Source organism: Vibrio zhanjiangensis (genome assembly GCF_030161235.1).
Classification (GTDB): domain Bacteria; phylum Pseudomonadota; class Gammaproteobacteria; order Enterobacterales; family Vibrionaceae; genus Vibrio; species Vibrio zhanjiangensis.
Window position 1 is genome coordinate 31,222 of sequence record NZ_BSPW01000012.1, and the last position, 57,671, is coordinate 88,892.

The 57,671-nt window shown below is 42.6% G+C and carries 55 protein-coding genes and 1 tRNA gene (1 of these 56 running past the window's edge); 26 read left to right on the forward strand and 30 right to left on the reverse strand.

Annotation, left to right across the window (positions count from 1 at the left end; genetic code table 11):
* Positions 1-317 precede the first annotated feature (317 nt).
* The 15 genes from QQK21_RS02630 to QQK21_RS02700 all read right to left on the reverse strand — a co-directional run bounded on the left by QQK21_RS02630 (position 318) and on the right by QQK21_RS02700 (position 16,198).
* Positions 318-1,451 carry a flagellin gene (locus QQK21_RS02630; RefSeq protein ID WP_284190644.1) on the reverse strand — a complete coding sequence of 378 codons (1,134 nt, stop codon included), beginning with the start codon at positions 1,449-1,451 and terminating at the stop codon, positions 318-320.
* A 488-nt stretch (positions 1,452-1,939) separates the two neighbouring features.
* Complete coding sequence (locus QQK21_RS02635; protein WP_284190645.1) at positions 1,940-3,085, reverse strand: flagellin; 1,146 nt, start codon at positions 3,083-3,085, stop codon at positions 1,940-1,942.
* A 371-nt stretch (positions 3,086-3,456) separates the two neighbouring features.
* Entirely contained in the window at positions 3,457-4,650 is a 1,194-nt protein-coding gene (flgL, locus tag QQK21_RS02640) for a flagellar hook-associated protein FlgL (protein WP_284190646.1), read from the reverse strand.
* A gap of 11 nt (positions 4,651-4,661) precedes the next feature.
* The gene (gene flgK, locus QQK21_RS02645; RefSeq protein ID WP_284190647.1) at positions 4,662-6,536 is read right to left on the reverse strand and encodes a flagellar hook-associated protein FlgK; all 1,875 of its coding nucleotides are present in this window, start codon (positions 6,534-6,536) and stop codon (positions 4,662-4,664) included.
* Between the two features lie 125 nt (positions 6,537-6,661).
* Entirely contained in the window at positions 6,662-7,576 is a 915-nt protein-coding gene (gene flgJ, locus QQK21_RS02650; protein ID WP_284190648.1) for a flagellar assembly peptidoglycan hydrolase FlgJ, read from the reverse strand.
* Between the two features lie 8 nt (positions 7,577-7,584).
* A complete protein-coding gene (locus tag QQK21_RS02655) occupies positions 7,585-8,676 on the reverse strand; it encodes a flagellar basal body P-ring protein FlgI (protein WP_284190649.1) in 1,092 nt (363 codons plus the stop codon).
* Between the two features lie 53 nt (positions 8,677-8,729).
* Positions 8,730-9,509 carry a flagellar basal body L-ring protein FlgH gene (gene flgH, locus QQK21_RS02660; RefSeq protein ID WP_284190650.1) on the reverse strand — a complete coding sequence of 260 codons (780 nt, stop codon included), beginning with the start codon at positions 9,507-9,509 and terminating at the stop codon, positions 8,730-8,732.
* Between the two features lie 24 nt (positions 9,510-9,533).
* Complete coding sequence (gene flgG / locus QQK21_RS02665) at positions 9,534-10,322, reverse strand: flagellar basal-body rod protein FlgG (RefSeq protein WP_284190651.1); 789 nt, start codon at positions 10,320-10,322, stop codon at positions 9,534-9,536.
* Between the two features lie 21 nt (positions 10,323-10,343).
* Positions 10,344-11,093, reverse strand: coding sequence for a flagellar basal body rod protein FlgF (locus QQK21_RS02670; protein WP_284190652.1), 750 nt, complete (start codon positions 11,091-11,093; stop codon positions 10,344-10,346).
* 211 nt (positions 11,094-11,304) lie between these two features.
* Positions 11,305-12,609, reverse strand: coding sequence for a flagellar hook protein FlgE (gene flgE, locus QQK21_RS02675; RefSeq protein ID WP_284190653.1), 1,305 nt, complete (start codon positions 12,607-12,609; stop codon positions 11,305-11,307).
* A gap of 27 nt (positions 12,610-12,636) precedes the next feature.
* Positions 12,637-13,350 carry a flagellar hook assembly protein FlgD gene (locus QQK21_RS02680; RefSeq protein WP_284190654.1) on the reverse strand — a complete coding sequence of 238 codons (714 nt, stop codon included), beginning with the start codon at positions 13,348-13,350 and terminating at the stop codon, positions 12,637-12,639.
* 16 nt (positions 13,351-13,366) lie between these two features.
* Positions 13,367-13,783: a flagellar basal body rod protein FlgC gene (flgC, locus tag QQK21_RS02685; protein WP_171361613.1), complete on the reverse strand. Its 417-nt coding sequence runs from the start codon at positions 13,781-13,783 to the stop codon at positions 13,367-13,369.
* Between the two features lie 4 nt (positions 13,784-13,787).
* Positions 13,788-14,183, reverse strand: a complete 396-nt coding sequence (flgB, locus tag QQK21_RS02690) for a flagellar basal body rod protein FlgB (RefSeq protein WP_284190655.1) — start codon at positions 14,181-14,183, stop codon at positions 13,788-13,790.
* A 250-nt stretch (positions 14,184-14,433) separates the two neighbouring features.
* Positions 14,434-15,261, reverse strand: coding sequence for a CheR family methyltransferase (locus QQK21_RS02695; RefSeq protein ID WP_284190656.1), 828 nt, complete (start codon positions 15,259-15,261; stop codon positions 14,434-14,436).
* A gap of 10 nt (positions 15,262-15,271) precedes the next feature.
* Positions 15,272-16,198 carry a chemotaxis protein CheV gene (locus tag QQK21_RS02700; protein WP_284190657.1) on the reverse strand — a complete coding sequence of 309 codons (927 nt, stop codon included), beginning with the start codon at positions 16,196-16,198 and terminating at the stop codon, positions 15,272-15,274.
* A gap of 76 nt (positions 16,199-16,274) precedes the next feature.
* Here QQK21_RS02700 and flgA point away from each other — a divergent pair, with 76 nt between their 5' ends.
* From flgA to QQK21_RS02715, 3 genes are all read left to right on the forward strand, one after another.
* Positions 16,275-17,021: a flagellar basal body P-ring formation chaperone FlgA gene (gene flgA / locus QQK21_RS02705; RefSeq protein WP_284190658.1), complete on the forward strand. Its 747-nt coding sequence runs from the start codon at positions 16,275-16,277 to the stop codon at positions 17,019-17,021.
* Between the two features lie 81 nt (positions 17,022-17,102).
* Complete coding sequence (gene flgM / locus QQK21_RS02710) at positions 17,103-17,420, forward strand: flagellar biosynthesis anti-sigma factor FlgM (protein WP_284190659.1); 318 nt, start codon at positions 17,103-17,105, stop codon at positions 17,418-17,420.
* Positions 17,421-17,432: 12 nt separating this feature from the next.
* Entirely contained in the window at positions 17,433-17,858 is a 426-nt protein-coding gene (locus QQK21_RS02715; RefSeq protein WP_284190660.1) for a flagella synthesis protein FlgN, read from the forward strand.
* 55 nt (positions 17,859-17,913) lie between these two features.
* On the opposite strand, the gene flgP is transcribed toward QQK21_RS02715, so the two are convergent.
* Together flgP and QQK21_RS02725 are read right to left on the reverse strand one after the other, a co-directional pair.
* Entirely contained in the window at positions 17,914-18,345 is a 432-nt protein-coding gene (gene flgP, locus QQK21_RS02720) for a flagellar assembly lipoprotein FlgP (RefSeq protein WP_284190661.1), read from the reverse strand.
* A gap of 9 nt (positions 18,346-18,354) precedes the next feature.
* On the reverse strand, positions 18,355-18,990 hold the full coding sequence (locus QQK21_RS02725; RefSeq protein ID WP_284190662.1) for a FlgO family outer membrane protein: 636 nt from the start codon (positions 18,988-18,990) through the stop codon (positions 18,355-18,357).
* Positions 18,991-19,155: 165 nt separating this feature from the next.
* On the opposite strand from QQK21_RS02725, the gene QQK21_RS02730 reads away from it, so the two are divergent.
* From QQK21_RS02730 to QQK21_RS02745, 4 genes are all read left to right on the forward strand, one after another.
* Complete coding sequence (locus tag QQK21_RS02730) at positions 19,156-20,289, forward strand: flagellar assembly protein FlgT (RefSeq protein WP_284190663.1); 1,134 nt, start codon at positions 19,156-19,158, stop codon at positions 20,287-20,289.
* 52 nt (positions 20,290-20,341) lie between these two features.
* Positions 20,342-20,418: transfer RNA gene (locus QQK21_RS02735), tRNA-Arg, on the forward strand.
* 430 nt (positions 20,419-20,848) lie between these two features.
* Positions 20,849-21,400, forward strand: coding sequence for a helix-turn-helix domain-containing protein (locus QQK21_RS02740; protein WP_284190664.1), 552 nt, complete (start codon positions 20,849-20,851; stop codon positions 21,398-21,400).
* A complete protein-coding gene (locus tag QQK21_RS02745) occupies positions 21,369-22,169 on the forward strand; it encodes a VUT family protein (protein WP_284190665.1) in 801 nt (266 codons plus the stop codon). The genes QQK21_RS02740 and QQK21_RS02745 overlap by 32 nt, the downstream gene beginning before the upstream one ends.
* A 43-nt stretch (positions 22,170-22,212) precedes the next feature.
* Here QQK21_RS02745 and QQK21_RS02750 read toward each other — a convergent pair whose 3' ends face one another.
* Positions 22,213-22,989, reverse strand: a complete 777-nt coding sequence (locus QQK21_RS02750; protein WP_284190666.1) for a class I SAM-dependent methyltransferase — start codon at positions 22,987-22,989, stop codon at positions 22,213-22,215.
* 295 nt (positions 22,990-23,284) lie between these two features.
* Between QQK21_RS02750 and QQK21_RS02755 the strand changes: the two genes are divergently transcribed.
* Positions 23,285-23,791 (forward strand): Fe3+-citrate ABC transporter substrate-binding protein, encoded by a 507-nt coding sequence (locus tag QQK21_RS02755; RefSeq protein ID WP_284190667.1) that lies wholly within the window; start codon positions 23,285-23,287, stop codon positions 23,789-23,791.
* A gap of 114 nt (positions 23,792-23,905) precedes the next feature.
* On the opposite strand, the gene gltX is transcribed toward QQK21_RS02755, so the two are convergent.
* Positions 23,906-25,333, reverse strand: coding sequence for a glutamate--tRNA ligase (gene gltX / locus QQK21_RS02760; RefSeq protein ID WP_284190668.1), 1,428 nt, complete (start codon positions 25,331-25,333; stop codon positions 23,906-23,908).
* A gap of 224 nt (positions 25,334-25,557) precedes the next feature.
* Here gltX and QQK21_RS02765 point away from each other — a divergent pair, with 224 nt between their 5' ends.
* The 4 genes from QQK21_RS02765 to QQK21_RS02780 all read left to right on the forward strand — a co-directional run bounded on the left by QQK21_RS02765 (position 25,558) and on the right by QQK21_RS02780 (position 31,337).
* Positions 25,558-28,278, forward strand: coding sequence for a heavy metal translocating P-type ATPase (locus QQK21_RS02765; RefSeq protein ID WP_284190734.1), 2,721 nt, complete (start codon positions 25,558-25,560; stop codon positions 28,276-28,278).
* A 9-nt stretch (positions 28,279-28,287) separates the two neighbouring features.
* Positions 28,288-28,734 (forward strand): DUF411 domain-containing protein, encoded by a 447-nt coding sequence (locus tag QQK21_RS02770; RefSeq protein ID WP_284190669.1) that lies wholly within the window; start codon positions 28,288-28,290, stop codon positions 28,732-28,734.
* A 299-nt stretch (positions 28,735-29,033) separates the two neighbouring features.
* A complete protein-coding gene (locus tag QQK21_RS02775) occupies positions 29,034-29,645 on the forward strand; it encodes an outer membrane protein (protein ID WP_284190670.1) in 612 nt (203 codons plus the stop codon).
* A 195-nt stretch (positions 29,646-29,840) separates the two neighbouring features.
* Complete coding sequence (locus QQK21_RS02780) at positions 29,841-31,337, forward strand: winged helix-turn-helix domain-containing protein (RefSeq protein WP_284190671.1); 1,497 nt, start codon at positions 29,841-29,843, stop codon at positions 31,335-31,337.
* Positions 31,338-31,389: 52 nt separating this feature from the next.
* Here QQK21_RS02780 and hemH read toward each other — a convergent pair whose 3' ends face one another.
* The 3 genes from hemH to htpG form a co-directional block, all read right to left on the reverse strand.
* Positions 31,390-32,343, reverse strand: coding sequence for a ferrochelatase (gene hemH, locus QQK21_RS02785; protein WP_284190672.1), 954 nt, complete (start codon positions 32,341-32,343; stop codon positions 31,390-31,392).
* Positions 32,344-32,476: 133 nt separating this feature from the next.
* Positions 32,477-33,121 (reverse strand): adenylate kinase, encoded by a 645-nt coding sequence (gene adk / locus QQK21_RS02790; RefSeq protein WP_284190673.1) that lies wholly within the window; start codon positions 33,119-33,121, stop codon positions 32,477-32,479.
* Positions 33,122-33,419: 298 nt separating this feature from the next.
* Entirely contained in the window at positions 33,420-35,324 is a 1,905-nt protein-coding gene (gene htpG / locus QQK21_RS02795) for a molecular chaperone HtpG (protein WP_284190674.1), read from the reverse strand.
* A 253-nt stretch (positions 35,325-35,577) separates the two neighbouring features.
* Between htpG and QQK21_RS02800 the strand changes: the two genes are divergently transcribed.
* Together QQK21_RS02800 and QQK21_RS02805 are read left to right on the forward strand one after the other, a co-directional pair.
* Positions 35,578-36,435, forward strand: a complete 858-nt coding sequence (locus tag QQK21_RS02800; RefSeq protein WP_284190675.1) for a winged helix-turn-helix domain-containing protein — start codon at positions 35,578-35,580, stop codon at positions 36,433-36,435.
* 10 nt (positions 36,436-36,445) lie between these two features.
* Positions 36,446-36,961, forward strand: a complete 516-nt coding sequence (locus QQK21_RS02805; RefSeq protein WP_284190676.1) for a regulatory protein ToxS — start codon at positions 36,446-36,448, stop codon at positions 36,959-36,961.
* A 117-nt stretch (positions 36,962-37,078) separates the two neighbouring features.
* Here the strand turns inward: QQK21_RS02805 and QQK21_RS02810 are convergent, their stop codons facing one another.
* From QQK21_RS02810 to QQK21_RS02825, 4 genes are read right to left on the reverse strand one after another with little or no spacing between them, the layout of a single operon-like run.
* Positions 37,079-37,483, reverse strand: coding sequence for a CBS domain-containing protein (locus tag QQK21_RS02810; RefSeq protein ID WP_284190677.1), 405 nt, complete (start codon positions 37,481-37,483; stop codon positions 37,079-37,081).
* Complete coding sequence (locus tag QQK21_RS02815) at positions 37,480-37,830, reverse strand: P-II family nitrogen regulator (RefSeq protein WP_284190735.1); 351 nt, start codon at positions 37,828-37,830, stop codon at positions 37,480-37,482. Before QQK21_RS02815 ends, QQK21_RS02810 begins: the two co-directional genes overlap by 4 nt.
* A complete protein-coding gene (locus tag QQK21_RS02820; RefSeq protein WP_284190678.1) occupies positions 37,820-38,614 on the reverse strand; it encodes a DUF1538 domain-containing protein in 795 nt (264 codons plus the stop codon). Before QQK21_RS02820 ends, QQK21_RS02815 begins: the two co-directional genes overlap by 11 nt.
* A complete protein-coding gene (locus tag QQK21_RS02825) occupies positions 38,611-39,345 on the reverse strand; it encodes a DUF1538 domain-containing protein (RefSeq protein ID WP_284190679.1) in 735 nt (244 codons plus the stop codon). Before QQK21_RS02825 ends, QQK21_RS02820 begins: the two co-directional genes overlap by 4 nt.
* 229 nt (positions 39,346-39,574) lie before the next feature.
* On the opposite strand from QQK21_RS02825, the gene QQK21_RS02830 reads away from it, so the two are divergent.
* From QQK21_RS02830 to QQK21_RS02855, 6 genes are all read left to right on the forward strand, one after another.
* Positions 39,575-40,489: a TIGR01777 family oxidoreductase gene (locus tag QQK21_RS02830; protein WP_284190680.1), complete on the forward strand. Its 915-nt coding sequence runs from the start codon at positions 39,575-39,577 to the stop codon at positions 40,487-40,489.
* 44 nt (positions 40,490-40,533) lie between these two features.
* Positions 40,534-41,361: an SDR family oxidoreductase gene (locus tag QQK21_RS02835; protein WP_284190681.1), complete on the forward strand. Its 828-nt coding sequence runs from the start codon at positions 40,534-40,536 to the stop codon at positions 41,359-41,361.
* Positions 41,362-41,666: 305 nt separating this feature from the next.
* Complete coding sequence (locus tag QQK21_RS02840; RefSeq protein ID WP_284190682.1) at positions 41,667-42,521, forward strand: co-chaperone YbbN; 855 nt, start codon at positions 41,667-41,669, stop codon at positions 42,519-42,521.
* 364 nt (positions 42,522-42,885) lie between these two features.
* Positions 42,886-43,803 (forward strand): SPFH domain-containing protein, encoded by a 918-nt coding sequence (locus QQK21_RS02845; protein ID WP_284190683.1) that lies wholly within the window; start codon positions 42,886-42,888, stop codon positions 43,801-43,803.
* A gap of 12 nt (positions 43,804-43,815) precedes the next feature.
* Positions 43,816-44,274, forward strand: coding sequence for an NfeD family protein (locus tag QQK21_RS02850; RefSeq protein WP_284190684.1), 459 nt, complete (start codon positions 43,816-43,818; stop codon positions 44,272-44,274).
* 284 nt (positions 44,275-44,558) lie between these two features.
* Entirely contained in the window at positions 44,559-44,738 is a 180-nt protein-coding gene (locus QQK21_RS02855) for a hypothetical protein (protein WP_284190685.1), read from the forward strand.
* A gap of 47 nt (positions 44,739-44,785) precedes the next feature.
* Here the strand turns inward: QQK21_RS02855 and QQK21_RS02860 are convergent, their stop codons facing one another.
* The 3 genes from QQK21_RS02860 to zipA all read right to left on the reverse strand — a co-directional run bounded on the left by QQK21_RS02860 (position 44,786) and on the right by zipA (position 49,844).
* Complete coding sequence (locus QQK21_RS02860; protein ID WP_284190686.1) at positions 44,786-46,183, reverse strand: OprD family porin; 1,398 nt, start codon at positions 46,181-46,183, stop codon at positions 44,786-44,788.
* 587 nt (positions 46,184-46,770) lie between these two features.
* On the reverse strand, positions 46,771-48,780 hold the full coding sequence (gene ligA / locus QQK21_RS02865) for an NAD-dependent DNA ligase LigA (RefSeq protein WP_284190687.1): 2,010 nt from the start codon (positions 48,778-48,780) through the stop codon (positions 46,771-46,773).
* Between the two features lie 179 nt (positions 48,781-48,959).
* Positions 48,960-49,844, reverse strand: a complete 885-nt coding sequence (gene zipA / locus QQK21_RS02870) for a cell division protein ZipA (protein ID WP_284190688.1) — start codon at positions 49,842-49,844, stop codon at positions 48,960-48,962.
* A gap of 209 nt (positions 49,845-50,053) precedes the next feature.
* Between zipA and cysZ the strand changes: the two genes are divergently transcribed.
* From cysZ to crr, 5 genes are all read left to right on the forward strand, one after another.
* On the forward strand, positions 50,054-50,791 hold the full coding sequence (gene cysZ / locus QQK21_RS02875; protein ID WP_284190689.1) for a sulfate transporter CysZ: 738 nt from the start codon (positions 50,054-50,056) through the stop codon (positions 50,789-50,791).
* A 304-nt stretch (positions 50,792-51,095) separates the two neighbouring features.
* Positions 51,096-52,064, forward strand: a complete 969-nt coding sequence (cysK, locus tag QQK21_RS02880; protein WP_284190690.1) for a cysteine synthase A — start codon at positions 51,096-51,098, stop codon at positions 52,062-52,064.
* A gap of 300 nt (positions 52,065-52,364) precedes the next feature.
* A complete protein-coding gene (locus QQK21_RS02885; RefSeq protein WP_284190691.1) occupies positions 52,365-52,622 on the forward strand; it encodes an HPr family phosphocarrier protein in 258 nt (85 codons plus the stop codon).
* 135 nt (positions 52,623-52,757) lie between these two features.
* Positions 52,758-54,479, forward strand: a complete 1,722-nt coding sequence (gene ptsI, locus QQK21_RS02890; RefSeq protein ID WP_284190692.1) for a phosphoenolpyruvate-protein phosphotransferase PtsI — start codon at positions 52,758-52,760, stop codon at positions 54,477-54,479.
* 109 nt (positions 54,480-54,588) lie between these two features.
* Positions 54,589-55,098: a PTS glucose transporter subunit IIA gene (gene crr / locus QQK21_RS02895; protein ID WP_125320444.1), complete on the forward strand. Its 510-nt coding sequence runs from the start codon at positions 54,589-54,591 to the stop codon at positions 55,096-55,098.
* A 56-nt stretch (positions 55,099-55,154) separates the two neighbouring features.
* Here the strand turns inward: crr and QQK21_RS02900 are convergent, their stop codons facing one another.
* A complete protein-coding gene (locus QQK21_RS02900) occupies positions 55,155-56,309 on the reverse strand; it encodes a 2-octaprenyl-3-methyl-6-methoxy-1,4-benzoquinol hydroxylase (protein WP_284190693.1) in 1,155 nt (384 codons plus the stop codon).
* Between the two features lie 281 nt (positions 56,310-56,590).
* On the opposite strand from QQK21_RS02900, the gene miaB reads away from it, so the two are divergent.
* A protein-coding gene (miaB, locus tag QQK21_RS02905; RefSeq protein WP_284190694.1) for a tRNA (N6-isopentenyl adenosine(37)-C2)-methylthiotransferase MiaB crosses the window boundary here: on the forward strand, positions 56,591-57,671 show its 5' portion. The gene runs 344 nt beyond the window's last position; 1,081 of the gene's 1,425 nt are visible here — the first part of the coding sequence; its start codon is at positions 56,591-56,593; its stop codon lies beyond the right edge, outside the window.

The window sequence follows — 57,671 nt, forward strand, 5'->3', positions numbered from 1 at the left end:
TCTATCGCCAAGTGGTAAGGCAACGGGTTTTGATCCCGTCATTCCCTGGTTCGAATCCAGGTAGACCTGCCATATTCATCTCTCGATAAAAATCTTTATAAGCTATCTAACAGCCAACTAGAGATCATTCCGTCGTAAAAATCATCATAATTTAGTCATAGGTCGTACTCGTATAGTGACAGATCCTCTGGATATAATATTTATAAGTAACTGAAATACCGTCCCATTTGCAAAAATATTTACAACATAAAAAATCCAGCGAATGCTGGATTTTTACTTAAAGTCATGACTTCCTATTTTGCTAATACATCACTTTCTTAGCCTAGAAGCCCCAACGCTGAGTTGGGCGCTTGCTTTGCCTGAGCAAGAACAGAGCTCGATGCTTGAGTAAGGATCTGAGCTTTGGTCAGTGCAGTTGTTTCTTTAGCAAAATCGGTATCTTTGATTCGGCTCTTAGAAGCATTCACATTTTCGTTAATGTTATCTAAGTTACTAATCGCATGACCGAAACGGTTTTGGAAAGCACCTAACTCTGCACGATGGCTATCTACAAACTGCAGTGCAGTATCTACAATGGCAACCGCTTCTTGAGCTCCAGCTACAGAGGTAATATCAATAGTATCAACAGTCACTGCCTCGGCTGCGCCAAAGTTGAGTTCACCAGCCAATGAGCCTCCAAAGGTAAGGTTACCATCAACTTTATTGTTACCTGCAAAAATCTGGATATTGCCATTGTCTCCTACAGAGGCTTTGACCATGTCGTTTTGACCATTGATATAAGTGGCCAGCTCTTCAATGTCATCACCTTCTTTTGCATTGATGGTAATGGTTTGCGCATCACCAAAGACGTCGGTAAAAGAGATAGTGAGCTCATTTGCTGCAGCATCCACTCCCCAATCTTTGTCCTTTGCGTCAGCCGCCACATACATGCTTCCGCCCATCAGCGCGTTGTCACTACGTAGATTTTCAAGCGTTAACATGACCGCTTCACCATTATCAGCACCGATCTGGAAAGATCGAGTCGCGTAGGTACCATTGAGTAGTTTATTGCCACCAAAAGATGTCGTCTCCGCAATACGGTTCAACTCATCATTTAGTGCCGTAACCTCCTCTTGAAGTGCAATACGCTCAGACTTAGAGTTTGAACCGTTTGCAGATTGTAAGGAGAGATCGCGCATCCGCTGCAGAATGTTCGTGGTTTCATTCATTGCACCTTCTGCTGTTTGCGTGATGGATATACCATCATTGGCATTTCGTACCGCGACATCTAGCCCCCGACTTTGCGAAGCTAAGCGATTTGAAATCTGCATACCCGCTGCGTCATCCTTAGCGCTGTTAATTTTAAACCCTGAGGACAAGCGTTCCATCGAGGTTTGTTGGGCTGCCGACGCGCTATTTAAATAGCGTTGTGCTGTCATTGCCGCAACGTTAGTGTTTACATTAACCGCCATAGTGGTTACTCCTATTGATTTTCCGTAGACCGGAAGTTTCGAAAGGTTTCCGACGTCTCGGTAAACCAAGTTCTCTCAAAGTACCCTTATTAGCGACGCAGAAATAATTTACTTTAGGACAAAATATAAAATTCCTTTATGTGAGCTAGGAAAACATAAATAGATTGATCGGGCTTGCAAATATTGAATCGTGAGCTAAAGATTTTGAGTTCTTGGTCGGTAGGTCCAAATGTCTATTGGGAGACTAATCCAGTTGAGATGCATTTAACTTATTGAATAAAAAGAAAAGCCCCTTTTCCTTTGAGAGAACCGGGGCTATTTTGGTTGCCATTTGGAGATCGAGAGAAATGATCACAGCCTGGCTTCCGTATGCATAGACTTGAAGTAAAAGAGCGAGTGTGAGAGAGCCCTATATACCAAGAGGTCTATGCTTGCCGGAACATCTTCACTAACCCACGTCTGGGTACTGCTAGTGAAGATATCCACTACTACTGCAATAACGAGATTGCAGAGTTTGGCAACTGTTTTGCCTGAGCAAGTATTGACGTACCTGCCTGTTGCAATATTTGTGCTTTGGTTAATGCTGTTGTCTCTTTAGCAAAGTCGGTATCTTTGATTCGGCTATTAGATGCTGCCACATTTTCTTGAATATTTGCCAAGTTATTGATGCTATGGCTCAAACGGTTTTGCTTCGCACCTAAATCAGCTCGTTGGGAATCAATATATCTAAGAGCTGCATCGACAATACCTACTGCATTTTGCGCACCACCAGCTGTTCTTACATCAATATCTCTTACTGTTGTGAGCTCACCTGGACCTCCATTGAGGCCAAGTTCGCTAGCAAGACCACCAGAAATATTTAAGTTCCCTTCTAGATTCGGCTCTGCGGCAAAAATCTGCAGCCTACCATCCTGATCAACGGATGCACTGAGCTTGTCTGTTTGACCATTGATGTAAGTCGCTAACTCTTCAATATCGTCACCCACTTTGGCAATAATATCTAAGGTAACCACCTCTCCCGCTTTAGTGGTGAATTCAAACTTGAGATCCCTTGCAGCAGCAGGGACACCCCAGTCTTTATTTTTCCCCTTATCCAGCTCCGAGATAAAAGATTGGCCGCCCATGCGTGGTTCATCTGCTCGAACACTGGTCAATCCCATGATAATGGCCTCACCAGAGCTAGCACCAATTTGGAAAGCTGACTCCCCAAATGATCCATTCAGAAGCTTACGTCCACCAAAGGAAGTGGTTTCAGCGATTCGGTTCAACTCATCTTGTAACGCGACCACTTCTTCATTCAGAGCCTGACGCTCTGAACGAGAGTTCGTGCCATTGGCCGATTGAAGCGACAAGTCGCGAATACGTTGCAAGATCAAGGTCGACTCGTTCATCGCACCTTCTGCCGTCTGAGCAATAGAAATACCATCGTTAGCGTTACGCATCGCAACATCCAGACCGCGACTTTGTGCCGTCAAACGGTTAGAAATCTGTAGGCCGGCCGCATCATCTTTTGCACTGTTTATTCTGTGCCCAGATGAAAGTCTTTCCATCGAGGTATTCAAATCATCGGTCGATTTGGTTAAGTAACGCTGGGCAGTCATTGCCGACACGTTGGTATTTACATTAATGGTCATACTCTGCTCTCCTATTGAGTTCGCAAGTGCTTGCGAAGCGGCCAGCTTAATCTCAGTTGGAAGCACTGACCGTAGATGACTTGCTAAGTAGGTCACACCTACTTAAAACCTGCTAGTTAAACTCTTGATTACAAGAATACAAGTAGTGTGCCAACTTTATACAATCAATAGAAAAATGATTTTCATATATGTTTTCAGTATCTTACCAGCTTACCATCGAGTTGATTTTCCCATGTGGTTTGCCGATACCCCATAGCGGCAATCTCCTTGCCGCTTATTTGCCACTTAGTTGCCACTGTCTACCAACAATGTTCTGACCAAGAAGCAACATCTTACCTCGCACATACGGCAGAGCTCGTATGGCAATGAAGTTAGATGTAGTTAAATAGTGTGAGATCTTTTGTCTTACCAAATGCCTTGTGAGAGGCCTGAAGGGCGCGAGAGTTTTCATTAAACTCAATAACCGCATCAGCGTAATCGAGATCTTCAAAAGTACTCTTCGACTTAGCCAATGTGAGTTTAAAGTCTTCGTGCTGTTCTTCTTGAATATCCAAAGTATTCAGTCTGGCCCCTACATCGGTTCTAGCTTCATTAAGGTGAATAAACCCAGCGTGGAACTCTTCAGTAATCTGATGTAATTTGGCAGTATTCGAGGCGTCTGATACCGAGCCTTCCGACAACAACATGGCCTGCTTAAAAGTATCGAAGAGACTGTATGTTTTTCTTGGGACTAGGGTTATTGCATCGCCTTTGGTAATTTGTCCTTTAATTTGGATACTGACATCTTCAAACTTAATCCCTGTCGAAGGGTTAAAGACATCTGCGCTAATCACAGAGCCATCACGTTCGAGTTGGTAACCAAAATTACCATCAGGCATCTCAACAAAGGTGACTTTGTAAATGGATTGATCGTCGCGATTAAAGTTGTTGGCCCGTTCAAGTAACAGCTCAGATGCGTCATTTAGCTCATACTCAGGCTCAAAGTCACCTAATGGGTTGTCAATCTCCATAAAGAGTTTGCTGCCCGGATCGTTTATCGGTATCTCCAAGCTATTCGACACTTTCATTTTGCGTTGGTAATCGTCACCCGCGTAGGAAATATTTCCATCTCTATCACGAAAGAAAGGTTGATTCTTGGGTTTAGTCCCAGCGAAAATATAATTTCCTATTTCATCTTGAACGTTCGATAAATTAAGAAAATTGTTGGCAAGTTCCTGTAATTCACGTTGCTTAGCGATGCGATCTTCAGGTGACAAGGAACCGTTTATCATTTCCATAACCGTACGCTTAGCTTCATCAGCATATTGCTCTGCGTTAGCAATGATCACTTCATGGTGTTCTAGCCGATTACGGCTCAAGGTAATGGCATCCGTAAACTGACGTAGCTGCTCACTTTGCTGACCAATGTTTTGAATATAATGCGTTGCCAAAGGCTCATCACTGGCTGTTAATAGTTTCTTACCTGATGCAAGTTGAGCTTGATTGTGATGTATTTTTGATTCCTGACGGCGGATATCATTCTGAACGGCTTCATAATTGTGGAAGCTAGAAATTCGAGTCATCATTTATCTGCCTCCTATCTCAATGCCAATATAGTATTAAAAGTATCATTAGCAGCTTGCATGATACGTGACGATGCCATATATACTTGCTGGAATTTCATCATATTGGCGGCCTCTTCGTCGAGGTTCACGCCAGAAATAGACGCGATGCGTTCTTGAGCCGACTCTTTTTCCAACCGAGATACATCTGTAAGACGCGATGCGGTCGACATCTGCAGGCCAACATCGGTATTCAAATTATGGTAAAGATCTAAAACCGTAGATTCACCATCATTTAAGTGTTTTTTGGTCTGAATATCTTGCATGTTTAACAAGTTGCCATTGTCACCTTCTGATGGGACAAGGTTTGCCGTAAACTTGTCATTAGGCAGTGCCCCTGGTGTAATAGCAAACGAGGTGCCAAGAACAGTGACCGGACCTGACGGTGGATAAGCCTGAGGTGGCAAAAGAATGTTGCCATCTGTGTCTGTCACCGCAAACTGTTGCCCATTGGGTGAAATTATCACCTCAAACTCGCGTAAATCACCAGCGTTAACAATGAAGAATTCTGCGCTACCTTGAGCAAAAGTCGTCGATGCCTCATAGCTTTGTGCTGCAATTTCTGAAGGATCATTCGTTTCCATTTTAATTTGTGCAGCGGCACTTCGAGTCGGTCTTATCAGCACTCTTTCACCAGCTTGAAGGCCGTTCTTTATATCGATCCGAATACCATCTAGATAAATGGAATCACCAATCACGGGAACGATCGATTGCTGTCCGTTAGGTCGCGTAATGTAATAATCCCCCTCCGTGAATTGCAGAGAATATTCTCCTCCGATTAAGCGGCTGAGATCTTCGATGTAAACCTCGATATCTGCTGATGAATCTGATGATGTTACCACACGAGATTTAGCAACAACCTGCGAGTTAACATCGGTAAACATCAAACCACCAATATTGCCTCTTAAATCCAATCCTTGAGATTGAAGCTGGTTAACATCATGAGAGAAAGCCGTTGTCATTCTTCCTAGTTCATCCATAAGGTAAGGAATTTTTTCATCACGCATTGATAGCATCGCCCCAATCTTGCCATCAATATCTCTGGTCGTGATTGCTTTAATCCCCTTACCCTCGATCATGGCTAATCTACGCTGATGAACATCAGGGTACCCGTCAATCATGGTGAGTTGGCTCGCCTCTGTACCAGATACCAAAGTGTGGCCATTACCGATGTGAACGTTAAAGCCCTCAGCATTTTTCCTTGGCGTAACCGTAACCTTGGTATACTCGGAGAGTTCAGCGATCAGCTTCTCGTGGGTATCCATGAGATCATTGTGAGGGCCAGGAGTGCGCATCATCAAACGATGCATATCTCTGATTTCCAACGCTAACTGGTTTACCCGCTCAACGGCAAGATCCAGCTTTTTATTCGCTATATCCGACTGTAGACGCACAGTTTCATGAAAGTCATTAAGATTTTGAGTAATGAGATCGGCCTTTTCCAATACCACTTTTCGAGCACCAACATCATTTGGGCTATCGGCAAGCGACTTTACTGCATCAAACCACTCATTGAGATTTTCAGGTATTTTTTTCGAGGCCACGGAATCTAACATGCTAGACAACATTTCTAGATTTTCTTCATCGTCAACTTTGTTAGCATGATTCGTTGTAGAAAGGTTAAGCTCATTAACGGCAAACTGGTCCCAAGAGCGGCGAACATTGTCCACATGGACACCCATACCATAGGTTTGCCCACCATATTGGTGTGGCATGTTCGTGCCTTGTATTACCGACTGACGATTATATCCCTTTGTATTTACATTAGAGATATTGTGTCCAGTGGTATTAAGTTGTCTCTGAGCCGTAAGCACGCTTTGCGCACCAAGGTTCAGTAGATCAGATGCCATATCGCCCCCAGTAAAGCCTAATAAAAGCAGTACAACTGAATGTTCTAGTTAATTACCAGCAATATATATGCCAAGAGGTTAGATACGGGGTATGAGGGGTAAGTTTAAGGGAGACATGTAATGACTTACATCTGATCAATCTGAGCTTTTACTCTCAATACTTTATCAGCATATTCAGGATCAGTGGCGTAGCCGGCCTGATGAATACCTTGTATAAAACGCTCATCACTACCTTGATGTCGAAGCGCTGTGCTGTATCTTGGGTTTTCGTTCAAGAAACGAACATAATCACTAAAGCTATCTTCAAAACTGGCATATGATCTGAATGCAGCCTTTTCCTTAACTGGAATACCTTGGTGATATTCGAGTGTTTGCGTGGCAACCTTATCGCCTAGCCATTTTTTATCAGCTTTAATATTAAATAAATTATGGCTTGTTCCACGACTATTCCCGATCACTTTTTGTCCCCATCCGGTTTCGAGCGCAGCCTGAGCTAATATCAAAGAGGAATCCACTCCAAGAGCTTGCGCTGCTTTTTCAGCGTAAGGTTTCATTGTGTGGACAAACGATCGCGGTGAGTCAAAAGGTTCTGATGCAGGACTATCAGGTCTCGTCATTGTTCTGGGGGTCGAAACTTTTCCTGATTGGCGAATGCCATCAATTTTATTCATCATGGCTTCAAAATCGACTTCTCTAGCTTTAGCATTTTGATTTTCAATCGAGCCCGAAGATAACTGTGCAACAATCATGTCAGCCAAGCCTAATGACCCAGAAGAACTTAGCTCACTAGCCATCTGCTCATCCATCATTTGACGATAAAACTGCTGATTTTGGCTATCCATTAAGCCAGATTCAAAACCAGAATTGGCGTCTCTCATTGATTTGAGTAGCATAGAGGTAAAAATGGACTCAAACTGCTTTGCTGCGGCGCTCAAGGCTTCTTTTTCATTGGTGTCATCGCCATCAACCGCTTTTTGGCGCAGTTTGTCTAGACTTGCGATATCATGGATAAATCCAACATCTTTACCACTGTTAATCATACCGCCCCCTAAATAACGATCAGTTGCCCTTCAATGGCACCAGCTTGCTTTAATGCCTGTAAGATGGCCATTAAATCCGAGGGAGCAGCACCCACCTCGTTGACAGCTCGTACCAGCTCATCAAGAGTCAAACCTGGTTCAAATTTGAACATCTTTCCTTGCTTTTCTGTGACTTCGATTTCTGAGTCAGGTGTCACTACCGTCTCCCCACCACCAAATGCGTTAGGCTGACTGACGTTCAAGTTTTCTTTTATCGCCACTGTCATACCGCCATGGGTCACTGCAGCAGGCTTTAAGCGCACATGTTTACCCACCACTATCGTTCCAGTGCGTGAGTTAACGATTATCTTGGCAGCACCTTCGGCTGGATCAAACTCTAAGTTTTCAATCACCGAAAGAAATGAAACTCGCTGTGACACATCGCGTGGAGCTCGCACTTTAACCGATGTAGCATCAACCGCTTGCGCCATTTGAGGTCCTAAGAAATTATTGACGGCATCCGCCATACGCTGTGCTGTAGTAAAATCTGATTCGAGAAGATTGAATGTAATAAAATCACCACGACCAAAAGGTGAAGGCACTTCTCGTTCAACGATGGCACCATTAGATATCATGCCTGCGGTTGGGTTGTTTCCGACAATTTTTGAGCCATCCGCTCCCGTGGCACTAAAGCCACTAACAACAAGGTTGCCCTGTGCAACGGCATAAATTTGCCCGTCAACGCCTTTGAGCATAGTTTGCATTAGTGTCCCGCCCCGAAGACTCTTAGCAGCACCAATAGAAGTTACCGTAACATCAATCGTTTGCCCTTGCTTGGCAAAGGCGGCAAGCTCTGCAGTAACAATAACTGCCGCAACATTTTTGGATTTTGGTTTAGTGCCAGCAGGAAGCTGGATTCCAAAATTGTCTAACATGGCATTAAAGCTTTGGTCAGTAAAAGGCGTTGATTCCCCCGTTCCGGGTAATCCTGTTACCAAGCCATATCCAACCAGTTGGTTGGCTCGCACACCAGCCACTTGCGAGATATCTTTTATTCTTGCTGCGTTAGCTTGCGTTGCAACCATTGTCATGCTGGTTAACAGTAGTAGTAATATTTTCATCAGGTTACCTTTCACTCGATACCTCTACGTCAAAACATCGACGTCAGCAAAAACTATAATGCCACATTAAAGAATCGTGCCAAAAATCCAGGTTCTTGCATATCTTGTTGAGTCCCAGTGCCTGAGTACTGGATTCTAGCGTTGGAAATACGGTTTGACGCGATTGTATTTTCGTAAGAAATATCATCAGGCCGTATGGTGCCACTCAGCCTAATATACTCATCACCAGTATTAAGCGATAACCACTTTTCACCCCGAATAACCAGATTACCGTTAGCAAGTACCTCAATCACTTCAACTGTAATCGAACCAGATATACTGTTACTTTGATTCGCTGCAGCACTACCACTGAATGAGTTGTCATTACTTAAATTATAGGAGAAGTTATAATCTCCAATATTGAGTTGCTGACCACCGACTTCGAGCGGATCCATCGATGCATCGTTATTTTTGGAAAGATCGGCATCAGCACTTTTTGCCGCTTTAGTATTCTCATTCAAAGTAACAGTAATGATATCACCAACATCGCGAGGCTTAGAGTCATCATACAAGCTAGATGTGCGCGAGGTGTTAAATAAAGATCCCGTTTCAGCCGCGTAATGTTCTGGCTGATTTTTAGGGTGAATAGGAGCCCATGCGGGATCGCCAGCAACGGGATCGGTTCGGCCACGTAATGAATCTATAATGCCCGAGCTTTCATCCTCTGTCTTATCACCTTCAACCGCATCAACAGTGGTCGTTCCCTGAACAATATCAGAGGTTTCTATCGGGGCTTCCAACATAGAGCAACCTGATAGCACAGCCAGTAAAATAATCGTCAGTATTCGGCTCATAAAAAACTCCTTATTGCCCCTGCGTTACAATTGCTGGTTAACAAAGCCCATCATTTTGTCGACCGCCGAAATGACTTTAGAGTTCATCTCATAGACTCGCTGCGCTTCAATCATATTCACCAGCTCTTCTGTCACATTGACATTGGAGGTTTCGAGCATAGATTGACGAATATCACCGAAACCATCAAAACCAGGAACCCCTTCTTGCGGATCACCACTCGCTCCCGTTGGCAGATATAAGTTCTGACCAATCGGCTCAAGTCCACCAGGGTTAATAAAGTCAACCGTCGTTATTTGCCCAAGCACTTGGTTTTCTTGCTGTCCACGTATACGAACAGACACCTCACCATCAGTACCAACAGTAATACTGATTGCATCTTCGGGAATGGCAATTTCAGGATCTAATGGGTAGCCAGCTCCCGAGGTAACAATGACACCTTCGTCATTGACCGTAAACTGGCCATTGCGACTGTATCCAATGTTGCCATCTGGCATCAATATCTGGAAAAAGCCATCGCCTTCGATCATCATATCTAAGCTATTGTTTGTCGTTTGTGTGTTGCCCTGAGTATGAACTTTTTGTGTGGCCACCACCTTGGAACCAGCTCCAAGCATCAAACCACTTGGTAGCTCAGTATTTTGTGAAGACTGCCCACCAGGCTGATTAATGTTTTGATAGAACAAATCTTCAAATACAGCTCGGCTCTTTTTGTAACCAACGGTTGAAGCATTGGCCAAGTTGTTTGAAATTGTTTGTATATTAGTTTGCTGAGCGTCTAAGCCAGTCTTACTTACCCATAATGCCGGATGCATATCTCTCTCCTAATCCTTTGGTTAGCTCATACGAAGCAAAGTATCTGAGGCTTTGTCCATATCTTCCGCTGTACTCATCATTTTGACCTGCATTTCAAACTGACGTTGTAAGTCAATTAGGTTGGTCATTTCCCCGATAGCGTTAACATTGCTGCCTTCCAACGCGCCCGTCAGCAGCTTGACATTGGCATCCATTTCATATTCCGCATTTGGGTCCTTAGCACGAAATATTCCATTCACATCCTTGTATAGTGATCGGTTATCGGTGCCGGTTAGCTTAATTCTATCGACAATTTCAATTGCGTCTGCCGGCGCTCCTTGAGGCACAACGGATATAGTGCCGTCACTGCCAACTTCAATTTTGCTAACAGGGATGGGAACAGTAATTGGAGCACCTGTCTCACCTAACACTAAATTGCCATCTCCCGTGGTGAGCAAACCATTAACGTCGATATTCATATTGCCGTTTCGAGTCAATCCTTCTTTGCCCATACTATCTAAGACAGCAATCCAGCCTTGATCTTGAATGGTAACGTCTAAATCTCGACCTGTAGTAATGACGCTACCTTGCTGAAAATTATGTCCAGGTCGCTCTGTCATACTAAAGACTCGACTTGGCATACCTTGGCCATACGCTTGCATGGACCGAGCTTGAGCTAAATCGGCTCGAAAGCCTGTTGTACTGACATTTGCCAAGTTATTGGCTCTAAGCTGCATAGCTTGCATATTCTGCTTAGCGCCGCTCATGGCAAGAAACAATGCACGATCCATAATTTGCTCCAACAATCATAACTAAATTTGTAAAAGCAAATTTAGTGCCATGATTTTAAGGCAATACAATCAATGAATTAACACATTTTTATGGGAATAATAACGCGGGATATGAAGAAACTTGCCGTAGGTGGCAAACTAGCAAGCTGATGGTTGCCATCCGCTTGCTAGTTAGTGAGCTATGATAGTTTTTCCACTCTGTCACATCGCGTTAGCGAATCTGTAGAATGTTTTGCTGTGTTTGGTTATGGACTTCCAAAGAACGAGAGTTAGCTTGGAAGTTTCTTTGAGCCGTTATCAGGTCAACAAGCTCCTGAGTCATATCAATATTGGATTGTTCTAGTGTTCCGCTAGAGATACTACCAAACGAACCTTTATTTGACTCACCCCAGATTTTAGCACCAGAAAACTGAGTAGCATCCCACTGAGTACTGCCCTTTTTATCTAAGCCTTGCTCGTTGGCAACTCGGACTAGGGCAACGCGTCCTAAAGTGATATTCTGTCCATTCGAATATGTACCCAGTACACTGCCATTTTCGTCAAAGTCCACTTTGGTCAAAAAGCCCGTTGTCGCGCCATCCTCATCAAATTTCGTCAATTCAAATGGAGCGGCAAATTGAGTGGCGTCTTTTAGTCCAAAGGCTAAGATTTGAGTTTCATCGGCACCATTTAAGTTAACTGGATTCGCCCCTGTTCCCAATGGCTCCGTGACTATATCCTGACCATTGTTTAGACTCGCCAAGGTACCATCGTTATTGAATTTCAGTGTATGTCCGATCTGGCCTGTCGGAGAGGTTGTATCTCCACCAACAATATTGATCGGTTTTTCTCCATCTTTATCAGTAATGGTATAGTAAGTCAGCCATGTATTGGGCTGGGTAGCATCTTTAAGGTAATAAGACGTCAGTTTATAAGTCTGTCCCATCGAGTCATAGATAGACGACGACGTAGAACGGTTATACGTCTCTGGATCTGTAATATCAAATAAAGCAGGATCCTTTAAAGGAGCACCAGCAGGTAAATTAAAACCAACTTCTATATTCGATGTTTGCTTAGGTTTACCGAACTCTTTGGGAATATTGATGGGAGACGCCTCATAAGACAATACATCACCCGTATCTTTATTTACTTGATAACCAAGCAAAAATTCATCATTTGCTGTGACCATATAATTGTTCTTATTCAAATGAAAAGAACCATTTCGTGTCAGTTCATTTGCAGAAGGTTGTAGGCGATCTTTAGCAACAGAGAAAAAACCCGTCCCAGAAATTCTCAGATCCATTGGGTTATTAGTATAAATACTCGACCCTTCATGAAATTGCTGAGCGACTTTCGATGCCTGAACACCTTGACCTGGTGTCGTTTTCGCATGTGTGAACAATGAATTCGAATACACATCTCCAAATTCCGCACGAGACTCTTTAAAGCCATAGGTTGCGGCGTTGGCAATGTTATTACTGGTTGTATTCAGATCTAACTGAGCAGCGGATAAACCGCTTAATGCAACATAAGACATTCCAAATCTCCTATCTAGCTAGCGCAATTACGCCTTTCCAACTTCTAGTACTTCAGCAAGTCGAACTGGCGATTCAAAGCCAGCCAGATTGAGTAGTACGTTACCATCACCTTTTCCAAGCAGCACGCTATTTACATTAGCGTAAGTCGAAACCTCGAACTCGTTTGCCCGCCCGTCCAACAAACCCGATGCTTTCACATTGTATTTGCCAGCCGGCAATGGATTACCGTTTTGATCTTTGCCATCCCAAACAACGCGACTATCACCACCTGGTTTCGAACCCACGTCAAAGGTACGGATCAATTGCCCCATTTGGTTTTCCACTCTAACCATCAAATTGTCAACAGCTTGAGGGAGTTTGACCATGGCAGCCATGGGACCATCATCAGTTTTTACTCCTGTTGAGCCAGAGATAAGCACATCTCGACCTACCAGTGATGATGCCTGAAGCGCTTGGTTAGATGTCATTGATGTATTCAGTGTTTCAAACTGATTGTTCATTTTACCAATGCCATCTACCGTGGCGAACGACGCCATTTGAGCAATCATTTGGTCGTTGCTAACCGGCTTAAACGGATCTTGCTGAGAAAGCTGCTTAGTGAGTAACGATAAGAAATCTTCTTGCTTAAGATCCTGCTTACCCGTTGTCTCATCTGGTTTGCTTTTATCTTGAAGCTGTTTAAGCTGGTCAACATAGGACAAGCCACTTTGACCAACATTATTATTAATGCCCTCGGCCATATGTTACCTCCTATCCTTATTGACCCATCTGCAGCGTACGCAGCAGCATTTGTTTACTTGCATCCGCTACCTGTACGTTCGTTTGGTATGAACGAGAAGCAGATATCATATTTGCCATTTCTTCCATCACATTAACATTGGGTTTATAAATATAACCATCGTCATTAGCGAGAGGGTGTTCTGGGTTATACTCGGCATCCAGCGGTTTGTTACTTTCAACAATACCTAATACTTGCACTGGCACCGTGTGTTCACGCCCATATTTGGCTTTACTTAACTCAGCCCCGAATACAGCATGTCGGGCTTTATATGTATCTTTGGCCGAACTCGACACACTATCAGCGTTCGCCAGATTACTTGAGGTAGTATTTAGACGAACAGACTCAGCACTCATTGCAGAACCCGTCACATTGAATACATTAAATAAGCTCATCTACTTACTCCCCTTTAATTGCCTTAGTTAAATTTCTGAATTTACTGCCTAAAAAATCCAGAGAGGCTTGGTGCCTAATTTGATTTTGCATAAATAAGTTACGCTCTAAATCAACGTCTACCGTGTTTCCATCACCAGTATCTGGTTGGGTAGGAAGTCGGTACAACATTTCCCCTGTTACTTGAGTAGAGGCAGGAATATGCCGACCATCAGTGCGGCTAAGTCCAATGCTTGCCTCTGATGTTGCCGCCTGCAATGCACGTTGAAAGTCCATACCTTTCGATTTAAAGCCAGGAGTATTGGCTTGAGCAATGTTGGTAGATATCACCTCTGCATTGCGAGAGCGCACGCCCACCGTATATTGATGGATACCTAATGCATTGTCGAAAGATATAGCCATGTTAACCTCTACAAAAAAGAACTGACCGATACTATTACAAGTAAAAGCAATTAATGTACCAACTTTTAAATCACCCAAGCTTACTTGTTAATATTTTTAGCAGCAATTTATGAGCCAAATTTCAGCACCAAAAACTAAAAAACCTGAGTCCGATGTGAGTATCGAAATCAGGTCTTACAAGCCGCTAAACCGAAATGTCCAACTTTATGGGTCAATTCATCATGCTGGGCATCTTCGTGTACCGAGAGCACTACTTAAGTTTGTATATGATACCTGGGTTACAACGTACCATTTCAAAACAGTCGGTCAACCCAGTTAAAGATTCTGAAGCTCCTAACAGTAAATATCCACCAGGATTTAGGCTATTGGCCATTTGATTCAACACTTGTGATTTCATCTCTGGAGAAAAATATATGAGAACATTGCGGCAAAAAATAATGTCAAACTTCCCAAGTAATGAATAGCTTTCCATAAGGTTTTGAGGGCGAAAGTTTACCAAACGCTTGACATTGTCCTTAACTTTCATCCGACCATCACCAGCGTCCTCAAAAAAGTTTTTCCGCCGTTCAGGTGATAATCCTCGTCCCAATGCTAAGTTATCGTATATCCCAGCTCGACACATATCCAGCATGCTGGCTGATATGTCGGTTGCCGTAACGGAAACATTAGGCAGTAGACCGGGCTTACGCTGCTGCGTTTCAAGAATCGTCATTGCCATTGAGTAGGGCTCTTGTCCGGAAGAACTGGCTGCTGACCATATTTTAATCGGTCTCTTATTTTCAGCAGCTTCTGGCAATAGCTTATTGGCGAGAACTTCAAAAGGATATGTGTCACGAAACCACAAAGTTTCGTTAGTTGTCATCGCATCTACAGCGGCTACCCTGAGATCTCGGTTGCGACCTGACACCACATCTTTCAGTAAGTCTGACAAAGAACTTAGATTAAACTTGGTCACTAAAGGACTAAGGCGACTTCTTACTAGATATTGTTTGCTGTCCCCCAACACGATACCACATTGAGACTCTAGGAAGCGGCTGAAATCGCGATATTCTTGATCGCTTATAGTTATTGCTGTCATTTATTTCTCTTTAGTCAGTAAGCGCAGTTTTCACCGCATTACCAAGCTCATCGGGGTTAAATTTTGCAATGAAAGCATTGGCGCCAACACGTTCAACCATAGCTTGGTTAAAAACACCACTGAGTGATGAGTGAAGAATAACATACAAGTCCTTCAGATCCGGATTACGCCTCACTTCCGCAGTTAACGTATAGCCATCCATTTCCGGCATCTCAATATCTGAAATGACTAATGAAATCTGTTCGTAAATACTACCTTCTGCAGCCATCTCGACCAGTTTTTCGTACGCTTCCTTACCATCTTTAGCCGAAACAACTTCAAACCCAATTGACATTACTGCCCGCTCGACCTGTTTACGAGCAACTGTTGAGTCATCCGCTACAAGTATACGACGAACGACTTCTTTATCCGACTGTGCCTGAGCAATTTCGTCTCCAATAGACGAGTCCATTGTCTCATCAATTGGCGCAATCTCCATAAGAATTTTCTCGACATCGAGTATTTCTACAAGTTCATTGTCGATGTTTGTCACTGCTGTAAGATAGTTACCTTTACCTGAACCATCAGGTGGCGGCAAAATGGCCTCCCAATGCATGTTAATTATGCGCTCGACTGAAGCAACCAAAAACGCTTGAATGGTTCGGTTAAACTCAGCAATGACAACAAACGCTTTATCGACATCTTCAGTGGGTCGCCCGCCAATAGCAAGGCTCATGTCAATTACAGACACTGTTTGTCCTCGAATATGGGCGACACCTTTGACGAATTGATGCAAATTAGGCATTATCGTTAATGTCGGACACTGAAGTACTTCTTTTACTTTGAAGACGTTAATGCCATAACGTTGACGCCCCATCAAGCGGAATGTTAAAAGTTCCAATCGGTTTTGACCGACGAGTTGCGTACGCTGATTCACCGAATCAAGAATACCCGACATAAGCCCATCTCCATCTTAAACTTTCATGGTATACAATGATAGTCTACTAAAAGGCTAAGAAAACCAGAGAAGCAGAATGACATACCATAATTTACGTTTATGCTCATTATCCATAACTAAGTGTAGAGCTTTCTATAAAAATTTTTATACGTCTATCGCCTTTTTATTCTTTTTCTTTAGTTTTTCATCAACTTCAGCGACTTCTGAACAAGCAAATCTTATTCAGCAAGCTGCAGAGGAATACATTCTTTCAGCAGTAGAATGGCCAGTAGGTGGTACATTGGAAGCACAAGCGGCAAATATTGACCATCGAGTGTTTGCAACTGACTGCCCTAGTTCACTGAAAGCGTCCTCTTCGTCTACAAACCCTAGTGCAAGTAACATTACTGTACTAGTAGAGTGTAGTGAAGATAACTGGAAATTGTATATTCCTGTCAGACTCACTCGAACCGGCCCACAAGTAACCACGCTAGGCCCACTCAGTAGAGGCCAAATAATTTCACCGCAGGACGTCACAATTAATATGGTAGACTTGCAACGTGTAAGGCGGCAAGGCTTCTCAAACGTTGAAGATGTGATCGGGGCAAAAACAAAAAAAAATATTCGGTCCGGGGAAATATTAGAAAGCGACGATGTTTGCGTAGTGTGTCGTAATGAAACCGTCACTATTAAAGCAAATAAGTCTGGTATGACCATCACAACTAAGGGTACTGCACTCACAGATGGCGCACATGGTGATCAGATTAGAGTGAAAAATAATAAATCCAACCGTATAATTGAAGGTAGAGTGACTGGAATCGCCGAAGTAACCGTTATTTTTTGAACAATCAAAAAGTTCCTAAAGTTTCGCTCCTCGCGGTCGATATTGACAGTACAAGATTTCAAATACGAAAGGCTCAAACACATGGCAGGTATTGACAACATACGCTCTGGGCAGACAGTCACAACGTCTTCTAAGAGCACTGCACGTAAAGAAAATAGCGCCTCCGCAACTTCCGGATCTACAAAAAAGTCTGACGTTGCGCAAGACTCTGTATCTCTAAGCAAACAAGGTAAAGCGGTTGGCGAAATGCATTCTCAACTGGCAACCCAGCCAAGTTTTGACAAGGCTAAGGTTGCTGCGATTAAAGAAGCGATTGCAAACGGTTCGTACAGCGTTGACCCTCAGAAATTGGCAGATAACATGATCAAGTTCGAACAAGAACTTGGTGGGTTGGAGTAGTGAGATTCCACCATGGCTTCCTTGATCAGTTTACTCGACTTTCAATTACAAAATGCCCAAGGTCTTTCTGACATTCTTGAAAAAGAAAAGCTGGCGATTGCAACTCGAGTAGCAAAAGACATCGAGAAGCTGGCCACTGAAAAGTTATCTCTCATCAACAAACTACAACAGACTGATGAACGTATTGGACAACATCCTGATGTCGAGAGCCTAACATCAGACCCAGAGTTGAGCCCTTTGGTTGATAAAATCCGCGTTATCATTGGTGACTGCCAACAAGCTAATATAATAAATGGCGAAGCCCTGCAACGGGCCCAAATGAGCTTCAATAAGCTTAATAATCTTATGCAGCAAAGCCAAGGTAAGCTCGGGATGACATACACTGCCGATGGTCAAACCAAAAATGTGACGACATTAGGCACTAACATCAAGGCATAATAAAGTGGCAACATTGCCACCCTATTAGCACAAATGCATTAAAAGAAATTGAACATCAGAAGAGCGTTTGTTGACGCTTTTCAGGGACAACCTGAACTTCACCATAATCACGAAGCTTGTCCATTTTCTTGATATCAAGGCGTAACTCCGTAACATAACTGTCACCGACTTTATAACTGCGTACAACCTCAGCACCACGAATAACACCGTCAACAGCGCCAGATGTCAGTTCAGTCCCTAGACGTTGATCCTTTAAATCTGCTCTACCACTGACCCGCATACCATAGACTTGCTCAGCTAACTCTCGATATGCATCTATCTTAGAAGCGCGCATCGCCCTCACTTGACGCTCTTCATCGGTACGGCCTTTTTGTTCACTGATATTGGCATAGCCAACAGCAGTAAGCCAGTCATCAGCTCGCATATTTTGTAGAGGCTGGCAACCGACCATCAATAGTATTGCCGCCAGAAAAAATATCTTACTCATGACTACTCCCTATGGACGAAGAATAACGGTATATGGCTGCCTTATTGTAGGGTCAGAACGAATCAAAACACCATCTTCATCTCGGATACTGTTAAGTGTGTCTAAATCTCGGCCGATTCGATCTGCTGGCAAAAAGCCCTGTGCCGTCGCTACAACAATTCGAGACTGCATTCCCACCACTCGCGCATTAACTAAAACCCCACCTTCCTGGCGAAGCATAGTCCCCGTCAAGACGTATTGAATATCCTGCTCCTGAGCGAGATCTTTCCAGTCTCGACTGAAAGCAAAATCCCCTTGATTGGTCACTTGAATAGAGCCGGTAGTTTTATAGTCAACCACCTTAAACCCTCGGCGTTGAAATTGATGAATAAACCCTTCAGACACTGAGTTGCCCAGCCAGTTAGTGGCATCCATATTTTGCAAATCAACAAAGGATGTCACAGCAATTGGTGTCCTAGCGGATACACTCGTATTGGAAATCATCAAATCCTCAGTCATGCTCTCAACAAAAAAGTCAAGAGTATGACGCGGGCTTTCCATTAACATAAACTGAGAACCAGGGTAAGGCTCTTTACCATTATAAACTGGTGCATAGGCACAAGCGGTAAGAAATACCGCGGGCACAAGCGTTAGCCACTTTTTCATATTATAATCTCCGATACATTTTAGGCCCTAATCTGCACCACCCTATGTCTTGGATACCAAAGTGGAACATTCTTTGCTTTTCTATATCTGTTACAACTTAGAGCGGCAATGCCTAAATCAGCTAATCAAACAAATGCAAAAAATGAACCAGTTTGGAATATAAAGATGAAAAAGTCGTTTTTTAGAATAATTTCAGCTCTTTACCTAACAATCTATCCAGCCCTTGCTTGGAGTAGCTGGTATGAGGTGACAGGCACAGCAACGATAGTGGCATCTGAGGAAGTCGCGCGTATCCATGCCCTCGAAGACGCCATCTTTAAAGCGGTTAGCTTCTCTGGCGCTGACATAGGAAGTATTGCAAACCTAAGACCATTACTAGAAAGTGAACGCAAAGAATATCAATTAAGTAACACTGAAATACGTTATATTTTGGTTGATGAGCAAAAAGTTCGTAAAGGCGTGATGTTTGTTAAAGCACGCATCGACATTTACCCATCGGCAACAGCTTGCCATCTTAGTCAGTATAAGAAAACCTTCCTAGTCGGCAATATCGATCTGGCTTCTCCTAAACAAGCTGTTATGGGGCAAATCTATGATGTTGGTGATGATTTTGCGACAGTCATCAATAGGCAATTGAGTCAAGAGTCGAGCAATTTTGTCTCTGTGGGTACGACCGACTATGAAATTAGTAGACGTAACCCTGAACGACTAAAAATGATAGCCCAAGATACGGGAGCCCAATATATCATCGGCGGCGTCATTACCGATTTAACGGCAACGATAGAGCAGAAGTTACTAAAAGATGACATTATTAACCGTCAATTTGCACTAGAGATGACGGTATTCGACGGAAAAACGGGCAATAAAGTATACAACAAAAACTATCGCGAAGTCGCTCTATGGCCCTTTCCCAAAACAAGCCAAGTCGATACTAAAAGTGCACGATTTTGGGCATCAACCTATGGTGATATGATGCTAAGAGTGAGTCAGAATATTATGCTAGATCTCGAATCAGAGGTGTCATGCAAAATTACTCTGCCAGAAATTATCGCTAAATGGGATAATATGCTGACCATGGATCTTGGCCGAATACATGGTGTAAACCAAGGTGATAAACTGAAACTTTGGCATACAAGTTCATTTATCGATCAAAATGGGCTACCTCGTAATAAAGTGACCGAATCCAATATTACCCTAACAGTATCACGCGTATACGAGAATGAGGCAGAACTCACCGTTGATCAGCCAGAACTTGCCGGAAGTATCCAAATTGGTGACGTTATGCACAAGCTACTTTAAATCAGTCAGTTAAAACTTAACATTCTAAAAGAATGTAGTATGATGGCCCAAGGCTCCCGTGGCACAGCTGGATAGCGCGATCCCCTCCTAAGGGATAGGTCACAGGTTCGAATCCTGTCGGGAGCGCCATATTTAAACCAAAATGTTACGTCTAACTACACTTCTGGTATCTCCTTCATATTCTGTCAAAAAATATGCCGTCGATAAAAACAAACCCCTCACCATGCAGGAAAGGGGTATCAACAAAGTATGCGTCGGAATAAGGATAATTAACTTTAGCTCTATACCAAACAATTAGGTGTGGAGACTAACCACTGTCGCTTAGATAGAACATAGTAAGTTCGAACTCTCATTCAGGAGCATGCTGCCACAGAATAAAAAACTAGTATTGGCAAGCCTAAACAGTGTCCTACAAGATTGACTCACTAACTCTTGAGCCTCTTGATAAAAAAAATATTATTACAAACCATCACTTGTTGTCAAATGTGAAACTTTTTGAAACAAAAACAAGTCAGGCATGGTACAATTTAAGATACCATAAGCATTCAGGAGATAAGTATTGAAAGATGTCACTACCATTGGAGGAAGACTTAAAGAGATATTGTTTGTCAAGGGCGTATCTGCTGCCGAGCTCTCTCGTAGAGTGGGTGTTGAGAGGGGTTATATAAGCAAGTTAATCAATAATAAAATAAAAACGCCACATAAGAATATGCTACTCATTGCCGACAACTTAGATATTTCATACGAATGGTTAATGACGGGTATAGAAAAAACTGGACTCTATGAACGAGATTATGGTGTAGAAGGCATTGTAGAGGATAAGTTAGTAAATATTGGATTCTTTGAAACCAATATGCCAATAGCCAAGTCGGATAAACTTGTATACCATGATGAATCTATTAATATAGTCAGCATGAAAAAACTTGGGACAGGCAATTATTTGTTTCATTCAGGAAGCGATATTTTCGAACTCTACAGAGTTGATAACTTTATAAATCTAACTTGGCACCCCCATGAGCCTAAAAAAAGTTATATCCCTATTGGAAAAGTAATAACCAAGATAAACAAGGAACACATTAATGACAAGAAGCTTAAACTTGTTAAAAATTGAAAACAATTTGATTTACTATACCAATGAAGATAATGATTATGTTTTAAGCTCTTCCGCAAGAGTATTGATAAATAAAGGGATTGTAACTTTTTTCAAAAAAGAGCATCGTGACCTTATTCATGCATTAGATCCCATTACTAAGTTTGATATAAAATGGTATGGTTTCCTCACAGCCCTATACCTTACGTCCTTATTAGTTGCTATACCTATGTCACCTCATAGTGTTCAAATCTTTGGCACATGGCAACCTGCAGGTATTCTAATTTTTCCTCTAACCTTCCTAGTTCTCGATACTATCAATGCAACATTAAGATATGAATACGCAAAAACAACCACCTATTTCGGTGCAGGCATGTGCGCCCTTGCATCTGGTTTAATCGCGGCTACATTTTCTATCTTTGAAATCACGTCACCATATAAAGAAGTATTCGAACCACTTATTCATTTATATTTAATTAATAGCCTATGTATATTACTGGCTGACCAAGCAAACAACTTCACCTTTAAAAAATTGAGTATGCTTTTATATAAAGCACCTATATGGATTCGTTCTATTTTATCGAGCACTATAGGCCAAGCAATATATACTTTTGTCTGGATAGGATTATTTTTTAATTCTTCAACCTCAGTTACCCTCTTACAAAAAATTGCGGACAACTATATATTCAAAATCGGCTATGCATTTGCAGTTCTTCCCGTATTATATGGACTGGTTTTAACGTATAAGTTATTAAAATCAAAGAGCAATAACAATTTACCAGCCGAATAGGAAGATAAAGCCGAGTTGTAAAACTTCGACGATTGTTATTATTCTATTCAATGGGTTTGAAGCTTGCCATGACTCTTGAAATGCAAACTTCAAACTCTTTATTACCCCGTGTCTTTACATTAACAAAGTGCTCTAAATCTTCAGCAAACCGATTAGGCATAGCAACAGAGTAACTTTTTGCGAGGGTGTAAACTTTGTAAGCTCCTGACATGAAAAATTTTCTAAAGTCATCCCCCGAAAATCGATATTCAAAGTGTCGGGTCTTTAGTGAAACAGTAGTAAAGTTTTTTGATTCAAATAAATCAACATATTGTTCGGGGTAGTCAAAGTGCATGCAAGGTAGCTTGAAGTTCTGGCCAAGATCTGGGTAGTGATGAGTGAAAAACTGATGCATCAATACGGATACTTGTGGGCACCAGTCCTGTTTATAGGGCGTTTGTAAGACAAATACACCACTAGATCTCAGTGAATTTTTGATCGTATTGATGGAAGCGTCATAGTCTTGATACCACTGAAATGATGAATTTGCCGTAATGAGCTCAAAGGCTCTATCTGGTACAAATTGCTCTATGCTTTGATGAGAAAAGAGCAGTTTACTATCTGGGTATAAGAGCCTAGCTTGATTAATCATCTCTTCAGAGCTGTCGATAGCGAGCATAAATTTAGGTAATACATGCTCGTAAATAAGATGAGATACTTTTCCTGAGCCACAACCAATATCCAGCACCGAATCGGCCTGCTTGGGCATTAGTTGCATTAGCTCTTTGGCAGCATCAAACTGAACAATGCCGTTTGTATAGTATTCTAGATTGTAGTTCATCTTGAATCTCATTAAAAAATAATAAGTATCAGTTACTTAAATTCTTTCCGTCTATTTCTCTCAAATAATCATAAGCTTAGATGGTATCGGTAAGGCAAACTTTCTCCAGTTAAAAATAGAGCGAATGTTCAACTGACGAAAGATAAAAAACATTTTATTCCAATATGTTACCAATATCTTTCAAAAAAAAAGGGCTAATTTCACATTTTTGCGGTAAGGAAAGGTCAATCAGAGCTTCAACTATCAGAGACATTCAACTAAAATATTTATTAATAAAATTATCCATAGATGTTGAATGAAGAAAAGTAACCTGACCACAAATACTGGTCACCGTTTTATTTCCAAAGCTAAAACTGCATATAAGATCCACATCCACACACCGGACGATACGGTGTTGCATCGATCTGTGGGTTACGTAAAAATTGGCGAGAAAAAAGGTCTTAAAAAAGCTATCAAGCTAAGAAATGAGTTAGGTAGCGCCATGTGGGGCAAGTTTTGGCGGAAATTGCTCAAAGATCCTTATTTAATGACAAGGTTACCTCATTCTGTTGAGCCCAAAATTATTTACAAACCTAGGCCAACCAAAACGAACCCAGATGCGAAAGATGAGTGCTACATTGCCGCTTGGCGTAATTACGATCAAAATGGCCAATTAATCTACCGAAGTATTGTCTGTTCGATTAAAAAGCATGGCCGCCTTGCCGCCTATACAAAAACCAAAAAAGCACTTCTAGAAGCGAACAAAGATAATTTGGAAATATTGGAATTTATGGGCCGCTTGACGAGCATCGATCTCAAATAGTTCTCCCCTATTTCAAATCGGATAGCTCCACCACACTTCACTCACAATATCTTGTTATAAAAAAACCGCAACATATGCTGCGGTTATGGGTCGCCATGTTACTTACCTAAGAATCTATACGCTAGCTTCTCGCTGTGAAATAAAGGCCAAGGCCATCTTGATTCGAGCAACGACTCGCTCCTTTCCTACTAAATCCATAACAGCATCAACAGATGGTGATTGACCACCTCCAGTGACTGCAACGCGTAGAGGCATACCAATTTTGCCCATACCGATATCCAGTTCTTCACACACTGCAGCAATAACGTTTTCTTTGATACTGTCCGTCTCCCAGTGTTCTAAATTTTCGGCTTTGGCCAATGCCAGTTCAAGAGGCTCTTTTGCCACACCACGTAAATGTTTTTTTGCAGCACCCGCTTCGAAGTCAGAGAAATCTTCATAGAAGTAGCGAATTTGCTCAACAAGTTCAACTAGAGTGTTGCAGCGCTCACCTACTAACTTAATGACTTCAGTTAGTGCGGGCCCATTTTCTACATTGAGTTTCTGGTTATTCAAGTGCCATTGCAGATGCTCGACCACATACTCAGGATCTGAGTTTTTGATATAGTGATTGTTTAACCAAAGTAGCTTTTCAGTATTAAATGCCGACGCAGATTTAGAAATAGCGCCAAGAGAAAATAACTCTATCATCTCTTGCTGAGAAAAGATTTCTTGATCGCCATGAGACCACCCTAAGCGCACCAAGTAGTTATTAAGCGCGTTTGGCAAATAACCTTCATCTCGATATTGCATTACCGATACCGCACCATGTCGCTTGGACAACTTGGCACCGTCATCTCCCAATATCATTGCACAATGGGCAAACACAGGAACAGGTGCTCCTAAAGCTTCATAAATGTTAATTTGACGAGGGGTGTTATTAATATGATCTTCACCACGTACAACATGTGTGATCCCCATGTCCCAGTCATCCACAACAACCACAAAGTTGTATGTTGGAGCGCCATCCGTGCGGCGGATAATCAAGTCATCCAATTGATCGTTGCTGATTTCAATACGACCTCGGATTTGATCCTCAAAGACCACGCTGCCTTGAGTCGGATTGCGAAAACGTACGACACATGGGTCCCCCTCTTTTGCCGCCTCATTCGCTGCCACAATTTTGGGATGATTCGCATCATAGCGTGGCATTTGCTTATTTTCTTCTTGCTCAGCGCGAACTTCGTCAAGAAGCTCTTTAGATGCGTAGCATTTATAGGCTTTACCTTCAGCCAGTAACTTGTCAACCATTTCGTTATAACGGTCAAAACGCTTAGATTGGAAATAAGGTCCTTCGTCCCATTCAAGCCCCATCCATTGCATCCCTTCAAGGATCGCATCGACAGCTTGCTGAGAGTTACGTTCTAAATCAGTATCCTCAATACGCAACACAAACTCCCCTCCTTGGTTTTTCGCCAAAAGCCATGAGTAGAGTGCAGTGCGAGCACCGCCAACGTGAAGGTAGCCTGTTGGGCTAGGAGCAAAACGAGTTTTAACCGTCATTTAAAATACCTTGAATTAGCTGAATAACGGCACCTGAGAAGGTGCTAAAAATTGCGCGTATTTTATCATTGATATCCAAATCTACAATCCACTAGATGTAGAATTAGCACGAACAGTCAAGTTTCATTCTTTCAAGCAGCGGATAATCACCAAATCATTAGCTCTTGACCTTACCCTAAAGGTAAGGTTTATCCTTACTAATAGCTTTTATTGAGGACAATATGATACATAGGTTAGATATTCCACTTTCAGGATTGAGCTGTATGGGGTGTGCACGTAAAGTTGAACGCCTTTTGCTCGCCGAGCATCGCGTATCAATAGATACATTAACCCCGCAGCATATTGCTCTCGATACCACTAGCAGCTTTAAAGATCTGGAATCTTCCATTGTTACCTTAGGCTACAGTGCTGGATATCAATACCAATTTCACTTAAAGGGTTTAAACTGTGGTAAATGCGTTGCTAAGTTAGAAAACACCCTCGCAGATCATCCTCTCGTTGGCCACTTTCAAGCATCAAAAACTGACTTATCTCTCGCTACATTACTGAGTAATCAGCAAGTCAAAGATCTTATAAAATCAATTGGCTACGAAGCCTTGGACGACAATAAAACTGATCGCGATTCAAGCAATCAAGAGCCGCCATTACCAGCAACCAAACCACCAAGCTCTGCTGCGCCAGAACAAATAAAGTCACTGGAAAAGAACAGCACTTATCCACTACATTTTTTTATTTCCGGAATGACTTGTGCAAGCTGCGTGGCATCCGTTGAGCGTGCAGTAAGTAATGTTGACAAGGTTTATAAAGCGCAAGTAAACCTCGCTGAGCAAAGTGCGCTGGTTTTTAGTACTGAAAATGACGACTCAGTCGTAGAGTCTATTTTAAAGTCCGTACAAAAAGCAGGATATAACGCTGAATATGCATTTGACCCAGAGGCCAAGCAGCAAGAGCAGTTGCTCAAACAAAAGGTCATACAAACCCAGCATAAGCAGAGTGCTTGGCAAGGCATAGCCATAGGCGCGCCATTAATGCTCTGGGGAGTATTGGGCGGTAATATGATGATACGCAATGCCCAAGACCAACTAATATGGGCGGGCATAGGGCTCATCTGTTTGTGGTTACTCATCACCGCTGGACGTAGTTTCTTTGTTAACGCATGGCATTCTCTGCGTAACAAGCGAGCCACAATGGATAGTTTAGTTGCCCTTGGCACTGGCGCGGCATGGCTGTTTTCAATCTTGGTGGTTAGCGCTCCTCAATGGTTTCCACAAGCATCACGTCACGTTTATTTTGAAGCCAGCGCCATGATTATTGGCTTAATCTCGCTTGGGCACTATATCGAAGCCAAAGCCAAAGCCAAAACCACCCTTTCACTTCAGGCGTTAATTAAGCTTCAACCCAATAGTGCCACTGTCATCACCGACTCTGGCGAACACGTGATTGCAATAAAAGAGATCACGCAAGGGATGCAAATTAGGATCAAGCCCGGCGAAAAAGTACCGGTTGACGGCACCGTGCTGTCCGGAGAATCATTCTTAGACGAATCTATGTTAACTGGAGAACCTATTCCTGTATACAAAGACAAAGGGGCTCAAGTTTCGGCGGGAACCGTCAATCAAGATGGTAGTTTAGTTTTGGAGGCTACCCATGTCGGCAGCCACACTATGCTGTCCCGAATTATCAATATGGTGCGCAGCGCCCAAAGTAGTAAACCTGCAATAGCCAAACTTGCTGACCAAATCTCATCGGTATTTGTCCCTGTCGTTGTCATGATTGCGCTTTTATCTGCACTGGTTTGGCTCCTCTATGGGCCTGAGCCTAAAATCAGTTATATGCTGATTGTCACCACAACCGTTCTTATTATCGCTTGCCCATGCGCGCTTGGCTTGGCAACCCCGCTCTCAGTAACGGTTGGAATCGGTAAAGCCGCCGAAATGGGTATACTGATTAAAGATGCCGATGTGCTCCAATCTGCGAGTAAAATCGATACCGTAGTATTTGATAAAACCGGCACATTAACGCAAGGCAAACCACAAGTTGAATCACTGTTTGTTAAAAATGGGAACGAAGACCACTTACTGCGACTTGCGGCAAGTTTAGAGCAATATTCAGAGCATCCTCTAGCCAAAGCGATTGTCGGTCTTGCCAAACAAAAACAGCTTTCCCTTGATGACGCTGATAATTTCACCAATTTGCGCGGTAAAGGTGTGACAGGCATTATCAATCATCAATTTACCTCAGTGGTGTCGCTCGGCAATGCGCAACAACAAGGCATTCGATTAGAAACCTTCGCCTCTGAGATAAAACAATGTGCGCAAAACGCTTGGACGCCCGTCGTCGTCACCCAGCATGGCAGTGTGATTGGAATCATAGCCATTAGCGACCCAATCAAGCCTGAGGCCAAACATGCGATACAAGCACTCATTGCTATGGGCATCACGCCTGTGATACTGACTGGAGATAATCAAGAGGTGGCGAAGGCGATTGCTTCCCAGCTTGGCATAACTAACGTCATCGCCCAAGTGCTGCCGGATCAAAAGGCGCAGCATATAAAACAGTTGCAAGACCAAGGCCACCATGTTGCCATGGTAGGTGATGGGGTCAACGACGCACCAGCGCTTGCAACAGCCAATGTCAGTATTGCGATGGGAAGTGGCAGTGATGTTGCTATTGAAAGCGCCCAAATGACGCTGCTTCACTCCTCTGCGCTCGGCGTAGTCAAAGCAATCGAGCTCTCCAAAGCCACCATGACCAATATGAAGCAAAATTTATTTGGCGCATTTATCTATAACAGTTTAGGTATTCCGATTGCCGCGGGTGCGCTCTATCCAGCTTTTGGCTTTTTGCTGAGCCCTGTGGTTGCAGGCGCAGCCATGGCTTTGTCCTCAATAACCGTCGTAAGCAACGCTAACCGTTTACGGCTATTTAAATCTTCACATGATTAAGAGGTTTCTATGAACAGAAAATATATCGCACTTACGCCGCTTGTCTTTCTCTCAGTACAGGCTTTGGCAGCGGATGTTATCAACCATAAATCACCTTATTGTGGCTGCTGCACCGCATGGACCCAGCATATGCAAGAGGCCGGCTTTACGGTGGAAGAGAAACTGCATGATAATATGAACAGCATCAAGCAACAGCTGGGTATCACACCCCAATTAGCCTCTTGTCATACTGCTGAGATTAACGGCTATGTATTTGAAGGCCACATCCCTGCCAAAGATATTAAAGCGTTTTTAAATAACCCACCGAAAGGGGCTAAAGGATTAGCCGTACCCGGTATGCCAATAGGCTCTCCTGGTATGGAAAATGGTGCGCAAAAAAAGAGCTATTCTGTCTATGCCTTTAATCAAGATGGGCAAGTATATGAATATCAAAAATACCCCATCAACAGCAAATAACCTTCACTGTTGATTATTTTATATTTTAAAACACCTAAAAATTCAGGGGCAAACACTCTAAAAGTAGGCAACCATTAAAGTATTTACTCTTATAAAACATTATCTTAGATATAAAATTCAACTTTATTCAACTATTTTTAATTTTGTTTGTCGCTTCATCCTCTCATCTTGCAGTAACTTCTGCTGCTTCCAGAAAGCCGTACCAAGATGCGGCTCCTTAAATCAGAGGCTCAGCGCTGGGTGATCTCTCACTTCGTGACCTCTTTTTCTTAAAGACAAACAACTTGAGTGTATAACACATGAAAAAAGCATTACTTATTGCAGCCGTTGCTGCCGCGACTTCTATGCCTTCGCTTGCAAATGATAACTACGTAGCACTGGAGCTTGGCAAAGGTCAACATACCACTTCTGGTTTGCTAGAAAACACCCAAATCGGTGAAGACCTAGAAGAGATGGGCCTATTTTCTATAAAAGGTGGTCATTATTTTAGTAAAAATGTCAGAGCTTATGGCTACCTTCAAGGTACAGCTAGTAACGAAACTACCTATGTTAACGTCGGACTTAAAACTCAATTAACAAGTGGCGAATTTGGTGCGGGTGCTGACTATTTACACTATATCAATGACCAATTTTACTTGCTAGCAGGTGGTAACCTAGGTGTTTATAAATCTGAGCTTGAGCTATCAGCTTATGGTGCAACACACACTATGGACAATACTGGTCTGGCAGCAGGTGCAAACCTTGGCTTAGGTTATAAATTTACTGAGCGTTTTAGTATGGAGCTTGGCTATCGTTACACTCAGTACTTTGGAAATGAGTACAAATTCCCTGTTGTTGGGGCAAATATTGATGCAGATCTTAACTTTGATGGATACCAAGTCGGTTACCTAAACGCAAGCTACTCTTTCTAAGCGGCTCAGTAAGCCACTGGAAATTAAGCAGGTGCTGCTATTTATGCAGCACCATTTCTTATATTTGTCACAGAATATTTGTTTTTGTGTGGAAAAATTCTCACTTATTGGATAAATACAGTATTCCCCCTACTTATAATCGATCCCCAAAATGCGGTACACTGAGTATATAATGCAATTTCTCAATAGAGATGAATGAATTTACTCGAACAAGCCAAAAACGAACATTGCAACATTGCCATTGCCGATATTGTTTATAATCCCCATGAAAAATCCCTTAGCTCTGCGCAGGGAGATATCCCTTTAGAGCCAAGAAACATCGCATTACTTGAAGTGTTGCTATCAAATATCGACGAACCAACATCGATTGACGAGTTTATTGACTTAGTGTGGGAAAATCAGTTTATCTCAAAAAATGTGGTGACAAATCGCATCAGCCTGTTGCGCCATCTCTTTCGTCAGCATACAGAGCAAGCTGATTCAACCAAAATCATCGTCACCTACCCCAAGCGCGGCTACTACATTGCTCAAAGTTTTGTTCGGCTTGTCGCCAAAGACAACATCACTCCCCCAAGCCAAATGCCCAAAACGCCCGTTGCAACGACTAACAAAAACAAGACACTGCGCTATTTAGGCTGGTGTTTAAGCGTGGTGTTTACCTCATTGACTGTACTACTTGCGATACATACTTGGTCTCATTTCAAGCAAAATACGCAAAATAATACCCTACATGTTCCCCAAGTGCGGCTACTACTCGATACGGTTACCTGTGAAGATGAAACGCTAAGCGATATGGCCCTAAAACTAAAAGCACTCACGCTATACTCGCACAGTGCGTCACCCTACATCCATCTATCAAATATGAGTTCACCGAACTTTTATCTGCATAGCTTAAGTGAACATTGCCACTTCCCAGGTTCAGATGCCGTCTATGACTCAGATTACAGCTTACGGTTTAATTTATGGCAAGATGAACATGGCAAGACCAATCTTGAAAGCGTGCTTCATCTTACCGCATCAGGTCGAGTCGCTTGGCGAAAAACCTTTCAATTTTCCTCCGGTCAGTTGACCGAAACTGTCAATCAGCTCAACGCCGATCTTAGTGATTACTTTAAGCTGCCACAAAAAATTGCCAGCTTGTCGGATCAAGTCTCGAGCTTAATTACACCCATTGCCGATACCACGCTCAGCGGCCTACTCTCCCGCCATCTAACGGATGTAGAAGTGCTGTTTTATACCCGAGAGCTTCTTTTTACTCAGCAATCGGAAACCGATTTTCAAAAATGGATTGCCAAGGTCAAAGAACGAGAACCCATCACGCCGCCTGACCTGCATATGCTATTGGCATTGGTGACGTATCGCTCTGGTGATGTCGAAAGAAGCTTAAGAATGCTTGAGCGAGAATATGCGACTGAAATTCCTGATAATGCACTGATTTTTCTTCTTCAAGCCAATATCAACCGAGAGAAAGGCAATAAACAAATGTATCTTGCCTACTATCTGAAGGCCAACTCAGCCTTAACCACAACTCTGCCAGCCGAGCGTGTGTTTGCTCTTTATGCCAGTCCAGACAGAAAACAAGCTTGCTTAGGCTTGTGGCAGGAAGCACTGCTTGATATTGACTATATTCGGCGACCTAAATCGGTTTTGTGGCAAGGGATTGAAACCTTTTGTCGCCCTTATCCAGAATAAAAAACGCCACCGACATCGGTGGCTTTGGGTCATCACTTGAGCATAAGTTTACCTAACCAATAAGCTCCACCATCATTTGGATATGCAGATCGTCATCATTCAAACAAGGAATAAAATGAAACACTTCCCCGCCATGTTCCATGAAAAGCTCACAACATTGTTCTGAGATTTCTTCCAAGGTTTCTAGGCAATCGGCAGAAAAGGCGGGGGTCACTATATCCAGCTTCTTAATGCCTTTGTTAGGCAGTTGCTCTAGCGTTTTGTCAGTATAAGGCTGCAGCCACTCTTCACGACCAAATCGTGATTGATAAGTCGTGCCGATTTGCTCCTTAGTAAGCCCCAACTCAAGCCTTAATAGTTCAGTGGTTGCCTCACAATGCTGCGGATAAATATCGCCATTATCGGCATAACGCTTTGGTATGCCATGGTAGGAACACAACAAATAGTCCCCCTGACCTTTATCTTGCCAAGAGCGCCGAACACTTTCTGCCAGTGCTTTAATGTAGGTTGGATGATCGTGATAATCCCGAATTAACCGATAGTTTGGCATGACAGGCATGGATTGAAATGCTTTGGTTATCCCATCAGATACTGCAGCCGTTGTGGTACCTGAGTACTGTGGATAAAGAGGCAACACAACCACATCTTCCACCCCGGATGCCATAAGATTTTCTAGACCAACCTTAAGGTTGGGATTACCGTAAGTCATGCCCAACTCAACCGGCATATCAAGTTTCTGCTTAAGTTTCTCAGCTTGCCTTTTGGCATACACGAGCAATGGCGAGCCTTCGTCCATCCACACAGTTTGATATAACTTGGCAACCTTAGGTGAGCGTATCGGCAGAATAATACCGTGTAAAAGTGGGCACCACAGCCAGCGGGTCATATCCACCACACGCTTGTCATGCAGAAACTGGCTTAGGAAGCGCTTCACAGCCGGCGCTGTCGGTGCGTCAGGTGTACCTAAGTTGACCAGTAGCACCCCTTGTTTTTTCGTATTTCTCATAACACCTCATCGACACTTATAAAACAGACTTTACAATTGAAACCTCTTTGCCGATCAAAAGATAAAGATCGAAAAAGCGACCGAGTTGGCCGCTTTCACTATATCAAACTTTCAATTTGAGATGTAAGTAGAATTAAGCAAGTGCTTTTTCTATATCAGCGCTCACTTCTTCAACACGCTTAGTACCATCAAATTTTAGGTACTGAGTATGTCCAGATTGAGCCTCTTTACCATAATAGTTGATAAGAGGGGCGGTTTGTTCATGATACACACCAAGACGAGCACGAACCGTCTCTTCTTTATCATCATCACGTACGACAAGATCTTCACCCGTCACATCATCTTTACCTTCGACTTTAGGTGGGTTATAGATGACATGATAAGTACGACCCGATGCTAAATGAGCGCGGCGACCAGCCATGCGCTCCACAATCACATCATCAGCGACATCAAACTCAATCACATAATCGACCGCCACGCCCATGTCTTTAAGACCATCAGCCTGTGGAATAGTACGAGGGAAACCATCAAGCAAAAAACCTTTCTCACAGTCATCTTGAGCAATACGTTCTTTAATCAGGCCAAGGATAATGTCATCAGAAACTAGCTGACCAGCATCGATAACAGCTTTGGCTTGTTTACCAAGCTCAGTACCTGCTTTGATTGCAGCACGTAACATATCACCAGTAGAGATTTGTGGAATACCATATTTCTCCATGATGAATTGAGCCTGTGTGCCTTTACCTGCACCTGGAGCACCTAGAAGAATGATGCGCATGTTAAATCCTCTTAAGATTGTTTGATTTATACCGAAGCTCACAGTGTTCGACCGCTGTTTCACACCGTTTACACCACGGTAAGTTTCGGTATAAGTGTTATTTTCAATAATAAAACAGGCGTGCACATTACACGCCTGTTCACTGAGTTGCAAGATTGTATTCTAACATACAATCGGTCACTATCGTTTAAGTGATAAGCAAAGATTGCCTGCTTACTCACATTAACCAAAGCAACATCCGACAACAGTAAGTACCCATCAATTTAAAGCTCGCATAAGAAAAGCTTTAATATTGAAATCAATGTGTCGAAAGCAGTGAGTTAATTGCACCAACAAATTGTGATGGATCTTCCATCGAGCCACGCTCTGCCAACATTGCTTGACCAAGAAGAACTTCGACCCAACGACCAAATGCTTCTTCATCGGCTTCGTCTGCCATGCGTTTAACCAATTCATGTTCTGGATTGATTTCAAAAATGTACTTCACTTCAGGCACGGCTTGGCCAGCCGCTGCAAGCAGTTTAGCCATCTGTGTGCCCATCTCATAATCATCTGTCACAACAACGGCCGGTGTGGTGGCCAGTTTAAAGGTCGTACGGACCTCTTTAACTCGCTCGCCTAAATACTCTTTAGTGCGCTCAACAACGGATTTAAACTCTTCTTCCGTTTCTTTGTGCTTTTCTTTTTCTGCTTCGTCTTCGAATTTGCTTAGATCAAGTCCAGCTTTAGTAATAGATTGGAACTGCTTACCATCAAACTCTGTCAGATAGTTCATTAGCCATTCATCAATGCGATCGAACATCAAAATGACTTCTATGCCTTTAGCCTTAAATTGCTCTAAGTGAGGGCTATTTTTCGCCGCAGCATAGCTATCAGCAGTGAGATAATAGATCTTATCTTGTCCTTCTTTCATACGCTCGACATAAGATGCCAAACCAACATTTTGATCAGCCGAATCATTCTCTGTTGAGGCAAAGCGCAGTAAGGCCGCCACTTTTTCTCGGTTAGCCATATCTTCCGCTGGGCCTTCTTTTAGAACAAGACCAAACTCTTTCCAAAATGACTGGTATTTCTCTTGATCATTTTTTGCGATGCGCTCAAGCATAGTCAAAACACGCTTGGTACAAGCATTACGCAGCGATTGCGTCACTTTATTGTCTTGCAGGATTTCACGAGACACGTTTAACGGCAAATCGTTAGAATCGATAAGGCCACGAACAAAGCGAAGGTATGACGGCATAAACTGCTCTGCGTCGTCCATGATAAAGACACGTTGCACATACAGCTTAAGGCCAGATTTATGATCACGATTCATCATATCCCAAGGCGCTTTCGCTGGGATATAAAGTAGGCTAGTGTAATCGTTTTTGCCTTCTACACGATTGTGGCTCCAAAGCAAAGGATCTGCAAAGTCGTGGGAAACATGCTTGTAAAATTCTTGATATTCTTCATCAGAAATGCCGGCTTTATTACGGGTCCAAAGGGCTTGAGCTTTATTGATCTGCTCCCACTTTTTCTCACCCGTTTCTTTTCCTTCTTCATCACGCTCAGCAGTTTGAATTGAAACTGGAATACCGATATGGTCTGAATACTTGCTGATCACTTCACGCAGGCGCCACTCATTTAAGAACTCTTTGCCTTCGTCGCGCATATGAAGAATGATATCTGTACCACGTGATGGCTTCGAGATCGTTTCTATGGTGTACTCACCTTCACCAGCAGAGTGCCACTGAACCGCTTCATCTTCAGCCAGACCAGCGGCGCGAGTGCGAACTGTCACCGCATCAGCCACAATAAAGGCAGAGTAAAAACCCACACCAAACTGACCAATCAGTTGTGAATCTTTCGATTGCTCTTCTGATAATTTAGAAAAAAACTCCGCGGTACCCGATTTTGCGATTGTGCCTAGGTGCTCAATCACATCATCACGACTCATTCCAATACCATTATCAGAAATCGTTAGGGTGCTTGCACTTTCATCAAAAGATAGCTTGACGCCTAAATCTGCATCTCCTTGATACAAGTCAGGATTTGACAACGCTTGGAAACGCAGTTTATCTGATGCATCCGAAGCATTAGAAATAAGTTCACGCAAAAAAATCTCTTTATTTGAGTAAAGAGAATGAATCATCAAGTGAAGTAGCTGTTTTACTTCAGACTGAAAGCCACGAGTTTCTTTATTTTGTGTTGCCGTTTCGCTCATGTTCGCTCCATAACATCTATAATTATCAGGCCTAGCGTACATTTCCTAGGACCGATACTGTCATAATCTGCAAACTAACATGAGGGTGGCAAATGTAAATTCAAGGTCAAAATTCATAAAAACATTGTTTTTTTGATTTTATTTTGTCTATCCTTGGACCTCAAAAAATCAAAAACAATATTTAACATCTCTCGAAACACGTTTTTTGGCGCATTATCTGATGAAACCTAACTAACAATGATGGTTATACCGAATGAGTAACATAGGCACTAAGTTCAATCTTTCAAATAGATTTACTTTTGACCCCAATACAAACTCTCTGGTGGATAACTCAAACGATAACAGCGAAATTATACGTTTGGGGAGCAATGAAAGCAGAATTTTGCTTTTGCTATCAGAAAAGCCCAATGAAATCATATCCCGTAATGAGTTACATGATTTTGTTTGGAGAGAACAAGGATTTGAAGTTGATGATTCAAGCTTAACTCAAGCGATTTCTACGCTTAGAAAACAGCTTCAAGATTCAACTAAATCTCCTCAGTTCATTAAAACTGTACCAAAGCGTGGGTATCAGTTGATTTGTAGCGTTGAGCGAACAACCCCATTAATGAGTGGTGCCCAAAGTAAAGAAGAGGATACGCAAGACACCAATAGCCTTGATGACCAAACGTCATCAGCTACAAGCGCAGAAGTAACCAATCCGACCTATTCTGTGGTCACCACTCCAGCATTCCAGAACATGCCAGAGCCGGTAAAACCGAGATGGGGGATAAGGATCATGTTGTTACTCTCTTTGCTTATACCTCTATGCGTCATCTTATTTACAAACCCTGCGGAGTCCACATTTCGACAGATTGCGATCTTTGATGGAACGCCAGTAAAAACACCTGCCAACCACCCAGATTTAACTCCTTGGTATGGGTCTATCGAGCAGTGTATTAAACGATATAACACTTTTCATGAATCTATGGCGCCGGTCGAAGTCATTGCAACAGGCGGTCAAAACAATCAGCTGGTACTCAACTATATACATTCAGTTGAAAACTCCGGTGAAAATGTCACAGTGCGTATATTTGCTGACCAACAAGATTTAAGCAAAGTTTGTCAATAGGAAGAATAAAATGAACCATAAAATCGCAGGCGGTTTACTTATTTTGTCAGCTTTGTTTAGTAGTTGGCTTTATTGGGGAAGTGACCTAAAAGTCGAACAAGTCTTGACATCTAAAGAATGGCAATCGAGGATGGTTACGCTTATCACAGACAGCTTACGAGAAGAATCTGTTGGCTCTCTTCGCCGTGTAACCATCGACTCTAATGTCAAATATTTGCCCAATGGCCAATACAACCGTTTTGCTACTGTCAAGCTCTACAGTACCGAGTCTAAAAACGAAAGCACCATCAACATATCTGAAGAAGGTGAATGGGATGTGAGTGATAACTATCTTTTAGTTTCACCGATGAAATTTAAAGACGTCTCTTCCGCTCAAAGTAAAGATTTTACTGAAGAACAACTTAAGCTCATCACTCAAATATTTAAAATGGATGCCCAGCAAAGCAGGCGGATCGACATAGTCAATGAAAATACACTACTGCTGACCAGTTTAAACCACGGCTCTACCGTATTATTTTCTCACTAAATGATTATTTGAGCCGTTTGTCGCTGTTTTATCCAATGGGTTGATATAAAGCAGTAACAAACGGCGTAATCAAAGAAAATGCAGCAGTAGCTACTGACGGTAACAACTACAGGGTGGTTACTCGTCTCGCGCCATACCATTGAGTACTATGTTGTTATAGCTCACCATACCAATAATTTGGCCATTTTCAATAACAGGTGCACGACTAATACCAAAACGCTCAAATAATCTAGCGCAATATTTTACATGCATTTCAGGATCGACAGCTAAAGCAGGCTTAGTCATAATTTCATAGATATTGACTCGATCTGGAGAGCGATTCATTGCCAGTACTTTTTTGGCAATATCATTCATTAATACCAATCCATATTCATCATCATCATTACGTTTATTGACGACTAACGCTTTGACTTGATGCTTCCTTGCCAACTGGATACCTTCTCTCACGGTTGTTAAACCATCAATCATAACGTAATTGGCGACCATTACATCACGAATGCATATTTTCTGACCACCACTCATAATTCATTCCCTACCACTTCAGCTAACTTCTCGACCTGGTGAGCAACACCAACGGCATCTTCAACATCAATTTGAACAGCAATTCCTTGTCCTGACTCTTGATCAAATTCACCAACCTCACTTATTTTTTCCAGAATATGCCGAGAAAGGTGTTCTTCGACTACGAAAAGAAGGACGTCTTTTTGCACTTCTAAAGTCAGACCAAAAAAAGTTCGCTTCTTATTCAGCCCCTCACCTCTTGCATTATTGATAACTGTAGCTCCAGTTGCCCCAGCCTCTCTTGCAGCATCAAGTACAATGTCCGTTCTACTGTCTTCGACAAAAGCGAGTATCAATTTAAAGCGCATTTTCATTATTCTCCTGTGATGAATTTCTGTTCAGCCACTGAGTAATTTGGGCGTATCCCATAACAGATATTATGGGGAACAGGCTTGCAAAGGCAATGAGTCCAAAACCATCAATCATAGGGTTTCGTCCAGGTACGGTAGAAGCAAGCCCCAATCCAAGAGCGGCAACCAAAGGTACAGTGACTGTCGACGTTGTGACGCCCCCCGAATCATAAGCAAGTGGCACAATAAGTTTTGGGGCATAAAATGTTTGAATAACCACAACTATGTAACCGGCAATAATGTAGTAGTGGATGGGATCACCAACAACGATCCTATAACTGCCTAATGAGATACCAAAGGCGACCCCAAGAGCGACCGAAATACGAAGTCCATTGACACTGATCGAGCCCCCGGAAACCTGATTGGCTTTAATGGCAACCGCAATAAGAGAAGGCTCTGCAATGGTTGTGCTAAAACCTATACAAAAGGCAAACAAGTACACCCAATAATAATCTTGCCAACCAATATCGCCTTCTACCGAAGTACCAAATTCTTGTAAGAAAGAGGGTTTAGTTAGCTGCATAGCCATGGTTTCCCCAAGCGGAAACAAGGCAAGCTCGAGACCAATAAGAAATAGCGAAAGTCCGAGAATAACATAACCAAAACCAGCAACAACTTTGGGCCAATTCGCCACAGGTCTGCGCAAAACAGCGAACTGAAAACCAAAGATGATTGATGCAATTGGCAGTACATCACCTATTGTACTATGAAATGTGCTTATAAATTCGGACGAATCAATCAAGTGACCACCATTCCGTAAACCATAACAAACATCATCGGCAATAGAGAAGCAAACGCAATTAAGCCAAATCCATCTAGCATAGGATTACGGCCTTTTATTGCTGAAGCTAGACCTACGCCGAGAGCTGTGACAAGGGGTACTGTTATTGTTGAAGTCGTCACCCCACCAGAGTCGTACGCAACGCCAATAATACTTTCTGGAGCAAACATAGTAAGAACAACAACACCAATGTATCCACCGATTATCATGTACTGAATAGACCACCCCTTAAGTATACGCAGCACACCCAGCATAATGGCTATACCCACTGAGAGAGCGACGGTGTAGCGAAGACCGTTCGCGTACTGCGTCATAGCAGCATCATCCAAAGCAATCATACCTCCTTCTGCAGCGACTTGGGCTGCTTCTGCAGCAACCGCGGTAAGAGCAGGTTCTGCAACTGTGGTTCCAAACCCTAAGCAAAATGCAAACAACATTAACCAAGCAACACTTCCTTTGCGAGCAAACGCTTGTGCCATCGACTCTCCAATAGGAAACAGTCCCATCTCCAGCCCAAAAATGAAGAAAGAAAGTCCCATCACAACCAATACTAAGCCAAAGAGTATTGACAGCATATTAGGTAAAGGTTCTTGCAACACAATAAGTTGGAAAAAAGCAATCACAGCCACAATCGGCAGTAAATCTCTTAAACTTCCTAAGAACGCTTTCAAAAGTGCAGCTAGCGCCTGCATATGAACCTCATATTCGTCTATCTACTAGTAACCATGGCAAGAACAAAACAAATTAAGTGTGACTCAAACTGGGCCATAGACAAAAAAAATCAGAAAATAATGATTTTGTGATAGCCGTAAGTTTTGAACAATTGATGATCCTAAATGTCGCTAACTCGCTATAATTATTAGAATTGCTATTCTGATAGACTCATTGAAATTGTAGTTTTGCAGGACAGAGGAGAGCTGAATGAGAGTACTGCTAACGGGTGGAACAGGCTTTATCGGTAAAGAGCTGTTAAAATATTTTACCACCTACGAGGTGACACTTTTAACGCGCTCTCCACTCAAAGCAAAAGAAATGGTTAGTCATGCAGACATGGGGAACATAACTTATCTTTCTGATTTAAATAAATTAAGTGACCTTAACGAATTTGATGCCGTGGTCAATTTAGCGGGTGAGCCCATCGCCGATAAACGTTGGACTAAAAAACAAAAAGAAATCATATGTCATAGTCGCTGGAAAATCACAGAAACAATCGTCGAGCTTATTCATGCCAGCACTTCTCCACCTTCAGTTTTTATCAGCGGTTCCGCTGTTGGCTACTATGGCGATCAACAAGAGCACCCTTTCGATGAGGGCTTACATACTCATCAGCAAAATTTTCCTCATCAAGTGTGTGCAAAATGGGAAGAAATTGCCAACCGCGCTCGCTCTGACTCTACCCGTGTTTGTATATTGCGAACTGGAGTTGTTCTTGGTGTTGAAGGTGGGGCATTGAAGAAGATGATGCTGCCATACAAACTTGGTTTAGGTGGGGCGATCGGTAGTGGTGATCAGTACATCCCGTGGATACACCTACTTGATATGGTTCGAGGTATCATTTACTTACTCACAACAGAACATGCGTACGGAGAGTTTAATTTGTGCGCCCCACACCCAGTTACAAACAAGCATTTTAGTCAAACCCTAGCTAAGTTACTTAAAAAACCACACCTGTTGTCTACTCCGAAATGGCTACTAAAGATAGCCATGGGTGAAAGTGCTGTACTTTTGTTTGATAGCTTGAGAGCTAAACCCAAAAAACTCACAGAACTTGGCTTTCACTTTAGCTACTCTCGCATCGAACCCGCAATGAAAAACTTATTACAGCACGCGGATTAATCTGTATGCTAAGCCGATAAAATATATAGCGAAACAAGTTTATCATGGCAAAATCTATTCTCGTTACTGGCTGCTCAACAGGTATTGGATACACATGTGCTCACGCTCTTCACAAAGCAGGATATCAAGTTATCGCATCATGCAGGCATTTCGATGACGTTAAACGACTACAAAATGAAGGGCTCACCTGTATTCAACTTGATTTAAGCGACACAAATAGCATCGAACACGCTGTCGAAAAAGCGCTCGAAATAACGGGCGGTAGACTCGACGCCCTGTTTAACAATGGCGCCTATGGTCAGCCCGGTGCATTGGAAGACCTTCCTACCCAAGCGTTAAGAGAACAGTTTGAAACCAATTTTTTTGGTTGGCACCATCTTGTCAAACAAGTATTACCAATAATGCGTAAGCAAGGAAATGGCCGAATAATACAAAACAGTTCTGTGCTCGGTTTTGCAGCAATGCCGTACCGAGGTGCTTACAATTCGTCTAAATTTGCACTAGAAGGCTGGAGCGATACTCTGCGCCTAGAACTTGCTGACACCAATATCAAAATAAGCTTAATCGAACCCGGTCCGATAGAAACTCAATTTAGAAAAAATGCTCAAAAAGCCTTTGAAAAATGGATAGGTATCAACTCGAGCGTTCACCATGAATACTATAAGAAACGCATAAAGGAGCTTGGAAATGAGACCTCAAGCAGTACTTTTGCGCTCCCTCCCGAATCTTGTATCAGACCATTATTCCATGCATTGGAAGCAAGGAAGCCCAAAGTACGTTATCGAATTACAACACCCACTAAGGCTTTTGCATTATTAAAACGTGTATTGTCTAGTCGTCTACTAGACAAACTTTTAGTGCGAGTATCTTAAACACAGATGTCATCATAGCGTAATAATAAAAAGATAAACTAACTAATGAGGTCATCGACTTCACAATTATATGAAAGCGTTACATTCGGAATAAAAACATGACATTGAACCAATTAAACTGGCTAAGTGTGGGTGTTGCGCTAACTTTGTTCATCATTTTGTAAACGCCTCCACTTTAATTTGGAAAAATACCGCTGTATTGGCGGTATTTTTGTATTTGTACGCCACAGGCTAGCAAGGGCTTGATATTTCCCAACCGCGCCCATATGTCGGTGATATAACAATTTTTTGCAAGGAACCCGCTAATGCAGTCGCCATTTATTGTCGAACTCAACGAGCAAAATTTTCGTCCAGTACTCGAAGGATCAATGCAAACTCCCGTGCTTATCCATTTTTGGGCATCGATGAGTGAGGCAAGCACACAACTCATTCCACAGCTAAAAGAGTTAGCACAACAATACAGTGGAGCTTTTACATTGGCGCTCTTAAACTGTGAGCAAGAGCAAATGATTGCCAGCCAGTTTGGTGTTCAAACACTGCCTACCCTAGCACTGTTTGTAAACGGTCAACCTGTTGACGGTCTTGGCGGACCACAAGATCTGCAAACAGTACAAGCTATGTTAGCTAATCATCTACCCAGCCAAGATGAACTCAATGTCAAACAAGCGATGGAGTTCATTCAAACACAAGAGTATGGCCAAGCCTTAACTCTCCTTCAGGCATTACCAGATGAACTAAAGCAAAAAGGTGATGTAAAGCTAGCAATTGCAGAATGCCTCGTTGAAACCCAAAATTTTGAACAAGCAAAAGTCTTACTAGATAACATTCCTTTGGAATATCAAGACAGTCGCTACAAAGGATTAGTAGCTAAACTGGAACTACACGAGCAATCTGCAAACAGCCCAGAAATTCAATTGCTTGAACAACAATTTCAAGCAGATTTAACTAATGCAAAGCTGGCAGCTGACCTAGCGTTGAGTTATCACCAAGTTAATCGGGACCAAGAAGCACTCGACATCCTTTGGCGCTTTTTAAGTACAGATTTGAATAGTCTCGATGGTGAAATAAAAAAACATTTTATGGATATCCTTGCTGCTCTGGGGCAAACCAACCCAATAGCCTCTCAATATAGACGCAAGCTATACTCACTCCTATATTGATTTTGCAAAAAGACAAAGCCGACTAACCTGAAGTTGGACACTTTGGTTAAGCGGCTTTGTCTTCGCCCTAGAAATAAATCTTTAGTCAGTAGCAATAACCAAACTATCCAAATTCTCAGCATCTTATGTTAAACATCGAAACAAGTGATTGATCATCCTTGATTGCATTCTTGAAAGTAATTATTTCCCAAGTATCCTCCATGCTGATACGAAAGCTTACCATCCCGAGTCTTTGATGTTGGCATTATTTCCTTGTCTCAATACTGATAGAGTCTGAAATATGTAATTATCTTGCATTTATATCATTGTATTTAACACCAAACTAAGCAACAATCAGCATAAAGATTTAGATACGGATTTACATATGATCATCGACTCTATTGCTACCATCGGGATTCTATTGGTTGTCGTCATCGCATTTATCATTGCAGGAGTGAAAACTGTTCCTCAAGGTAACCATTGGACTGTTGAACGTTTTGGTCGCTACACGCATACGCTCAAACCAGGATTAAACATTATTATTCCCTTCATCGATAGAATTGGACATAAAATCAATATGATGGAGCGTGTTCTCGACATTCCCGCTCAAGAGGTGATCTCAAAAGACAATGCTAATGTTACCATTGACGCGGTTTGTTTTGTCCAAGTAATCAATGCGGCACAAGCGGCATACGAAGTCAACGATTTAGAACATGCGATTCGTAATCTAACCCTCACCAACATCAGAACAGTGCTCGGCTCAATGGAGCTAGATGAAATGCTCAGTCAAAGAGATATGATCAACGGTAAATTACTCTCTATTGTCGATGAAGCCACTAACCCATGGGGTATTAAAGTCACACGCATCGAGATCAAAGATGTACAACCTCCCACCGATCTTACCGCAGCTATGAATGCGCAGATGAAAGCCGAACGAAACAAGCGTGCCGAAATACTAGAAGCAGAAGGCATACGCCAAGCAGAAATTCTCAGAGCTGAGGGGCAAAAACAATCCGAGATACTCAAAGCTGAAGGTGAAAAACAAGCAGCAATATTGCAAGCAGAAGCTCGGGAGCGCGCTGCAGAAGCAGAAGCTCGCGCAACGACCATGGTCTCAGAGGCGATAGCTCAAGGTGACATGCAGGCTGTCAATTACTTTATTGCCCAAGGTTATACAGATGCACTGCGCAGTATTGGCCAAGCTGAAAATGGCAAAATCATCATGCTACCGCTTGAAGCGACTGGTCTTATGGGGTCGGTTGCTGGTATTGCCGAAATGTTCAAACAATCTGAACAAAAATAGGCAGAGGTCCACTTGCTCGAATTACTCGATTCTATTAACCATTGGCATTGGCTAGCATTTGGGCTTGTGTTGCTAGCTATGGAATTATTTGGTACTGCTGGATACTTTCTTTGGCTTGGTATCTCTGCACTGCTCATTGGACTCTTGCTGTCTGTATTGCCAATGAGTTGGCAGTTACAATGGATAGCATTCGCCGTGTTTTCATTGGTCACATCTTGGTTATGGTGGCGGAAGCAATTTAATCAAGATGTTTTTGATGATGAACACAGACAACTGAATCAAAAGCAAAAACAAATGCTAGGGCAAACGGTTGTGATTGAAGAGGACATAGCTCCTGGACGACACAGAATTAAAATTGGTGATAGCACTTGGTCTGCTCAAACCGACCACCCCATAGCGGCTGGAACCCTAGTCGAAGTGACCCAAGTGAATGGAATCATTTTAACGATCGAAGAGAAGAAACTCAGTTAAACCAGCAAAAGTTATCACCTGTCACAATAATTTCATTTTCAAACTACCAAACAATATCAGAAGAGGCATAGCAATGCCTCTTCCTATATTTACCCACCTTATATCCTAACCATTGATTGCGTAAAAACGCCATTTCGCTTGATATTGCCGAGTTCGCTTGCATACTTATTATTGCATAGCTCATGTGACACTCATCAATCAGGCTTTACTTGCATGGCTACTTTTTATTCAGCATTCAACACAAACCTATTCACCTAAACCTCGACTATGGAGCGAGAAAACGAATGAAAGCAAAACTGACACTGCTACTGCCTGTTTTAACTATTATCTCATTTAATCTTCAAGCCAACGGTGATCAAGGCGGAAGGACATTAAGCTCAGAAGTAAAGTGTGAACTTAAGAAAGGTCAAGTTCAACAACTCCCTCCCTTGTATTGCAAAATGTTCAATGGCAAAGCGCTCTAGAAACATTTTACGAGAGGAGTCCAATACTCCTCTCCGTGATACCGCGACTAAATAAAGCTATATGGTATTAACACTTGGAAACGGATGTCGGTTTCATCTGCATCTTTAGCACCAGCGAATTCGTCGCGCTCAAGAATGGTTCCATGTAAACGAATTGTTGTACCTTTTAGTGAGCCACTCTGAAGTGAGTAGGCAATGGTGGCATTCACTGCGTATTCGCTTTCATAGTCCCAATCCCCCGATGCACCACTGGCTGCAGAATCAGATCCAGTACCATAACCCAGCCCTAAATAATAATTCCAGCCATTACCCTGATCGTATGACACGCGATTATACCATGCGATTTCCCCTGATTTATTCCAATCGGAAAGCGCGTCCCAGTATTGGGACCAAGTACCATTGGTCATACCATAGGTGTGGATAGTTCGTGGCACAAAATCAGCTCGATTATCTGTGTCTGTGTAACGCAGTTCAGAGATCCAAGCGAGCTGCCCAAAAGAGTGTTGTAATGAGAGTCCGGCGTGATAGCCTAAACCATCATATTTCACATCATCGTTGACAGCATAAAAATCAGCCGCAAGTACGGTATTTTCGCTATGTTGATATTTTAGGTACGCCTTGTAGGAAGAGTTATCATGTTCATCGGTATAGCTAGTAATTTGATTTGTCCCCCAATCAACATTTGAGTAACGCACTCCTGTTGCTTGGCCTATGCCAAGTTGTATATACACACTGTCTGTTATTTGCCCATTAAGGCCAAGAGAATGGAGGTAGCTCCATGATGTGTCAGACCAAAGTGGTGCTGCATAATCATCTTCATGCAATAGCCAAGGTGCCGTAAATTGGTCAGCACCAAAATAGCTCAGATTATATTCTCCAACTTTTGTATTTAACTCAAAGCCGCGGTAAGTACCGGGAACAAAACTCCAAACATTACCCACGGTACCATTACCGCTAGATTGCAGCATACCGAACCGAGCATTAAATTCTTCACCAGACTTAAATTTGAGTGCAGCTTTATATACTTTAAGCTGATCACCTTCTCCAGCCCCCCAATCTAGATTCGAACAGGTTGAAATCTCATTGCATAAATACCCATCATCACCTTTCAAACTCTCGTTGTAGAGGTCTCCCGAATAGTAAGCTGCAAGATCAGCCCCGAGCCATCCTTCATGGTGACCAGAAGAAAAGTCCAATATTGCGTTGTAGGCAGAGTAATCTAATCGGCTCCAACGCTCCCCATCACTTCCTCCCGGTTTGCCCGATGTTCGCGTTCTAGAGCGAGTGTCCACCACAAACAAGGCGTTGAGTGTCGAATCTTGCATGAACTCATCCACGGCTTCGACATATTGGTCACCTGCAGCACTCTCTGTCGATGCTAACACTGGGCTAGAGACTGCTAGCATAGCTAGTACAACTGAAGACAATTTAAAATATTTGTCCATGGAAAACTCCTAAAAGTGGATATAGCTGTTTTTATGCTCTCATCTTAAGTTGGCCGCCGAAGAGAGAGCACTTTCCTTGTGTAAAAAATAATAAAAAGGAATTCATCTTTTACTTTATCACTGAGTTCAGAACTCAATGTATCCACGATCAAGACTAACTTCGCAACGAAAAATATCAATTAGAACTTTACCTGAAAATATAGAAATATGACCTGCTACAAACTTTTACTCACGCAGTGACCTTATTCAAAATTTTAATACAAAAATATTAATTAGATATTTTTCATCATAAATACAACAAGTTAGGAATAATCTGAATTTTATCAAATGGGAGCGTGATCGCATAAGAGTCATAATATTAACGGATTTTTAAGTAATTAGATTTTGATCACTGCATTAATTTCCCTCAATAAAAACGAATAAAACCCATCAATAATTTTCACCAAAAAAAAACCACCTGATGAGGTGGTTACAAATAATTTATACGTACGTTATTTCCTATTGAAATATATTCCCCTATATTTGCTATACATAGCAAATACTAGTGTTCTTTTCTTATTCATCAAAAAACGGTACGTCACGACAAACTATATTAAATCAACAAGATCTTGCTCAGTTTTTATCTCAACCCCCAGTTCTTGCGCCTTGGTCAGTTTAGAACCAGCATTGTCACCGGCAAAGAGAATATCGGTGTTCTTACTCACACTACCTGTTACCTTAGCACCCAAATTTTGTAGTGCTGCTTTGGCATCATTGCGTGACAGTTGAGATAAAGATCCCGTCAATACGACAGTTTTTCCTCGCAAGGGTTGAGGAATATCCTGCTTAGGCTCTTCAACATCAGGCCAAACAATCCCTTGAGCGAGCAAATCTTCAATCACTTGTTGATTTTTCTCTTGGGCAAAGAAAGCAATAACATGACTGGCGACAATATCTCCGATGTCGGACACTTCAACCAACTGCTCATGCGTGGCGGTCTTTATCTTATCAAAAGTCTTAAAATGCTGCGCAAGATTGGCAGCTGTGGCTTCTCCCACCTCGCGAATACCTAGAGAATAGATAAACCGAGCTAGCGTCGTTGATTTAGCTTTGTTCAAAGCGCTAACAACGTTTTGCGCCGATTTTGGCCCCATTCTATCGAGCACAGTGAGAACTCCGGCAGACAGCTTAAATAGGTCAGCGGGTGTTGCAACCATCTCTCTATCGACGAGCTGCTCAATGACTTTCTCACCCAATCCATCAACATCAAGTGCTTTACGCGAGACAAAATGTTTTAACGCTTCTTTTCTTTGCGCCTGGCAAAATAAGCCTCCCGAACATCTTGCTACCGCTTCACCTTCAAGACGTTCTATTTGAGAGTGGCAAACAGGGCATTGAGTTGGAAATACTATTTCTTGTGCATCTTCAGGCCTTCGTTCTTCGATATATGATACGATTTGCGGGATCACGTCACCGGCTCGTCGTACAATCACACTATCTCCAATTTTGACCTTTAGACGGGCAATTTCATCTGCATTATGCAGGGTGGCATTACTGACCGTAACACCACCAACAAACACGGGTTCGAGTTTCGCAACTGGAGTAATGGCCCCTGTACGGCCAACCTGAAACTCAACACCATTGAGCACTGTGATTTCTTCCTGAGCAGGGAATTTATAGGCGATTGCCCAACGAGGTGCTCTAGCCACAAAGCCGAGCTTTTCCTGCAAAGCAATATCATCAACCTTGATTACAACACCATCGATTTCATAGGCCAACTCATCTCTACGTGTTAAAATATCTTGGTAATAAGCTTTAACTTCTCCAAGCGTCGATACTTGGCGAGTCTCTGGACACATTGGGAGTCCCCAGCCTTTTAATTGAACAAAACGCTGATAATGGCTCTGAGATAACGCCCCACCTTCAATAACACCGACACTATAGGCATAAAAACTTAAGGGGCGCGTAGCGGTAATTCGAGAGTCGAGCTGGCGTAAACTTCCAGCCGCGGCATTACGTGGATTAACAAACACTTTGTCCCCTTTACGCAAAGCGTGCTGATTGAGCTGCTGAAAACCGAGTTTAGGCATAAACACCTCGCCTCGAACCTCTATACGTCGCGGCCAACTATCGCCATGTAATGTAAGAGGAATTGATTTAATGGTACGAACATTTTCTGTAATATTTTCCCCAGTTGCCCCATCCCCACGGGTAGCCGCTTGAATCAAAATACCCTCTTCATATAAAAGGCTCACAGCCAAGCCATCCAATTTTGGCTCGCAACAAAAGTGCGCCAATTCTGTAACAGAGAGGCGATCTAACATACGTTTATAAAACGCATCAAGCTCATCATCATCAAAAGCATTATCGAGCGATAGCATAGCTATCTCATGTTTCACAGGTTGAAAACCATCAAGTGGCTTACCACCTACCCGCTGACTGGGTGAATCAAGGCTCATTAACTCAGGGTGCTTGGCCTCTAGCTCAAGTAATTCACGCATTAAACGATCATATTCCGAATCCGGAATCTGGGGATTATCTTCAACGTAGTATTTCACGCCATGGTGATGAAGGATTTCACGCAATTGATTGAGCTTTTCTTGAATATCTTGAGGCATAACTCACTCTGTTTTAAAAAGTTAATAACTAACATAATGCTGAGACGAAGCCATTCATGTCCAGCGGGTTAAATCGACCGATATGCCGGTATTTTTACTGCGATATGGTTAAATACTCAACCACAACTCAAAAAAGAAAGGCTCCGCGATTCGGAGCCTTTAACGAAATATTCTTTTCTTCAGGCACTTTGTAAAGACTTAAATTCCTGAATTTGGGCTCGATATGCATCCAGGCGGCTCGGTGTCATTAAATTCCGTGCATCGTCTAATACGTTGGCTCCAAGGTCATCGGCAATCTGCTGAGCGGTTTTGAGCATCAACTTAAAATTCTGTTCAGGATCGCCATAACAAGGTAGCGTCATAAAAAATGAAATCCCCTTAGTCGTAAACTCGGCAGGATCTGAATGAGCAAGGGTGCCAGGTTGCATCATATTTGCAACACTAAACAATACCTTACCTGTCCCTGACAGATCAGAATGGCGATGAAAAATATCCATTTCACCATACAGCAAACCATTTTGCTGCATGCTGTCAAAGAGCTTAGTGCCCACTAGTGGCTCAGATCCTGAGCAGTGAACGTTGAGCACAATGACTTCGATATCTTGCTGAGGTGAGGCGTCTTGTTCTGCAGATTTCACCTGCGCCTCAACATCAGGCTTAGTTACTGACGTCTGTGCATCAGTTGCAAACGATTCCGCTTCTCCACTGGACATAAAAGGATCGTCAACATCTGCCACTTTTACCTCTGAATTAGAAGAAAAAAGCGGATTGCTCTCTGGCTCTGAATAGCCATCAATCAAGGGATCAGCTTCGATATTGTCTTGAATGAAGTCCGGTTCTTTTCGCACCTTACGAATAATCTCAAAATCATCTTCCGGCGCAACGTTTGTCTCTGGAATAGAGTCTGGATCAATCCCTTTTTCCTTACCCACATCTAATTTGCGAAGTGGCTTGCTACCAAACTTAGTTTTCACTTCTCTTTTGCTTGTCCATAAGCCGTGAAACAATAAAGCGGCAATCGCTATCGCTCCGACGATTATGAGTACAAATCGCAATTCCTGCATGTTCCACTCTCAAATTAATCGATACATTTAGTTCGCAAATGAACTTATCGAACCTTGTTAAACCTTCTCTAAATCTAACTTTACCAAAACTCTCACCTGTTTTAGAACAGCTTAATGTGAGAAGTTCATACAATGTTGTGATTTTGAACACGCTTTTTCTTTGTTAAGATAAAAAGCGTTCAATTTTAAATCACACTCAGTCAAGGCTTATGAATTCAATACAACCTCATCGTTCCGGCTTCGGTTACTTTTTTTACGGCTTAAAACTCGCCGTGACACCGGGGATCCGCCAATACGTCATTCTTCCCTTAATCGCTAACATTCTGCTGGTAGGAGGCGCCCTATTCTATCTTTTTTCTCATCTCGACACTTGGATAGAACAATTGATAGGACAGCTGCCAAGTTTTCTATCTTGGTTAACCTATTTGCTATGGCCACTACTAGTTTTGACCATTCTTGCCACTTTTTCTTATTTTTTTAGTACATTAGCGAACTTTATCGCCGCGCCATTCAATGGACTTTTGGCAGAAAAGGTCGAAGAACACCTCACAGGACAGACAGTCAACGACGACAATATACTGGCTGTGATAAAAGATACACCGAGAATTCTTGCGCGAGAATGGCGTAAACTCGTTTACGTATTACCCAAGGCAATCGGTCTGTTTATTTTACTGTTGATTCCCGGCATTGGCCAAACATTGGGCCCTATTCTGTGGTTTGCTTTTTCCGCTTGGATGCTCGCAATTCAATATTGTGATTACCCATTTGATAACCACAAAATTGCGTTTAATGACATGCGTCGCGACTTGAAACAAAAACAAATCAAGGCTTACAGTTTTGGTGGATTAGTCTCCATCTTTACTACGATTCCAATTTTGAATCTCATCGTTATGCCTGTTGCGGTATGTGGAGCAACCGCTATTTGGGTATCAGAGTTCAAACGATAGTCCTTTACAACATCGCTCATAGCGCATAGCGAGTTAGAAGCCAGCGAAAGGTCGGCCGAGCGTCAATTGCATAATATGACCTGTCGACCTTTACAATCGGCATTAGTTCTATCCAGCATACTACTCAAATTCAATAACATGCTCTTTATCTCATTCTAATAACTTATAACTTTTTAATCCTTCTCTCGGATTTGCCGCTGGCCTACTCTTCTACCCATGCAGGGTTTATGAATGCCCAAACCTCTCGCCAAAGATCTCAACACTAGTTCAGACTCTAGGCGCTCAACAAACGAAGGATCAAGACATGAGCAAAATCTACGAAGATAACTCTCTTACCATAGGGAATACACCTCTGGTCCGACTCAATAAAGTGAGTAAAGGTAAAGTTCTGGCAAAAATAGAAGCTCGAAACCCAAGTTTTAGTGTCAAATGCCGTATTGGTGCCAACATGATTTGGCAAGCGGAAAAAGAAGGCAAGTTAAAGCCTGGGATAGAAATTGTAGAGCCGACAAGCGGCAACACTGGCATTGCATTGGCGTTCGTCGCCGCTGCTCGTGGCTATAAGCTAACACTAACAATGCCTGAGTCTATGAGTCTTGAACGTCGTAAGCTGCTTAAGGCACTCGGTGCCAACCTTGAGCTAACTGAAGCCGCGAAGGGAATGAAAGGTTCAATAGCCAAAGCCGAAGAAATTGTTGCTTCTGCCCCTGAAAAGTATCTGCTGCTCCAGCAATTTAACAACCCAGCAAACCCTCAAATTCACGAGAAAACAACGGGTCCTGAAATCTGGGATGCCACGGATGGACAAGTTGATGTTTTGGTTGCTGGCGTCGGAACAGGAGGAACAATTACCGGAACAAGCCGCTACATCAAAGGCGAAAAGGGCAAAAATATCGTGTCAGTTGCGGTTGAGCCAGCTGAGTCACCGGTCATTGCTCAAGCACTAGCAGGGGAAGAAATTCAGCCTGCACCGCATAAAATTCAGGGTATCGGCGCAGGATTTATCCCTGGCAACCTTGATTTAGGGTTAATTGACCGTGTTGAACCTGTTACATCGGAAGAAGCCATTGACATGGCTAGGCGTCTAATGGAAGAGGAAGGTATTTTGGCTGGAATTTCATCTGGAGCCGCAGTCGTCGCCGCTAATAGAATAGCAGATCTACCTGAATTTCAAGGAAAAACCATAGTAACTATCCTACCAAGTTCAGGTGAACGTTACTTAAGCACAGCCCTATTTGCTGGTATCTTCACAGAGAAAGAGAATCATCAATAATAGGTGATGAAATCAATTTTTCAGCGAAAAAAGCCCCTTTGAGGGGCTTTTTTGTTGATCCCTGACGCACCTTTGGTAATATCGGGACAGTTTTATTTTTAGCTTCAAAATAAAAGAGAAGCCAGAATTAGCATCGGTTATGAAATCCGGCATAGATCGGAGTCATATCTGAAAAATTTGCAATCAGGTCAATTTATGACACTAAATGAATAATGTGTATTTGTCACAACATTCATTTAAAGGTTAAGCTGAGCCTGATTAAGAATCTATCAAAATATAAATCAATTTGGGGTATATGACATGTACGAGAAGCAAGTAGAAATCACTGCGGAAAACGGCCTTCACACTCGTCCGGCTGCACAATTCGTAAAAGAAGCAAAAGGCTTCGATGCGGATATCACTGTGACTTCTAACGGTAAAAGTGCAAGTGCAAAGAGCCTGTTTAAACTACAAACATTAGGTCTCGTTAAAGGAACTCAGGTAACGATCTCCGCTGAGGGGCCTCAAGCTCAAGAAGCCGTCGAGCACCTAGCTGCATTAATGGACCAACTGCACTAATCCGGTCTCGCATTTCTAAAGCCATTTTGTAAAAACGAAATGGCTTTGTTGGAAATAAACTCAAACATAAGCTAAAAATTATCGTTAGCACACCCATTTTCTCCCGTTTTTAAGTTGACCATTTAAGGTAAGGCTATGATTTCAGGCATCCTAGCATCTCCAGGTATTGCTATTGGTAAAGCACTACTCCTTCAAGAAGATGAAATTGTCCTAAACACCAACTCTATTACTGATGCGCAAGTCGAAACTGAGATTGCTCGTTTCTTCGAGGCACGCGATAAATCAACCGCTCAGCTTGAGACTATTAAACAAAAAGCACTGGAAACATTTGGTGAAGAAAAAGAAGCGATCTTTGAAGGTCATATTATGCTTCTTGAAGATGAAGAGTTAGAAGAAGAAATCCTAGCTCTCATCAAAAACGATAAGATGCACGCTGATAACGCAATTCACACCGTCATCGAAGAACAGGCTACCGCTCTTGAGTCTCTCGATGATGAGTATCTAAAAGAGCGCGCAACGGATATTCGCGATATTGGCTCTCGCTTTGTAAAAAACGCTTTAGGCATCAACATCGTTTCCTTAAGCAACATCGACCAAGAGGTCATCCTAGTTGCTTACGATCTTACGCCTTCTGAGACTGCGCAAATTAACTTAGACTATGTTCTAGGTTTTGCTTGTGATATTGGTGGACGTACATCACACACTTCTATCATGGCCCGTTCTCTTGAGCTTCCAGCTATCGTTGGAACCAACGACATTACCAAACGAGTTCAAAATGGCGATACTCTAATCCTTGATGCGATGAACAACAAAATCGTTGTCAACCCGTCACAGAAAGAACTTGAAGAAGCAAAAGCTGTAAAAGCGGCCTTTATTGCTGAAAAAGAAGAGCTTGCCAAACTTAAAGATCTCCATGCCGAAACACTGGATGGTCACCGTGTTGAAGTCTGCGGTAACATAGGCACAGTGAAAGACTGTGACGGTGTTTTACGCAATGGTGGTGAGGGTGTAGGCCTGTATCGTACCGAGTTCCTATTTATGGACCGCGATGCGCTTCCAACAGAGGAAGAGCAGTATCAAGCGTATAGAGAAGTTGCTGAAGCGATGAATGGCGAAGCGGTTATTATTCGCACCATGGACATAGGTGGCGATAAAGATCTGCCTTATATGGACCTGCCACAGGAGATGAATCCTTTCCTAGGCTGGCGCGCTGTACGTATTAGCTTGGATCGCCGTGAGATCCTGCGTGACCAATTACGTGGTATTTTACGTGCCTCAGCACATGGTAAACTGCGCATCATGTTCCCAATGATCATTTCTGTAGAAGAGATACGTGAACTTAAAGCTGCCATTGAAGAGTACAAAGTAGAACTTCGCAGTGAAGGACTCGCTTTCGATGAAAACATTGAAATTGGCGTTATGGTTGAGACACCAGCGGCTGCCGCTATTGCCCATCATTTAGCCAAAGAAGTGGCATTCTTCTCTATCGGTACTAATGATTTGACCCAGTACACATTGGCTGTGGATCGTGGTAATGAGATGATCTCCCACTTGTATAATCCATTATCTCCAGCAGTACTCACTGTGATCAAGCAAGTTATTGATGCTTCTCATGCTGAAGGAAAATGGACGGGAATGTGTGGTGAACTTGCAGGAGATGAACGTGCAACACTGCTTCTACTTGGCATGGGACTCGATGAATTCTCAATGAGTGGTATCTCAATTCCTAAAGTAAAGAAAGTGATACGCAATTCGAACTTCAGCGAAGTACAGAAGATGGCCGAAGAAGCGTTATCTCTACCAACTGCCGCTGAAATTGAAGCAGCAGTAGAAAAATTTATTGCAGATAAGTCTTAATAATTAACTAATACCAATAGGATAGTCGACTAAAAATAGTCGTCTATCTGCTAAGATTGGTATACTATAATTCGACAGAATTAAACAAAAACGTTAGGAGCATGACACAATGGGTCTGTTTGACAAACTTAAGAAGCTAGTATCTGACGACAGCGCTGACGCAGATGCAATTGAAATCATTGCGCCTCTATCTGGTGAAATTGTAAACATTGAAGATGTACCAGATGTTGTTTTCGCTGAAAAAATTGTTGGTGATGGCATTGCTATCAAACCAGCTGGCACAAAAATGGTAGCTCCTGTTAACGGTACTATTGGTAAAATTTTCGAAACTAACCACGCTTTTTCAATTGAATCTGATGAAGGCGTAGAGCTGTTTGTTCACTTTGGTATCGACACCGTTGAACTAAAAGGTGAAGGCTTTAAGCGTATCGCAGAAGAAGGCCAAACAGTAAAAGCTGGTGACACCATTATTGAGTTTGATCTCGCTCTTTTAGAAGAAAAAGCTAAGTCAACTTTAACGCCTGTTGTTATCTCAAATATGGATGAGATTAAAGAGCTGAACAAACTGTCTGGTACCGTTTCTGTAGGTGAAACACCTGTATTACGCGTAACAAAGTAACTAAGCTCATTTGGTGACAAAAAACGCAGCGCTTGTGCTGCGTTTTTTATAAGCTCTCATTTGAGTCCTAATGCATAGCGCAAAACCTGCGTTTTAATTGGTCCAGCATTGTCAGCCATTTTTAATGCCGCATTTCGAATGAGTTTAAGCCCAGTTAAGTCATTACTAAACACTTTGTAAAAAATGTCCATTCCAGACTGCATCACTAAATTATCTAGGCGACGCTTTCTTTCATAACGCTCTAGAAGTTGCTGAGAAATATCAGTTTCTCCTGATGTCACATCAAGCAAAGCTTCAACATCTTTAAAACCTATGTTTACCCCTTGTCCCGCGAGTGGATTGATCGTATGAGCAGCATCACCAACCAATACACACGCGGGCGCCGAGTATGTTTGTGCATGCCTTCTAGTTAAGGGAAATGAACCAAATTGTAGAACGTTAACATCCCCCAGCTCGTCTGGAAAATGTGTGATAATCTCTTGGCGCAATTGTTCATTGGTCATCGAACATAACTGCCCTATACGTTTGGGAGAGTCATACCACACTAACGAACCTTGATGTCCACATAAAGGTAAGAAAGAACGAGGGCCTGATGGCGTAAATTGTTGCCAAGTAATGTCCTGCTGAGGTAGCGCTGTTTCAACATTAATCAACATGCAATGCTGGCGATAGTCCCAAGCGGTGATGCCAATCCCCGCCAATGCTCGAACCATAGAATTAGCACCATCCGCGCCAACCACCAAATCAGCAATCAATGTTTTTCCAGATGCCAAAGTCACAGTACAAGGTCGTTGACGATCCAGAGTAACTAACGTATCAGGACAGTGGAGCGTGATATTAGGGTAATGGTCGAACTGCTCCCACAACGCAAGCTGAACAATACGGTTTTCCACTATATAACCAAGCTGATCCATGCCAAGAGACTCGGCATGAAATCGAGTACGACAATGAGGATTTTCCCACGTTTCGAGACGACGATAAGGGCATACTCTCTTCTCTGAAATACTTTTCCATGCCCCGAGTCGGTCTAAGATTGACACCGAGTGATGTGAAATAGCCGATACCCTAATATCCATGGGTTGATTGGGTACAAATTGGCTCGGCGCCCCCCCCTCAACAACTACCACACTTCTTCCTTGTTTGGCAAAGCCGACGGCTACAGCCGCACCAACCATTCCACCACCAATAACGGCAACATCAAACTTGGTCATATTTCGTACTTTTGTCGTTAATTATATTGCTGTTTTTTATTGTACTTTTTCATCGCCAAAATGTAACCCAAAACCTCACCTATGATATGGTCAAATCCCTTGAAAAATATGGTCATCAAAGGATTTTAATCAAGCCTCTGGTCAGTAGGTTGCGAAAACAGTACAATACGCCGCTTAACGCCATAGAACAGGCTAAAATATAGCCAAATAGACACAGTGGCGACACTTTCCACACTGGGCGATTTGCTCCCTTAATTTAAACTAACGATCGAGCGAACAACATGAGTAAAAAACTGCTAATCAAAACCTGGGGCTGCCAGATGAATGAATACGATTCATCCAAAATGGCCGATCTGCTGAATGCAACAAACGGCTATGAGCTAACAGAAGAACCAGAAGAAGCAGATGTATTACTCCTAAATACCTGCTCCATCCGTGAGAAAGCACAAGAGAAGGTATTTCACCAACTAGGCCGATGGAAGACTCTCAAAGATAAAAAACAAGGTGTTGTTATTGGTGTAGGTGGATGTGTCGCAACACAAGAAGGCGATCATATCCGCGAGCGTGCCCCTTTTGTTGACGTTATCTTTGGTCCTCAAACCTTGCATCGTCTCCCTGAAATGATCAAGCAATCTCAGACTGATGATGCTCCGGTTATGGATATTTCTTTCCCTGAAATTGAAAAATTTGATCGCTTGCCGGAGCCTCGTGCAGAAGGCGCAACCGCATTTGTTTCAATTATGGAAGGATGCTCTAAGTACTGCACTTACTGTGTCGTACCTTATACTCGAGGCGAAGAAGTTAGCCGTCCTCTGGATGATGTCTTATTTGAAATTGCCCAACTGGCAGATCAAGGGGTAAGAGAAGTTAATCTGCTCGGCCAAAATGTCAACGCGTATCGTGGATTAACACACGAAGGTGATATCTGCTCTTTCGCCCAGCTGCTGCGCCTTGTGGCTTCTATTGATGGTATTGACCGTATTCGCTTTACAACCAGCCACCCTCTTGAGTTTACTGACGATATCATCGAGGTCTATGAGGATACCCCTGAGCTTGTTAGCTTTTTGCATCTTCCGGTGCAAAGTGGCAGCGATCGCATCTTAACTATGATGAAGCGCCCACATACCGCTATCGAGTACAAGTCCATTATTCGTAAGCTGCGTAAAGCTCGCCCTGACATTCAAATAAGCTCAGATTTTATCGTTGGTTTCCCCGGTGAATCAGATATGGACCACCAAGCAACAATGCAACTGATTAAAGATGTCGACTTTGATATGAGCTTTAGTTTTATTTTCTCGCCAAGGCCTGGTACACCAGCAGCCGACTACCCGTGCGATTTGTCGGAGCAAACGAAAAAAGATC

Excerpts from the sequence above, each read along its gene's own strand:
- QQK21_RS02630 (WP_284190644.1), bottom strand. The coding sequence starts at position 1,451 with ATGGCGGTTAATGTAAACACTAACGTTGCGGCAATGACAGCACAACGC.
- QQK21_RS02635 (WP_284190645.1), bottom strand. The coding sequence starts at position 3,085 with ATGACCATTAATGTAAATACCAACGTGTCGGCAATGACTGCCCAGCGT.
- flgL (WP_284190646.1), bottom strand. The coding sequence starts at position 4,650 with ATGATGACTCGAATTTCTAGCTTCCACAATTATGAAGCCGTTCAGAAT.
- flgK (WP_284190647.1), bottom strand. The coding sequence starts at position 6,536 with ATGGCATCTGATCTACTGAACCTTGGTGCGCAAAGCGTGCTTACGGCT.
- flgJ (WP_284190648.1), bottom strand. The coding sequence starts at position 7,576 with ATGATTAACAGTGGTAAAGATGTTGGATTTATCCATGATATCGCAAGT.
- QQK21_RS02655 (WP_284190649.1), bottom strand. The coding sequence starts at position 8,676 with ATGAAAATATTACTACTACTGTTAACCAGCATGACAATGGTTGCAACG.
- flgH (WP_284190650.1), bottom strand. The coding sequence starts at position 9,509 with ATGAGCCGAATACTGACGATTATTTTACTGGCTGTGCTATCAGGTTGC.
- flgG (WP_284190651.1), bottom strand. The coding sequence starts at position 10,322 with ATGCATCCGGCATTATGGGTAAGTAAGACTGGCTTAGACGCTCAGCAA.
- QQK21_RS02670 (WP_284190652.1), bottom strand. The coding sequence starts at position 11,093 with ATGGATCGTGCATTGTTTCTTGCCATGAGCGGCGCTAAGCAGAATATG.
- flgE (WP_284190653.1), bottom strand. The coding sequence starts at position 12,609 with ATGTCTTATGTTGCATTAAGCGGTTTATCCGCTGCTCAGTTAGATCTG.
- QQK21_RS02680 (WP_284190654.1), bottom strand. The coding sequence starts at position 13,350 with ATGGCCGAGGGCATTAATAATAATGTTGGTCAAAGTGGCTTGTCCTAT.
- flgC (WP_171361613.1), bottom strand. The coding sequence starts at position 13,783 with ATGAGCTTATTTAATGTATTCAATGTGACGGGTTCTGCAATGAGTGCT.
- flgB (WP_284190655.1), bottom strand. The coding sequence starts at position 14,183 with ATGGCTATATCTTTCGACAATGCATTAGGTATCCATCAATATACGGTG.
- QQK21_RS02695 (WP_284190656.1), bottom strand. The coding sequence starts at position 15,261 with ATGACAGCAATAACTATAAGCGATCAAGAATATCGCGATTTCAGCCGC.
- QQK21_RS02700 (WP_284190657.1), bottom strand. The coding sequence starts at position 16,198 with ATGTCGGGTATTCTTGATTCGGTGAATCAGCGTACGCAACTCGTCGGT.
- flgA (WP_284190658.1), top strand. The coding sequence starts at position 16,275 with ATGACATACCATAATTTACGTTTATGCTCATTATCCATAACTAAGTGT.
- flgM (WP_284190659.1), top strand. The coding sequence starts at position 17,103 with ATGGCAGGTATTGACAACATACGCTCTGGGCAGACAGTCACAACGTCT.
- QQK21_RS02715 (WP_284190660.1), top strand. The coding sequence starts at position 17,433 with ATGGCTTCCTTGATCAGTTTACTCGACTTTCAATTACAAAATGCCCAA.
- flgP (WP_284190661.1), bottom strand. The coding sequence starts at position 18,345 with ATGAGTAAGATATTTTTTCTGGCGGCAATACTATTGATGGTCGGTTGC.
- QQK21_RS02725 (WP_284190662.1), bottom strand. The coding sequence starts at position 18,990 with ATGAAAAAGTGGCTAACGCTTGTGCCCGCGGTATTTCTTACCGCTTGT.
- QQK21_RS02730 (WP_284190663.1), top strand. The coding sequence starts at position 19,156 with ATGAAAAAGTCGTTTTTTAGAATAATTTCAGCTCTTTACCTAACAATC.
- QQK21_RS02745 (WP_284190665.1), top strand. The coding sequence starts at position 21,369 with ATGACAAGAAGCTTAAACTTGTTAAAAATTGAAAACAATTTGATTTAC.
- QQK21_RS02750 (WP_284190666.1), bottom strand. The coding sequence starts at position 22,989 with ATGAACTACAATCTAGAATACTATACAAACGGCATTGTTCAGTTTGAT.
- QQK21_RS02755 (WP_284190667.1), top strand. The coding sequence starts at position 23,285 with ATGAAGAAAAGTAACCTGACCACAAATACTGGTCACCGTTTTATTTCC.
- gltX (WP_284190668.1), bottom strand. The coding sequence starts at position 25,333 with ATGACGGTTAAAACTCGTTTTGCTCCTAGCCCAACAGGCTACCTTCAC.
- QQK21_RS02770 (WP_284190669.1), top strand. The coding sequence starts at position 28,288 with ATGAACAGAAAATATATCGCACTTACGCCGCTTGTCTTTCTCTCAGTA.
- QQK21_RS02775 (WP_284190670.1), top strand. The coding sequence starts at position 29,034 with ATGAAAAAAGCATTACTTATTGCAGCCGTTGCTGCCGCGACTTCTATG.
- QQK21_RS02780 (WP_284190671.1), top strand. The coding sequence starts at position 29,841 with ATGAATTTACTCGAACAAGCCAAAAACGAACATTGCAACATTGCCATT.
- hemH (WP_284190672.1), bottom strand. The coding sequence starts at position 32,343 with ATGAGAAATACGAAAAAACAAGGGGTGCTACTGGTCAACTTAGGTACA.
- adk (WP_284190673.1), bottom strand. The coding sequence starts at position 33,121 with ATGCGCATCATTCTTCTAGGTGCTCCAGGTGCAGGTAAAGGCACACAG.
- htpG (WP_284190674.1), bottom strand. The coding sequence starts at position 35,324 with ATGAGCGAAACGGCAACACAAAATAAAGAAACTCGTGGCTTTCAGTCT.
- QQK21_RS02800 (WP_284190675.1), top strand. The coding sequence starts at position 35,578 with ATGAGTAACATAGGCACTAAGTTCAATCTTTCAAATAGATTTACTTTT.
- QQK21_RS02805 (WP_284190676.1), top strand. The coding sequence starts at position 36,446 with ATGAACCATAAAATCGCAGGCGGTTTACTTATTTTGTCAGCTTTGTTT.
- QQK21_RS02810 (WP_284190677.1), bottom strand. The coding sequence starts at position 37,483 with ATGAGTGGTGGTCAGAAAATATGCATTCGTGATGTAATGGTCGCCAAT.
- QQK21_RS02815 (WP_284190735.1), bottom strand. The coding sequence starts at position 37,830 with ATGCGCTTTAAATTGATACTCGCTTTTGTCGAAGACAGTAGAACGGAC.
- QQK21_RS02825 (WP_284190679.1), bottom strand. The coding sequence starts at position 39,345 with ATGCAGGCGCTAGCTGCACTTTTGAAAGCGTTCTTAGGAAGTTTAAGA.
- QQK21_RS02830 (WP_284190680.1), top strand. The coding sequence starts at position 39,575 with ATGAGAGTACTGCTAACGGGTGGAACAGGCTTTATCGGTAAAGAGCTG.
- QQK21_RS02835 (WP_284190681.1), top strand. The coding sequence starts at position 40,534 with ATGGCAAAATCTATTCTCGTTACTGGCTGCTCAACAGGTATTGGATAC.
- QQK21_RS02840 (WP_284190682.1), top strand. The coding sequence starts at position 41,667 with ATGCAGTCGCCATTTATTGTCGAACTCAACGAGCAAAATTTTCGTCCA.
- QQK21_RS02845 (WP_284190683.1), top strand. The coding sequence starts at position 42,886 with ATGATCATCGACTCTATTGCTACCATCGGGATTCTATTGGTTGTCGTC.
- QQK21_RS02855 (WP_284190685.1), top strand. The coding sequence starts at position 44,559 with ATGAAAGCAAAACTGACACTGCTACTGCCTGTTTTAACTATTATCTCA.
- QQK21_RS02860 (WP_284190686.1), bottom strand. The coding sequence starts at position 46,183 with ATGGACAAATATTTTAAATTGTCTTCAGTTGTACTAGCTATGCTAGCA.
- ligA (WP_284190687.1), bottom strand. The coding sequence starts at position 48,780 with ATGCCTCAAGATATTCAAGAAAAGCTCAATCAATTGCGTGAAATCCTT.
- zipA (WP_284190688.1), bottom strand. The coding sequence starts at position 49,844 with ATGCAGGAATTGCGATTTGTACTCATAATCGTCGGAGCGATAGCGATT.
- cysZ (WP_284190689.1), top strand. The coding sequence starts at position 50,054 with ATGAATTCAATACAACCTCATCGTTCCGGCTTCGGTTACTTTTTTTAC.
- cysK (WP_284190690.1), top strand. The coding sequence starts at position 51,096 with ATGAGCAAAATCTACGAAGATAACTCTCTTACCATAGGGAATACACCT.
- QQK21_RS02885 (WP_284190691.1), top strand. The coding sequence starts at position 52,365 with ATGTACGAGAAGCAAGTAGAAATCACTGCGGAAAACGGCCTTCACACT.
- ptsI (WP_284190692.1), top strand. The coding sequence starts at position 52,758 with ATGATTTCAGGCATCCTAGCATCTCCAGGTATTGCTATTGGTAAAGCA.
- crr (WP_125320444.1), top strand. The coding sequence starts at position 54,589 with ATGGGTCTGTTTGACAAACTTAAGAAGCTAGTATCTGACGACAGCGCT.
- QQK21_RS02900 (WP_284190693.1), bottom strand. The coding sequence starts at position 56,309 with ATGACCAAGTTTGATGTTGCCGTTATTGGTGGTGGAATGGTTGGTGCG.